This window comes from Paraburkholderia sp. GAS33, assembly GCF_050436645.1.
Lineage (GTDB): Bacteria > Pseudomonadota > Gammaproteobacteria > Burkholderiales > Burkholderiaceae > Paraburkholderia > Paraburkholderia phenazinium_B.
Genome location: NZ_JBNDMP010000025.1, coordinates 1 through 42,879 on the forward strand (window position 1 = coordinate 1; position 42,879 = coordinate 42,879).

General features: G+C 62.7%; 33 protein-coding genes, 1 tRNA gene and 3 pseudogenes. 22 read left to right on the plus strand and 15 right to left on the minus strand.

Annotated features, from left to right (window positions below; translation table 11 throughout):
- Positions 1-92: 92 nt before the first annotated feature.
- The 3 genes and pseudogenes from P3T24_RS37595 to P3T24_RS37605 form a co-directional block, all read right to left on the minus strand.
- Positions 93-416, minus strand: a pseudogene (locus P3T24_RS37595) (cysteine peptidase family C39 domain-containing protein); the annotation flags it as partial.
- A gap of 1 nt (position 417) precedes the next feature.
- Positions 418-1,611 (minus strand): HlyD family secretion protein, encoded by a 1,194-nt coding sequence (locus P3T24_RS37600; RefSeq protein WP_429441731.1) that lies wholly within the window; start codon positions 1,609-1,611, stop codon positions 418-420.
- Positions 1,612-1,704: 93 nt separating this feature from the next.
- Positions 1,705-2,661, minus strand: coding sequence for a hypothetical protein (locus tag P3T24_RS37605; RefSeq protein ID WP_429286964.1), 957 nt, complete (start codon positions 2,659-2,661; stop codon positions 1,705-1,707).
- A 615-nt stretch (positions 2,662-3,276) separates the two neighbouring features.
- Here P3T24_RS37605 and P3T24_RS37610 point away from each other — a divergent pair.
- Positions 3,277-3,890: pseudogene (locus P3T24_RS37610) on the plus strand (substrate-binding domain-containing protein); the annotation flags it as partial.
- Between the two features lie 26 nt (positions 3,891-3,916).
- Here P3T24_RS37610 and P3T24_RS37615 read toward each other — a convergent pair.
- Together P3T24_RS37615 and P3T24_RS37620 are read right to left on the minus strand one after the other, a co-directional pair.
- Entirely contained in the window at positions 3,917-4,180 is a 264-nt protein-coding gene (locus P3T24_RS37615; RefSeq protein ID WP_074263708.1) for a hypothetical protein, read from the minus strand.
- A gap of 110 nt (positions 4,181-4,290) precedes the next feature.
- Complete coding sequence (locus P3T24_RS37620) at positions 4,291-5,370, minus strand: substrate-binding domain-containing protein (RefSeq protein ID WP_429441733.1); 1,080 nt, start codon at positions 5,368-5,370, stop codon at positions 4,291-4,293.
- A gap of 136 nt (positions 5,371-5,506) precedes the next feature.
- Between P3T24_RS37620 and P3T24_RS37625 the strand changes: the two genes are divergently transcribed.
- From P3T24_RS37625 to P3T24_RS37640, 4 genes are read left to right on the plus strand one after another with little or no spacing between them, the layout of a single operon-like run.
- A complete protein-coding gene (locus tag P3T24_RS37625; protein WP_429441735.1) occupies positions 5,507-5,998 on the plus strand; it encodes an NAD(P)H-dependent oxidoreductase subunit E in 492 nt (163 codons plus the stop codon).
- The gene (locus tag P3T24_RS37630) at positions 5,995-7,566 is read left to right on the plus strand and encodes a formate dehydrogenase beta subunit (protein ID WP_429441737.1); all 1,572 of its coding nucleotides are present in this window, start codon (positions 5,995-5,997) and stop codon (positions 7,564-7,566) included. The genes P3T24_RS37625 and P3T24_RS37630 overlap by 4 nt, the downstream gene beginning before the upstream one ends.
- 14 nt (positions 7,567-7,580) lie before the next feature.
- On the plus strand, positions 7,581-10,535 hold the full coding sequence (gene fdhF, locus P3T24_RS37635) for a formate dehydrogenase subunit alpha (RefSeq protein WP_429441739.1): 2,955 nt from the start codon (positions 7,581-7,583) through the stop codon (positions 10,533-10,535).
- Between the two features lie 9 nt (positions 10,536-10,544).
- Entirely contained in the window at positions 10,545-10,796 is a 252-nt protein-coding gene (locus P3T24_RS37640) for a formate dehydrogenase subunit delta (RefSeq protein WP_429286959.1), read from the plus strand.
- A gap of 60 nt (positions 10,797-10,856) precedes the next feature.
- On the opposite strand, the gene P3T24_RS37645 is transcribed toward P3T24_RS37640, so the two are convergent.
- The 3 genes from P3T24_RS37645 to P3T24_RS37655 form a co-directional block, all read right to left on the minus strand.
- Complete coding sequence (locus P3T24_RS37645; RefSeq protein WP_429441741.1) at positions 10,857-12,692, minus strand: FAD-dependent monooxygenase; 1,836 nt, start codon at positions 12,690-12,692, stop codon at positions 10,857-10,859.
- Between the two features lie 79 nt (positions 12,693-12,771).
- Positions 12,772-13,869, minus strand: coding sequence for a cation diffusion facilitator family transporter (locus tag P3T24_RS37650; RefSeq protein WP_429441768.1), 1,098 nt, complete (start codon positions 13,867-13,869; stop codon positions 12,772-12,774).
- 56 nt (positions 13,870-13,925) lie between these two features.
- On the minus strand, positions 13,926-14,267 hold the full coding sequence (locus P3T24_RS37655; protein WP_429409171.1) for an ArsR/SmtB family transcription factor: 342 nt from the start codon (positions 14,265-14,267) through the stop codon (positions 13,926-13,928).
- A gap of 118 nt (positions 14,268-14,385) precedes the next feature.
- On the opposite strand from P3T24_RS37655, the gene P3T24_RS37660 reads away from it, so the two are divergent.
- Positions 14,386-16,233 carry a tetratricopeptide repeat protein gene (locus P3T24_RS37660; RefSeq protein WP_429441743.1) on the plus strand — a complete coding sequence of 616 codons (1,848 nt, stop codon included), beginning with the start codon at positions 14,386-14,388 and terminating at the stop codon, positions 16,231-16,233.
- Between the two features lie 87 nt (positions 16,234-16,320).
- Here P3T24_RS37660 and P3T24_RS37665 read toward each other — a convergent pair whose 3' ends face one another.
- A complete protein-coding gene (locus tag P3T24_RS37665; RefSeq protein ID WP_074265956.1) occupies positions 16,321-17,616 on the minus strand; it encodes an MFS transporter in 1,296 nt (431 codons plus the stop codon).
- Positions 17,617-17,935: 319 nt separating this feature from the next.
- On the opposite strand from P3T24_RS37665, the gene P3T24_RS37670 reads away from it, so the two are divergent.
- Positions 17,936-18,457: an N-acetyltransferase family protein gene (locus P3T24_RS37670; protein ID WP_429441770.1), complete on the plus strand. Its 522-nt coding sequence runs from the start codon at positions 17,936-17,938 to the stop codon at positions 18,455-18,457.
- A 20-nt stretch (positions 18,458-18,477) separates the two neighbouring features.
- Here the strand turns inward: P3T24_RS37670 and P3T24_RS37675 are convergent, their stop codons facing one another.
- From P3T24_RS37675 to P3T24_RS37685, 3 genes are all read right to left on the minus strand, one after another.
- Complete coding sequence (locus tag P3T24_RS37675; RefSeq protein ID WP_429441745.1) at positions 18,478-19,215, minus strand: DUF2968 domain-containing protein; 738 nt, start codon at positions 19,213-19,215, stop codon at positions 18,478-18,480.
- Positions 19,216-19,476: 261 nt separating this feature from the next.
- Complete coding sequence (locus P3T24_RS37680) at positions 19,477-21,015, minus strand: gamma-glutamyl-gamma-aminobutyrate hydrolase family protein (RefSeq protein WP_429441747.1); 1,539 nt, start codon at positions 21,013-21,015, stop codon at positions 19,477-19,479.
- A gap of 139 nt (positions 21,016-21,154) precedes the next feature.
- On the minus strand, positions 21,155-22,912 hold the full coding sequence (locus tag P3T24_RS37685) for a cation:proton antiporter (RefSeq protein ID WP_429409175.1): 1,758 nt from the start codon (positions 22,910-22,912) through the stop codon (positions 21,155-21,157).
- Between the two features lie 170 nt (positions 22,913-23,082).
- Here P3T24_RS37685 and P3T24_RS37690 point away from each other — a divergent pair, with 170 nt between their 5' ends.
- From P3T24_RS37690 to guaD, 10 genes are all read left to right on the plus strand, one after another.
- Positions 23,083-23,778, plus strand: coding sequence for a DUF2848 domain-containing protein (locus tag P3T24_RS37690; protein WP_429441749.1), 696 nt, complete (start codon positions 23,083-23,085; stop codon positions 23,776-23,778).
- A gap of 7 nt (positions 23,779-23,785) precedes the next feature.
- Positions 23,786-25,147, plus strand: coding sequence for an MFS transporter (locus tag P3T24_RS37695; protein ID WP_429441751.1), 1,362 nt, complete (start codon positions 23,786-23,788; stop codon positions 25,145-25,147).
- A 67-nt stretch (positions 25,148-25,214) separates the two neighbouring features.
- A complete protein-coding gene (locus P3T24_RS37700; protein WP_429409178.1) occupies positions 25,215-25,892 on the plus strand; it encodes a GntR family transcriptional regulator in 678 nt (225 codons plus the stop codon).
- A gap of 43 nt (positions 25,893-25,935) precedes the next feature.
- The gene (locus P3T24_RS37705) at positions 25,936-27,315 is read left to right on the plus strand and encodes an amidase (RefSeq protein ID WP_429286951.1); all 1,380 of its coding nucleotides are present in this window, start codon (positions 25,936-25,938) and stop codon (positions 27,313-27,315) included.
- Between the two features lie 83 nt (positions 27,316-27,398).
- The gene (locus P3T24_RS37710; RefSeq protein ID WP_074263690.1) at positions 27,399-27,908 is read left to right on the plus strand and encodes a disulfide bond formation protein B; all 510 of its coding nucleotides are present in this window, start codon (positions 27,399-27,401) and stop codon (positions 27,906-27,908) included.
- A gap of 415 nt (positions 27,909-28,323) precedes the next feature.
- Complete coding sequence (gene xdhA / locus P3T24_RS37715; RefSeq protein ID WP_429441752.1) at positions 28,324-29,868, plus strand: xanthine dehydrogenase small subunit; 1,545 nt, start codon at positions 28,324-28,326, stop codon at positions 29,866-29,868.
- A complete protein-coding gene (xdhB, locus tag P3T24_RS37720; protein ID WP_429441754.1) occupies positions 29,868-32,354 on the plus strand; it encodes a xanthine dehydrogenase molybdopterin binding subunit in 2,487 nt (828 codons plus the stop codon). Before xdhA ends, xdhB begins: the two co-directional genes overlap by 1 nt.
- 90 nt (positions 32,355-32,444) lie before the next feature.
- Positions 32,445-33,452: a xanthine dehydrogenase accessory protein XdhC gene (xdhC, locus tag P3T24_RS37725; protein WP_429441755.1), complete on the plus strand. Its 1,008-nt coding sequence runs from the start codon at positions 32,445-32,447 to the stop codon at positions 33,450-33,452.
- 85 nt (positions 33,453-33,537) lie between these two features.
- Positions 33,538-34,584, plus strand: coding sequence for an adenosine deaminase (locus P3T24_RS37730; protein ID WP_429441757.1), 1,047 nt, complete (start codon positions 33,538-33,540; stop codon positions 34,582-34,584).
- Between the two features lie 141 nt (positions 34,585-34,725).
- On the plus strand, positions 34,726-36,081 hold the full coding sequence (gene guaD, locus P3T24_RS37735) for a guanine deaminase (protein ID WP_429441759.1): 1,356 nt from the start codon (positions 34,726-34,728) through the stop codon (positions 36,079-36,081).
- A gap of 31 nt (positions 36,082-36,112) precedes the next feature.
- Here guaD and P3T24_RS37740 read toward each other — a convergent pair.
- Together P3T24_RS37740 and P3T24_RS37745 are read right to left on the minus strand one after the other, a co-directional pair.
- Positions 36,113-36,187, minus strand: a pseudogene (locus P3T24_RS37740) (hypothetical protein); the annotation flags it as partial.
- 166 nt (positions 36,188-36,353) lie between these two features.
- Positions 36,354-37,043, minus strand: a complete 690-nt coding sequence (locus tag P3T24_RS37745) for a DUF4136 domain-containing protein (protein WP_429286946.1) — start codon at positions 37,041-37,043, stop codon at positions 36,354-36,356.
- Positions 37,044-37,226: 183 nt separating this feature from the next.
- Here P3T24_RS37745 and pepN point away from each other — a divergent pair, with 183 nt between their 5' ends.
- From pepN to P3T24_RS37770, 5 genes are all read left to right on the plus strand, one after another.
- Positions 37,227-39,926 carry an aminopeptidase N gene (gene pepN / locus P3T24_RS37750; protein ID WP_429441761.1) on the plus strand — a complete coding sequence of 900 codons (2,700 nt, stop codon included), beginning with the start codon at positions 37,227-37,229 and terminating at the stop codon, positions 39,924-39,926.
- Positions 39,927-40,117: 191 nt separating this feature from the next.
- Positions 40,118-40,399, plus strand: a complete 282-nt coding sequence (locus P3T24_RS37755; RefSeq protein ID WP_429441763.1) for a type II toxin-antitoxin system RelE/ParE family toxin — start codon at positions 40,118-40,120, stop codon at positions 40,397-40,399.
- 17 nt (positions 40,400-40,416) lie between these two features.
- Positions 40,417-40,872, plus strand: coding sequence for a HigA family addiction module antitoxin (locus P3T24_RS37760; protein ID WP_429409186.1), 456 nt, complete (start codon positions 40,417-40,419; stop codon positions 40,870-40,872).
- 175 nt (positions 40,873-41,047) lie between these two features.
- Positions 41,048-42,064, plus strand: a complete 1,017-nt coding sequence (locus tag P3T24_RS37765) for a class 1 fructose-bisphosphatase (protein ID WP_429441765.1) — start codon at positions 41,048-41,050, stop codon at positions 42,062-42,064.
- A gap of 55 nt (positions 42,065-42,119) precedes the next feature.
- A tRNA-Thr gene (locus tag P3T24_RS37770) sits at positions 42,120-42,195 on the plus strand.
- 186 nt (positions 42,196-42,381) lie between these two features.
- Here the strand turns inward: P3T24_RS37770 and P3T24_RS37775 are convergent.
- Positions 42,382-42,879, minus strand: a 498-nt coding sequence (locus tag P3T24_RS37775; protein WP_429441766.1) for an acyltransferase family protein, incomplete at its 5' end; no start/stop codon positions are given.

Consider the following 42,879-nt stretch of genomic DNA (forward strand, 5'->3'; position numbering starts at 1 on the left):
GAAAGCAGCTCTGAACCGCTTCACCATCCAGTTCGAAGAACGGCTGGTGCAGCGTTAAACACCAACCCGTTTACACAAAATTCGGGACACCCCCGACGCCGGCCGCTCGCCGGATCGATCACCTGCACATAACCACGTCCCAGCTTTTCGAAGACGACAAAGTGGGCCCCGCCAAAGTGAAGGATTGACCCCCGCTTGATCTCTTTCAGGTGGGATGCGTCGAACTGGTACGGCTGCACCGCCAGACCGAACTCGGTCGCCACATCGTATAGGTCCATCAACGTCAGCCCGTTGGCGGAGATGGGCCTATGCGCTTGCAACTCACGAACTTCGGTTGCGCGACCAAAATGCGATAACACCATCGCGAGACAGGCGTAGCCGCATTCGGCCACTTCGTTTTGATAGATTGCGCGCACCTTAGCCTCGCAGAATGCGGAAAAGCGGCTCGAGTACCCACTCGGCGATCGTCCGGCGTTCGACGACGATGCTTGCTGTGCCAGTCATGCCCGGAAGGATGTCGAAACGTTGTCGGCCGAATTCGAACTGGTTGCCGGCGAGGGTGGCCCACGCCATGTAGTCGCCGTCCGGCGCACTCGCTTCGGATGCACCGGTCGGCGACATGGTTGAATGCACCGTCGTGCGGGAGATTGAATCGATGCGGGCCTCGTAACTGCCGAAGCGGGCATACGGAAATGCATCGAGCTTGAGCCGGACTATCTGGCCCTCGCGTACAAAGCCGCGCCGCCGTGATGGAATACGTAGCGCGGCACGCAGGCCGCCGCCTTTGCGTGTCGTGATCACGAGCGCGACGTCCGACGGAGTCAGCGTACGACCGGGCACGAGATCGGAATACGTGACGACACCCGCTTCCGGCGCAGAAATCGTAGTGTTCTGGCGGTTCTCCTCGAAGCGAATGCGGATGTCCTGAATGTCGCGAGCCTGCCGCGCGTCCAGTTCGTTCAACTGCGCCTCGAGTTCTGTTTGCGTGGTCTTCGCGGTGGCCCGCTCCGCAAGCAACTGCTGACGCCGGGCGGCGCCCTGTGCAACCACCACGCGTGCCTGATGCGTGTCTGCCCGCGCCTGCTCGATCCGGTCTGCGGTGACGTAGTCCGATACCGATTCGAGTCGCGTCAGCTTGCGGCCGGACTCTTCCACCAGTTCCCGGTTCTGCGCGATCTGCTCGTCGATTGCACCCAGTTCGGCGCTACGGCTTTGCTCCGTTAGCCGTGCATTGTCGAGTTGCACCGTGAGTGCAGCCCTGCGTTGGCTATATTGCGCTTCAACTGCATGAGTCTGCTCGTCGCGCATGGCGGCATCGAATAGCGGGCGCCGCTGACCGTCGCTTGCCAGTGTGAGATCGCGCTCGAGCCGGAACAACGGCGTACCCGGAACCACACGATCGTTGTTATGCACATAAACGTCCGCAACGAGCCCACTCATTCCCTGAACCTTGACGTCAGAAGGCGAGACGATTTCTGCGCGCGCGTCCTGCTTCAGTTCCACTTCGTACACAAAGGAGAAAGCAATCGCCGCAATGAGAATCGCCGACGTTATATAGCCAATCCAGCGGGACGAAATGTCCCTGAATTGCGGTAGATTGATAGGTTCCATAAACTGTTCTTGTCGACCCGAGCCAACTCTACGTGTCTCGATGTCATCCGCATGCCGTGCGCCGAAGAATGTGCGCACAGCCGAAGATGCGTGTTACTTGCTCGCCGCGAACCCATACATTGACGGGTGCCCCACCACGAGCGAATGCTCGCAGTTATCTGTCAACGCTTTTTCGATGTATCCGGCCAACTGTTGCGGCGCGTCCGGATGAGTCAACGATACCGGCGGCAGTAGTTCGCCCCTGAAGCGTCCACGTTCAAACCGAAGATAGAACGGGAGCAATAACGCTTCGAATTGCGTGCCGAGACGAAACACACCGTTGTGAATCCGGGCAGCGCGTCCGAACATCGATACGCCGACGGTCTCCATCGGAAAGCGATGAAGCGCATATGGCGGCACATCGGCAAACAACACTGCCACACCGCTGCGTTTGAGTGCCCGCGCGAGGCGTAAGCCGAGCCCGTTCCGATTGTCTTCGCCGTACGTGTAGAGCACCTGGACGCCGGGTATCTGCGCGTGGTCTTCGCCGTAGATGTTGCGCGGAACACCCGACACCACGGCGATCGACGCTAACCCGAGAAGCTCCCGCATTTCGTCGATCACGTAAATGTTGGCGTACTGCGATACGTAATGAAACGGGGACACGAAGATCGGCTTCCCTGGGCTGGCGGCCTGCAATCGCCGGATCTGGTTCGCCAGTTCGTTTGCGACAGCCTGGAGGTCTGGCCAGGCTTCGGTGCCTCGCAGAAGCCTGCCGAAGTAAATCCGTTGGTCGATCAGCCGCTCGCGCACACCTGTCGTGGCGACGCTACCCGTATCGAGCGGCGCGCTGCCGGCAACGCCGCGGGCAAACTCACAACGCTCTGCACCGCGCCAGCGAGCACCCGAATCAAAGAGTGCCTGGACACGCCAGGCCGTTGCAGTCACAGGCGCAATAGCAACCAGGGGGAGTTGGGCAATCAACGCACCCTTCACCCGAAAGAACTGGCGCGAGGCGAAATTTCCCAGCAACGCCGACCATCTTGAAAGTCTTGCGAAATCGATGTTCATGCGAAAGGCGGGAGATCGCCCCATCAGGACGACCTCCCGCCACACCATCAATTACACGCCGCGGCCATTGCTAACCGGGGCTGCCGGCTTCGACGACGAGGACTGGCAGCAGCACTTGCAGCAACCACCAGCAACAGCGGACTTGGCGAGCGCGGAACGATCGATTTTTTGCATGGAAAACCTCTATAAATAAAGTTATTAAAATTGCCCAAGACGATTATTACTCATTTTTTGAGCGAGGCGAATCCTAGCATAAAAGTTCGGAGGTATTGATCGATACAAATACATTTTAACAAACTCGCATCAATATTAACCAGTCGTGACTTTTCTTAGAAAAGGCTTTCTATGAAATTAGATACACCTATAAAAATCAATTACTTAAAAATTAATCGATTGAAATGCACGCAGAAAGCCCGGGCAACCCCATCAAAGTATTTGACGTTGGTTTCAGAATTTTCCATCTCCAAAAATGGAAAATTCAACGACCTCCAAATAAATAATCCTATAAAGTGGACTGCATTTCTGACAATTGCCGGGAAAAAGCCCGCTATTAGAAATGCATTCCTGGCGAAGTCAAACACAGACACCAGATCCGTTTCCCCGCGGGTTGCTACGTTGGCTTATGGCCCATCCATGGCAAATGCGCCCGAAGCGATCCCCAACCGCCTCGCTCGCAAGGAGCCAGCGGATGTCGTCATCATGGTCGGTTACGCGCTCGACAAGCTGATCGCCGAGGGCAAAGTGATGCCCGGTTCGCGGGTCGAACTGGCCGATTCGCGCATCGGCATGGTAGTTCGCGCCGGAGAACCCAAGCCGGATATCGGCAGCGTGGAAGCGTTCAAAGAGACCTTGCTGGATGCAAAGTCAGTGGCGTATTCGGATAGCGCGAGCGGCGTCTATATCGGGAATGAGCTCTTCGAGAAGATGGGCATCGAGGCCCAGATGAAACCGAAGGCCACGATGATCCCCAAGATCCCGGTAGGCTCGGTCGTCGCCAGGGGCGACTATCAACTCGGCTTTCAGCAGGTGAGCGAGTTACTGCCGGGCCCGGTACCGAGTTCGTCGGCAAGATTCCGGAGTCGCTGCAGTCGGTCACGCGTTACGCAGCCGGTATCCCGGTGGGTGCAACCCATCCACGCGAAGCCAGACAGTTTCTCGATTTTCTTGCCTCGCCCGAGGCTGCGCCCGACGTCGCCAGCACCGGCCTCGATCCGCTCGCCGCACACTAGCGTCGAGGCCACGACAGCCTAAGCTATCAGTCGTCCGGGCACTGCAGATTGCAGCCGTCCGGATCACCCAGGTCGCCCTTTTTACGCATCTCCGATTTCTTGTCAGACTGAAATTTCTTGGTCGGCGCCGAAGCGGCAAACGGCATCTGCGGGTGCTCCTGCAGATGGAATTCATCGCTCAGAATGCCACCCGGCACGCCCGGTGAATTCTGTGCAAAAGAGATCGAGACAGTGGCAAACAGCGCGCCGACCGTAGCCGCCACAGCACAAACTTTGAGTAGAACGTTCATATCGATCCAGCGCGGCGGGCCGCGCAGTTGAGGCTAAACCGTAAGGCTCAAGAGTATCGCATACGCCACGGCTGCGCAGCGGTGCCCCGGTTTCACCTTGTTACTGCCGCTTACGCTGGAACCGGACCGAGTCCGTCATCGAGATTCAGCAGCGCACCACAGTCCTGCGGATCGTATCCTTCCAGCCGGGCCACACCGCTTTTGAAGGCAACGCTGCGCAGCATTTCAATCACGGTCGCAAGCGGCGCACGTTCCAGTTGCGCCCGGTTGCACGCGAAGTAATAGTCCTCGTCGACGATCGGCACGAACTCCAGCCCGAAGTGATGGGCAGCCGGCTCGACGCCGAAGCCCACATCGGCCATACCGCTGGCCACGAAGGCGGCGATCGCGGAATGCGTCAGCTCGGTCGATGCATAGCCGTTGACCCGATCGGGGTCCACGCCCACGCGACGCAACGCCAGATCGAGCAGCATGCGTGTGCCGGAGCCCGGCTGCCGGTTCACGAAGCGGATGTCGTCACGCGCAAGATCGCGCAATCCGCTGATCCGTTTCGGGTTGCCCTTCGACAGAAACAGCCCCTGTTTCCGCTGTGTCAGATGAACCAGCACATGGCGCTCGGGATCAAGCCAGCGCCGGTAGGTATTCGCGCACACCGCACGGAATTCGCCGCGAGGAAGGTGAAAGCCAGCCAGATCGCACTCGCCTCGCGCCAGCGCTGTGACTGCGTCGGCACTGTCGCGATACTTGATTTCGACGGGCACTTCGTCCGCGACAAGCGCAGTGACAAGCGCCGCCACCGCGTAGCCGTGCGAAGCATGAATCCGCACATCGTCGGCGGGGGGGGCGAGCCAACGGTTCAGATCGCTCGCCACCTCGCTTGCCAGCGCGCGCATATTGCCGTCGAGCCGTTCGCTACAGAGACGCTGCGCCCGCAACACGGCCTGGCCGAGTTCCGATAGCACCGAGCCGCGCCCGCGCTCCTTGGCGATCAGCGGACCGCCCAGGCGTTCTTCTATACTGCGCAGCAAACCCCAGGCGTGACGGTAGGACAAACCCTTAAGCGTCGCAGCCTGGGCAATGCTGCCGGCTTCGTCGACGAGCGCCAATAACTGCACGACATCCGTCAGGCTGGCTTCGCGGCCGTCCGGGTCGCGGACGACCAGCTGTGCATGACATTCAATCCTGATCATATATGTCGTTCTGCTTCCTATTGCGAAAGGCCCTTCACCCGCCTATCGTTCGACGTATACACACGAAACGAATGAAGCATACGTGCACACTTTATGAAATACAAGTGCATATTAGACTTCGGAGGAGCCCCCCACTTTGGACGATTCCAACGCAATCGCACCTGAGCAACTGGTGCAGCGTCACGCACTCCCCGGCCGCTCTCTGCTGGCCGTGCTGCACGCCATCCAGGACGAGCTTGGCTTTGTGCCTCCCGCTACCGTCGCGCCGCTTGCGCGGGCGATGAACCTGTCGCGGGCGGAAGTGCATGGCGTGCTCACCTACTACCACCACTTCCGTACTCGCGCGGCCGCGCCGGTCACCGTACAACTGTGCCGCGCCGAGGCTTGCCGCAGCATGGGCACCGAGGCGCTGGCGCAGCACATCGAAGCGCACACCGGGTGCCGCTTCGACGCCGAACCGCGGCATGGCGAGCCTGCGGTCGTCGAACTCGAATCGGTGTATTGCCTCGGGCAATGCGCGCTGTCGCCGGCGTTGACGATCAACGGCACGTTGCACGCAAAGCTCACATCGTCGAAGTTCGACGCACTGCTGGCCGCTGAGGTGAAACGCGTGGAGGAAACGGCATGACGCGCATCTACGTTCCTCGCGATTCAGCCGCGCTTGCACTCGGCGCGGATGCGCTCGCCGATGCGATTGCACGTGAAGCAGCGCAGCGCGGTATCGCCATCGAACTGATCCGCAACGGCTCGCGCGGCTTGCTGTGGCTCGAGCCACTTGTCGAAGTCGCCACACCGCGCGGACGGGTCGGCTATGCCAACGTCGACGCAGCTGAGGTCGCATCGTTGTTCGACGCAGGATTCGTTGATGCGAGCTTCGACGGCAGCGCTCATCCGCGCCATGTGGGCATCGTCGAGGAGATTCCGTATCTGCAGAAGCAGCAGCGTTTGACCTTCGCGCGCATCGGCATCACCGATCCATTGTCGACCGACGACTACCTCGCGCATGGCGGCCTCGAAGGTTTGAAGCAGGCCCTCGCCGCCGATGGCGACGCCGCCTGCGAAGCGCTGATCGAATCAGGTCTGCGCGGCCGCGGTGGCGCGGCGTTTCCCGCCGGCATCAAATGGCGCACGGTGCGCGGTGCAAAAGCAGCCCAGAAGTACATCGTCTGCAACGCAGACGAAGGCGATTCCGGCACGTTCTCCGACCGCCTCATCATGGAAAGCGATCCGTATGTATTGATCGAAGGCATGATCATCGCGGGGATCGTGACGGGTGCGACGCTAGGCTACATCTACGTACGCAGCGAGTATCCGCATGCGATCGCGACGCTCGAAGCCGCTATCGAACGCGCGCGCGACGCCGGCTGGCTCGGCGACAGTGTGCTCGGCTCCGCTCACCGCTTCGAACTCCAGGTCGCCAAAGGCGCCGGCGCTTACGTCTGCGGCGAAGAAACCGCGCTGCTCGAATCGCTCGAAGGCAAGCGCGGCATCGTAAGGGCCAAGCCGCCCGTGCCGGCCCTGGTGGGTCTGTTCGGACAGCCAACGGTCATCAACAACGTCATCACGCTCGCCACCGTACCGATTATCTTCGCGCGCGGCGCGGCGTTCTATAAAAACTTCGGCATGGGCCGCTCGCGCGGCACGCTGCCGTTTCAGCTCGCTGGCAACATCAGACAGGGCGGCCTCGTGGAACTCGCGTTCGGCGTGACGCTGCGCGAATTGATCTACGACTACGGCGGCGGTACCGCAAGCGGTCGGCCCGCCCGCGCCGTGCAAGTAGGCGGCCCGCTCGGCACTTATCTGCCTGAAAGCCAGTGGGGCATTCCGCTCGATTACGAAGCGTACGCCGCGGTCGGCGCGGTCGTCGGTCACGGCGGCATCGTGGTGCACGACGATACCTCGAATCTCGCGGAACTGGCGCAATATGCCATGCACTTCTGCGCGCTCGAATCGTGCGGCAAATGCACACCGTGCCGGATCGGCTCGACGCGCGGCGTCGAAGTAATCGCGCGGATTCGCAACGGCGATACGTCGACGCGCCAGGTGCAATTGCTGCGTGACCTCTGCGACACGATGGTGTCGGGCTCGCTCTGCGCGATGGGCGGTATGACGCCCTACCCGGTGCTGTCCGCACTCGACCATTTCCCCGAAGACTTCGGTCTCGACGCCGTCCAGCCCAACGCGGCGGCGGCCTGATCATGGAGCCCATTATGTCCGACGCGCTCAAATCCACTGCCGGCGGTTGCGGCTCCGGCAACTGCGCATGCAAGACTCAAGCGCAGGCACAACGAAGCACGCAACCCCGCTCGCCCTTCGACGACACCGATTACGGCACGCCGCTGCGCCACGCCGATATAGACGTGACGCTGGAAATCGACGGCCAGGCAGTCACCGTGCCGGCCGGCACCTCCGTCATGCGGGCCGCGATCGAAGCTGGCGTTAACGTGCCAAAGCTATGCGCCACCGATTCACTCGAACCGTTCGGCTCGTGCCGCCTGTGTCTCGTCGAGATCGAAGGCAAACGCGGCTATCCGGCCTCGTGCACGACGCCTGTCGAAGCAGGCATGAAAGTTCGCACGCAGACGGACCGCCTGCAGTCGCTGCGCCGCAATGTGATGGAGCTGTACATCTCCGATCACCCGCTCGACTGTCTGACCTGTCCCGCCAACGGCGATTGCGAACTGCAGGACATGGCGGGCGTGACGGGCTTGCGCGAAGTGCGTTACGGCTTTGACGGCGCGAACCATCTGAAAGACAAGAAGGACGAATCGAATCCGTACTTCACCTACGATCCGTCGAAGTGCATCGTCTGCAATCGCTGCGTGCGTGCCTGCGAAGAAACGCAAGGCACATTCGCGCTGACGATCGCCGGCCGCGGTTTCGAATCGCGCGTCGCCGCGAGCGAAAACACGCCGTTCATGGAATCGGAATGCGTCTCGTGCGGCGCCTGCGTGGCCGCCTGCCCGACCGCGACACTGCAGGAAAAGAGCGTCGTGATGCTGGGCCAGGCCGAACACTCGGTCGTGACTACGTGTGCGTATTGCGGTGTCGGCTGCTCGTTCAAGGCGGAAATGAAGGGCAGCCAGGTCGTGCGCATGGTGCCGAACAAAAACGGCCAGGCCAACGAAGGTCACGCCTGCGTGAAGGGCCGTTTTGCGTGGGGCTATGCCACCCACAAGGACCGCATTACGAAACCGATGATCCGCGCAAAGATCACCGATCCGTGGCGCGAAGTGAGTTGGGAAGAAGCGCTCAGCTATGCGGCCTCGGAGTTCCGCCGCATCCAGGCGAAACACGGACGTGATTCGATCGGCGGCATCACCTCGTCGCGCTGCACGAATGAAGAAACGTACCTGGTACAAAAACTCGTACGCGCTGCGTTCGGCAATAACAATGTCGATACCTGCGCACGCGTGTGCCATTCGCCAACAGGTTACGGCCTGAAGACCACGCTCGGCGAATCCGCCGGCACGCAGACATTCGCGTCCGTGGACAAGGCCGACGTCATCATGGTGATCGGCGCGAATCCGACCGACGGTCATCCGGTGTTCGGCTCGCGTCTGAAGCGCCGCGTGCGTGAAGGCGCGAAGCTGATCGTGGTCGATCCGCGCCGCATCGATATCGTCGATACGCCGCACGTCAAGGCGTCGCACCATCTGCAATTGCGGCCGGGCACGAACGTCGCCGTCGTGAACGCGCTCGCCCATGTGATCGTCACGGAAGGTTTTCTTAACGAAGCGTTTATCGCCGAGCGTTGCGACACGCGCGCGTTCGATCAATGGCGTGCGTTTGTCGCACTGCCCGAAAACGCGCCGGAGGCCACCGCTGAGATTACCGGCGTGCCTGCCGAGAACGTGCGCGAAGCCGCCCGCATCTACGCAAACGGCGGCAACGCCGCAATCTACTACGGCCTGGGCGTCACCGAGCACGCGCAGGGCTCGACCATGGTGATGGGAATCGCCAACCTCGCGATGGCCACCGGCAACATCGGCCGCGAAGGCGTTGGTGTGAATCCGCTGCGTGGCCAGAACAACGTGCAGGGTTCGTGCGACATGGGCTCGTTCCCCCACGAACTGCCCGGCTACCGCCACATTAGCGACACCACCACGCGCAGCCTCTTCGAAGAGGCCTGGAACGTCACCCTGCAACCGGAACCGGGCCTGCGCATTCCCAACATGTTCGACGCCGCGCTCGACGGCAGCTTCAAGGGACTCTATTGCCAGGGCGAAGACATCGTGCAGTCCGATCCGAACACGCATCATGTGTCGGCAGCGCTGTCGTCGATGGAATGCATCGTCGTGCAGGACATCTTCCTGAACGAAACCGCGAAATACGCCCATGTGTTGCTGCCTGGCTCGTCATTCCTCGAAAAGGACGGCACCTTCACGAACGCCGAGCGCCGTATTTCGCGCGTGCGCAAGGTGATGCCGCCGATTCCCGGCTACGCGGATTGGGAAGTCACCGTGATGCTGGCCCGCGCGCTCGGCTATGAAATGGATTACGCGCATCCGTCCGAGATCATGGACGAAATTGCGCGTCTCACGCCGACCTTCCATGGCGTCTCGTATGCGAAGCTCGACCAGCTCGGCAGCATCCAGTGGCCATGCAACGACAACGCCCCGGACGGCACACCGACGATGCACATCGACACTTTCGTGCGCGGCAAGGGCAAATTCGTCATCACGAAGTTCATTGCCTCGCCGGAAAAGGTCACGCGCAAATTCCCGTTGATTCTCACTACCGGTCGCATCTTGTCGCAATACAACGTGGGTGCGCAGACACGTCGTACCGAGAACTCGCGCTGGCACGACGAGGACCGCCTGGAAATCCATCCGCACGATGCCGAAGAGCGCGGCATCAAGATGGACGACTGGGTCGGCATCGAATCACGCGCGGGACAGACGGTGTTGCGTGCGAAAGTCACCGAGCGGATGCAGCCGGGCGTCGTCTATACGACGTTCCACTTCCCCGAATCGGGCGCCAACGTGATCACCACCGAGAGTTCCGACTGGGCCACCAATTGCCCCGAATACAAGGTGACCGCCGTGCAGGTCATGCCAGTGGAACAGCCGTCGCAGTGGCAGCAGGACTATTCGCGTTTCAACACGGAGCAGCTCGATTTGCTGCGCCAGCGCGAACTGGCCAATGTCACCTCGGGCAAATGAGGGCGCGCCATGGATGAACAGAACCTGATCGAGATGGCCAACCGGATCGGCGATTTTTTCGATTCGATGCCGGACCGTGAAGAGGCACTCGCCGGCATCGCCGATCACATTCGCCGTTTCTGGGAACCGCGGATGCGGCGCGCGCTGCTGGCGGCGGTTGACCGGCCGGATGCGGGTGGATTGGCGATATCGCCGATCGTCAAAGAGGCTTTGCTCGCGAATCGCGTTCAGTTGACGCCAGCGGCGGCCTCGGCCGCTTAGGTGCTGGAAGAAGACGCTTTCCGGCTTTTACCTCCACGCCACGCGCTGTCGCCGCCTCAGCTAGTCGCCTGCTGCTGCGTCATGTTGCGTCGTGCTCTTTGCAAACCACGCTTCACAGTGGCGCAGCAGGCCGTTCAGATCTGACGCTGGCCGCCCGCGTGCGCAGATGTAGCCATCCGGGCGCACCAGATAGAACGCCGGCCGTGTGCGTCCGTAGGACTCTGAGAGTGACGGCGCACCCTCGCCTTCCATATCGCTGACCCGCCAGATACGCACGGCGCCAGGCAACAACCGCTCGATGTCCGCGCTCAGCCGGTCAAGATCCGCATCGCGCGTCGCGTGTCGGCTCGCGGGTGGATCGAGCGGCGCTTCATCGGGACTCTCCGGCTCCAGCAGCAGAAACAGCGAGAAAAACGCCGGATCGTGCAGATCGAAAATGCAGCCGATACCAGGCGCCCGCCCAAGCGGTCCGTCAACCACATGCACGAGCGCGTCCGGCGCACGCTCGCCCGCGCGCGGACCGCCGTCGAGCACCCGCTCGAGCGTGAGGGGGCTGCGCCGGTACTGGATCGCCAGTTCGCTGATCGTGAGGCGCGCGGCATCGCGCAGCGGACCCAGCGCGGCAAGTGCGGGCATCACACGTTCGCGCAACAGTTTGAGCGGCCCGTGATCAGCCTCTGCCAGTTGCGTGACGAAGCTGGTCTGCCGCAACACATCGCGTTCGATCGGATGCCGCTCCAGATGATAAGAGTCGAGCAGGCGGTCCGGCGCACCGCCGCGAATCACGCGGGCCAGTTTCCAGCCCAGGTTGAATGCTTCCTGGATCCCCGTGTTCATCCCCTGCGCGCCCGCCGGACTATGGACATGCGCCGAGTCGCCCGCGAGGAACACGCGGTCGACCCGCAATTGTTCGACCATGCGCCGGTTCAGATGGAAACGTGCCGACCACTTCAGGTCTTCGAATCTCACCGGGTGATGAATACGCCGGGCCGCAAGCAGGCGGCATTCTTCGAGCGAGGGCGAGGACGCGAATCCGGGTGCGGCGAAGGCTCCCTGCGCCTGATCCGGGGAAGCAACCGATGCTGCCGCAGAGCCGGTAGAAGACGCGGATGCGTCGCCATTGGCCGCGCCCGCCGAGTCTCGACCGCCTGACGAATCCGGCTGCACCGGCGCCGCGCCAGACTCCGGCGAGACAGGCATCGCGGGATGATCGGCAATCAGCCGGTAACGCTGCCCGCCCATCGGGAACAATCCCGCGAGCCCTTCGCCCGACGCGAAGATATGAAACTCGTCATCGGACCAGTCCGTGTCGGCATGCAGATCGGCCAGCAAAAAGGTCTGCTCGAAAGTCTTGCCGGCGAAGCTCATCCCGAGCCGGCGACGAATCGCGCTATGCGCGCCATCCGCTGCGATCAGATACGAAGGATGCATCGTTTCGCTGCTGCCATCCGCGCGTTGCAAGGTCGCGCTGAGCCCGTCCGGACCTTGCGCCAACTCCGTCAGCTCGACGCCGCGTTCGACGAGCACGCCGAGCGTCACGAGATGCGCGGTCAGCAAGCGTTCAGTAATGGACTGATCGAGGAACAGCACATACGGATAACGCGTCTGCAACGGATCGAAATCGAGGCGTGCAAGGCGCTGTCCATTGGAATAAAGATTCGCCGCGCGCGCCCGATGACCCAACGCGAGAAACGGCTCGACGAGACGATGCTGTTCAAGCAGTTCGAGCGTGCGCGCCTGGATGCCAATCGCGCGCGAGTGCGGATTGGGCTGCGACGCCTTGTCGATCAGACGCACGGGAACGTGTGCGCGCGCGAGGCTCATCGCTGCAGCGAGCCCGGTTGGGCCCGCCCCAACGACCAGCACTGGCGACGCATCGTATGAAGCGGCGGCCATGCGGATCTCCGGAGACCAACATGCCGCCTAGTGTACGCCGCTGCCCCGCGGCCTGACGGTGCAGCGCGTCAATCGCGTGTCAGTGCGCGTGCGGGTGTTCGAGGGCGCAATGGTGATGGCTGGTGCCGAGATCGACTTGCAGCGTGGCGTGCTGCATGGCGAATTTTTCGCGTAGCGTGATCACGATGGCATCGACGGCCGCATCGCCCGGGTGGCCAGCTGGAATAACCAGATGCGCACTGAGCGCGTTGCCGGTGGTGGACAGGGCCCATACGTGCAGATCGTGCACATCCGTGACGCCCGGTTGACCGGCCAGGTACTCGCGGATGCCCGGCAGGTCGACGCCGGGCGGAACGGCATCGAGCGCAAGCCGCACGGAATCGCGCAGCAGTCCCCACGTGCCGTACACGACTACGGCGACGACGACGAGGCTCATCAACGGATCGAGCCAGCTCCAGCGGGTAGCGATAATGACGAGGCCGCTCACCGCGACGGCAGCCGAGATCAATGCGTCGCTCGCCATGTGCAGGAAAGCACCGCGGATATTGAGGTCTTCCTTCTGGCGGCGCATGAAAAGCCACGCCGAGAAACCGTTGACGAGCATGCCGACGGTGGCGACGACAAACACCGTCAGCCCCGCGACCGGCGCCGGGTTCAGCAGGCGGTTGACCGCTTCCGCGACGATCACGCCGCACGCGAACAGCAGCAAGCCCGCATTCACCAGCGAGGCGAGAATCGACGTGCTGCCATAGCCGAAGGTGTAGCGCGCCGAGGGCCGTCGCGTGGTGAGCCACATAGCCCCCCAGGCCAGCAGCAGGCCGAGCACGTCCGACAGGTTGTGGCCGGCGTCGGCGAGCAGCGCAGTCGAGTGAGCGATCACGCCGTAAATGGCCTGCACAAGGACGATCAGGACGTTCAGGGCGACCGCGATGGCGAAGGCACGCCCGTTGCCCGCGGCCGGCGCGTGATGATGGTGGTGGCCGCCGTGGCTGTGATTGTGGGCGTGAGAGTGGCCCTTGGCGTTGGAACGATCGTCGTCTGTGCCGTGGTCATGCGCGTGATCGTGAACAACGTCGCCATGCCCTGCGTGATCGTGTCCGTCGTGTTCTCCACGCGCGGCTTTACGCGCCGGCTCCCCGGCGTCCGCATCGTCTGCATCTAACCCATAAAGCCACATAGGCGCGTGATCGTCCTCGCGCTCCTCTGGGGGCCTGTCAGGGACGGGGGGTTTCGTCATGACTGATCCAGGGAAAATTCGCTCAGCGGTTCGGCCACGTGCTCGAGCATGCCCGCGAGCATGCCGCTAATGTGACGGTCCGCCGCGAGGTAGAACACCTGCTTGCCCTGGCGCTCCGCGCGCACAATACGCGCCGCGCGCAACAGGCGCAGGTGATGGCTTACCAGCGATTGCGACAGCCCCAGCGATTCCGCAATCGCCCCCACCGCGCGCTGCTCGTCCACACACGCCAGCACGATACGCAAGCGCGTTGGATCTCCGAGCAAACGGAACAGGTCGGCAAGCGGCACTACAGGGTCGTCGCGGTCGTCAGTGGATAGGGGCAACATGGTCCGCATACATATGAACAAGTATTCATATGTTATAGATTTATCTCTTAAAGGTCAAACCGTGGGTGCGGGGTCACGAGTGTGGGAAAATGCGACATTTGCCTTACAAGATCCGCCCTTCCCCGTCATGGAACCCCTGTTTGAAAGCGCCTACGCGGCGCATCGTGACGGCCGCCTCGATGACGCCGAGCGCGGCTATCGCGCCGCGCTGGATAGCGATCCCGCAAACGTCGATGCACTTCACTTGCTCGGCGTGCTACGGCATCAGCTTGGTCAGCACGCCGAAGCGGCCGACCTGGTCGGCCGCGCGGCACATCTGCGTCCGCAAGATGCCGCCTTGCAGCTGAATCTCGGCAACGCGCTGAAGGCACTGGGGCAAATCGATGGGGCAATCGAGCGCTTTCGCAACGCGCTCACGCTCGCACCCGCTTTTCCACTGGCGCACTACAACCTCGGCAACGCCTATGCCGCGGTGGGGCGTCACGCGGACGCGGCCGATGCGTTCCAGAAGTCGCTGCGCCTGCAGCCGGACAACGCGTCGACGCACAACAATCTGGGCAACGCGCTGCACGCGCTCGGACACCACGAAGAAGCGATCGCTTCGTTCCAGCGGGCGCTCGAACTACACCCAGGTCACGCGGGAGCGCACAACAATCTGGGCATGGCGCTCAATGCACTCGGAAAGTCCAACGAGGCCGTGCTTCAATTTCGTGAGGCAATCTCGGCGCAGCCACGCTTCGTCGCGGCGCACTTCAATCTCGCCAACACGCTCGACGCCACGGGCCAGCACGAACAGGCGCTCGTTGCGTTCGAGGCCGTGCTCGCACTGGAGCCACAACTGCCGCCGGCGCTGTTTGGCCTGGGCAATACGCTCGCAGCCTTGGGACGTCACAAGGAGGCACTGTTGCGCTTCGAGCGGGTCGTGGGCCTCGATCCGAAGTTTGCCCTCGCCTGGCTGAGCCTCGGCACCACGCATCACGCGCTTGGGGGTCATGCGGCGGCCGTACGCGCCTTCGACCAGGCGTTGCGGCTACGACCCGATCTGGCGTCGGCTCATATGAACCGCGCAGTCGCGTGGCTCGCGCTCGGCGATTTCGAACGCGGGCTGCCCGAATACGAATGGCGCCTCAAGGCCATGGCGCAACGTGAGCCGCAGACCTTACCCCGCTGGCAAGGCGAGCCGATCGAAGAGCGCACGCTGTTCGTGCACGCCGAACAAGGTTTCGGCGACACGCTGCAATTCGCGCGCTTCGTGCCGATTGCTGCGCAGCGCGCGGCGCGCGTCGTGCTCGAAGTTCAGCCCCAACTCGTGCCGATCCTCGCGCCGGCCGCGCTCGAATGGCGTGTGAAACTGATCGCCCAAGGGACACCACGCCCGCCTGCCGATCTGCAATGTCCGCTGTTAAGTCTGCCCCTCGCGCTCGGCATCAGCCGTGAGACGATTCCAGCGCGCACGCCCTACCTCAGCGTGCCCCCCTCGTACCGGCGCAAATGGCGCGGTTCGCTCGGCGGTCACGCCAAGCGCAAAATCGGCCTCGCGTGGTCAGGCCGCATCCAGCAACATGAAAACCGCACTATGCCGCTCGCTGCGCTCGAACCGCTGTTCGCGCTCGAAGGAATCGACTGGATCATCCTGCAGCCCGATCTCAGCGCGGCGGAATGCGCTACGCTGGAGAGCCATGCGCGTGCCGGCAACATTCATCGCTTCGACCAGCGCATCGGCGATTTCGCCGACACGGCTGCGATCATCGAACGGCTCGACGCCGTCGTCTCGATCGACACGTCGATCGCCCACCTGAGCGGCGCCTTGCGCAAACCGCTGTGGCTGATGCTGCCGTTTGCCGCCGACTGGCGCTGGTTCGTCGACGAACCGCGCAGCCCCTGGTACCCGGGCGTCCATCTGGTCCGTCAGCCGCAACCGGGTGCGTGGGCGGAAGTGGTTGAGAAGGTCGCACGCGAGCTTCGCGACGCGTAACGATTCGACAAGGTCGACAAAGGGTCTACAAAGAAAAACTCCACGCTTTTGCAAACGTGGGGTTTCCCTTTTCAGAACCCGGCCGCTCTAGGCCGCGCGGTACTGATTGCGCGACTCAGGCGTGCGATACAGAACCAGCGTCGCGATCAAACCGCAGATTGCCGCGAGACCGAGCCACAGGCCAGGCGCAGCCTTGTTGCCCGTCGAATGAATCAGCAACGTCGAGATCGCCGGCGTGAAACCGCCGATGGTCGTGGCAAGGCTGTACGCCAGCGAGAACCCTGCGGTACGGACTTCGACCGGCATCACTTCGGTCAACGCCACCACCATCGCGCCGTTGTAGCTGCCGTACAGGAACGAGAGCCACAGTTCGACAGCCAGCAGGCGCGCGAACGAAGGATCCGCCACCAGCCATTGCACCGCCGGATACGCTGTGAGGATGGTCAGAATCGTAAACACCAGCAGCACCGGACGACGCCCGATGCGGTCCGATATCGCGCCCGCCAGCGGCAGCCAGACGAGATTCGACAGGCCGATACAGACCGTGACAACCAGTGCGTCGATCGCCGACAGCTTGAGCACTTCCTTGCCGAACGTCGGCGTATAAGCGGTGATCATGTAGAACGACACCGTCGTCATGATCACCATGCCCATGCCGGCGAGCACGACGCCCCAGTTTTCGAGCATCGACTTCATGATCTCGCCCATGCCCGGACGGTGCTTGCGCGCGGCAAATTCCTCGGTTTCCTGCAGCGAACGGCGGATCAGGAACAGGAACGGCACGATCAGACAGCCGATCAGGAACGGCACACGCCAGCCCCATGCGCTCATCTGCTCGACCGGCAGGATCTGGTGCAGGACCACGCCGATCAGCGCCGCAAACACGACAGCGACCTGCTGGCTACCCGACTGCCACGAACAGTAGAAGCCCTTGTTGCCCTTGGTAGCGATTTCCGAGAGGTAGACCGACACGCCGCCCAGTTCCACGCCGGCGGAGAAGCCTTGCAACAGGCGCCCTAACAGGACGAGCACTGGCGCGAGGATGCCGATCGTTGCATAGCCCGGAATGGCCGCGACCGTCAGCGTGCCGAGCGCCATCAGGCCAAGCGTCAACATCAGACCTTTGCGGCGTCCGTGGTGGTCGATGTACGCGCCGAGCACGATGGCGCCGAGCGGCCGCATCAGGAAGCCCGCGCCGAATACCGACAGAGACAGCATCAGCGACGCGAAGTCGCTGCCACCCGGGAAATAGGTCTTGGCAATCGCCGAAGCGTAATAGCCGTAGACCATGAAATCGTACATCTCCAGGAAGTTGCCGCTGACGACGCGGAAAACTGTCCGGACTTTCGATTCACTGGAAGTTGCATGAGACGCAGTTGACATGACACTCTCAAAATAGCCCGGCGCCGGAGCCGATCCGGCATGATTGGGCAGTTGCAAACACTTCACCGCGTCGGCGAGCAGATGCCACTGGCGAGGGAGACTTTTCTGGAATAAACGAACGCGCCAGGGGCGCTGCATTTTGATGCCGCATACATTGCGACGGTATAAGGGTAAACCTTAGGTTGCCGACGCATTGCAAGCTGATTCGAATGTTACCGTTCCTCGCTCGAACTTGCAGTCAAGATGGGCACTGATCGCGCCCTTAGCCTTGCTCGCAGTACACTTTGAGCTTTCCAGCCCTTACATGACCATCCCATTGATGTCCAACGCCAGCGCTCTTTCTTTGCGCCCCGCGACCGCACTCGACGCCGATCTGATCGCGTCGATTCATGCCGCCAGCTGGCAAGCCACCTACCGGGGTCTGCTGCCCGATGCGTTTCTCGACGGCGAGGTGACGCGCGAACGCGCCGCGTACTGGCAGGCACGCCTGAACGCGCCGGGCGCCGAACGGCGCAACGTGGTGATTGCAGAACGCGCGGGCGAGCCGATCGGTTTCGCGTGCGTCGAGCGCCAACCCGACTCGGCGTGGGGCGTGCTGCTCGATAACCTGCATGCGCTGCCTGGCCATCAGGGAATCGGTGTCGGCAAACTGCTGATGCAAGCCGCCGTCGACTGGACACGCGCTCAAGGCGAAAGCCGGCTGTATCTCTATGTGCTCGAGGGCAATACGCCGGCCATCGGCTTTTACGAGCGGCAAGGCTGGAAGTTCGCGGGTGCGGAGCCCGATCACATGGGCGGCGTGGACATCACCGCGTTGCGTTACGTGTACCAGCTGGATTGAACACTGCTGCCGGCGCCCGCTTATCTGGACTCTGGCAGTCCCGACTCGCTCTGGCGCTGCAACTGCAGCACCTGGTTCTGCACCTGGCGCAACTCGGCCTGCGCCTGTTCCTTCTGGGCGCGCAATGCGGCTGCTTCCGTCTGCGTCTGGCGTTGATAGTCGTTGACCCTGGCCTGCTGGGTACGGGCCACATCCAGATCGGCCTGCAAGCGCTTCGCGCGATCTTCCGACTGCGCAATCACATCTTCAATGAATGCCTTCTGCGCCTGCAATTGCGTGCGGTGAATTTCCACGTCGGCCAGTTGCGCGGTCTGCTGCACAAAGCCGGCGTAGACGGCCTCGGCGCGCGTGTCGTCTTGCGATTTGATGACCCGCCAGAAATGCTTGTCTTGAAATAACGCTACGTAGTACGTCATTTCTTGCGGATAGAAAAACAGACTCGCACCGTAGCTGCCGTTGTAGGTGGTGCGCAACTCGGTCAGTTGGGAGTCGTGGATCAGTTGCATCAGTTCCGCAACATTGCCTTGTGCATCGCCGCCCGCTGCAGCGCGTGCGTCCGCGCTCGTGGCGACGGCCGCCTGCAACGCGACGGAGACTGGTTGAGGCGTCAACGAATTCATCGCCGGACGCGTTCCGACAACCGGCACCGAATCCATTGAACCGGCGCCCTCTTCTGCCAGCGCGAAACCACCATGCTGCAGCAACGCACACGTGGTCGCGAGCAGCATTGCGCGCCGTACAGTCAAGAGGTACTTCATACGTGCATGCTCCATGCGAATTCAAAATAGCTTTGGATTATCGCGCGTATTTGTGCCCAAGCGAAGCGTTCGTATGTGCCGCGATGGCACTTTAAATCGAGATAGATAGTAATCTTAAGATTCCATCGAATCGTCTCGCGCATCGCGAAAAAGCATCCTGTTTAACGGACGAAAAAAAGCGGCTCCGTTGGAAAACGGAACCGCTTTTCACGTCTTCGGCCCACGCACGGAGCCCAACAATTCTTTACAGAAAACGCACGCCTAGAAGCGCGTTTCGCGGGCCACGCGCAGAAAGGTATCCAGCAGCGGCGTGCAATCCAGTAACTCCGGTCCACCCGCGCGATGAAACTCCGGATGCCACTGCACGCCCATCACGAACGGCGCGCGTCGATAGCGAATCGCTTCGATGATGCCGTCCGAGGCCGATACCGCCTCGATATTGAGATCGCGCCCAATCGTCTTCACGGCCTGGTGGTGAATCGAATTGACGATCGCGTCGCGCCGGCCCGGAAACATGTTGGCGAGCGTCGAGCCATCCGGAAAATGGATGCCATGGCGATGCTGGTCGTAGTGTTCGTTGACGTGCACGCCCGCGGTCGGCACATCTGTGGCGATATCTTGATAAAGAGTCCCGCCGAACGCCACGTTGATCAGTTGACAGCCGCGGCATACGCCCAGCACCGGCTTGCCGGACTCGATGAATTCATGCAACAGCTCCAGCTCGTACATATCGCGCACGCGGTCGCCGGGCCACTCGGGGCTCGTCGCCTGTTCGGCATAGGACTGCGGCGAAACATCCGCGCCACCTTGCAACAACAGGCCATCGAGGTGCTTGGCGTAGTCGCGCAGACGGATATTGCTCGGATGCAGCATGCCCTGATGGCCGACGGTTGGAATCATGAACACCAGCACGTCGCGCGACATCACCCAGTGCGCAATAGACTCTTCGAGATATTGCAGCGTCTTCCCGCGCAGGCCTTTGGCGCCCGGCTCCGGATGGAAGATGCGGGCCGACACGCCAATGCGCAACGTCCGTTGCGTGATCCGTTGACCCGCCCTGTCGAAGATCTGGCGAGCCCGCGCCGCGATGATGCGGCCAAAAACCGACCACGCCGAATCAGTCTGCTTCAGATAGCGCGGTGGTGCCGGTGGCAATGCATTCGGCGGAGGAGGATTCGTTGCGGTGAAGTCCGGGGCGGCGCCAAAACCGGGCGGCACGGAACTGGTGGCGCCGCGAGTAGCGGATGCCGTTGACGACCCGCTATCCGCAGCATCCGCTGAGGCAATCTCCGAGGACGCTGCAGGCTGCGGGGCACGCGAACTGGACGGCGTGCCGTGTTTGGCCTGGGCAGCATCGCGCTTCTGCTTCACCTGGGCCTCCTGCTGCGCAGTCGACTCGGCAGCGGATGCGCGGGCTTCGGCGGCATCTCGTTGCTGGGCAGTGACAGGGTCGGCAGGGGTCACGGATGACGCGCTGATCGGATCGTCAGTCGAAGAACGCTCCGCGGCCTCTTCGGCCGCAAGGGAGGGTTCGGCTGACGCAGAAGAGATATTCGGTGGTGACCCCGACGGAGGTAATCCCGGTGGCACACCAGCCGTCGAATCAGCAGGCAAATCTTTGAGCGGCGACTGGATCGCATCCTCGTGTGAGGGGGGCAAGCTGACCTTCGGGGATGCGGGCGCAGTCTCGGCCGTTGACACGTCGGGCTTTGCAACGCCGGGCTTCGAAACCTCAGCCGGCGTGCCGGACGGGGACGGGGTGCCGGGCGTACCGGCATTCTCTGGCTTGTTTTCGCTCATGACTGTCGGACGGGCGCCTTCCACGCGAACGAATGTGTATGACCTGATTATCCGCTACCGGGCGATGTGCGGCAAACCTGCACACAATTGCTCACATTGTTACGCAACACAGATCGTCGCGCCCGATAACGTCACTTATTTATGGATCAGGTTGTTCGTCGAAAGTTTCGCGCAATGCGATCTGCAGGGCCGCGTGGATCTTCACGCACCAGCGCCAGAGCAGCGTAACCAGAAGCGCTGCACATACCAGCACCACCACCAGCAACCCGGTGGGCGGCAGGATGCCGCCTGAAAGTGCCGCCAGCAGCAGAAACACGCCGACCATCGAGACGATCGGCACAAGATCGGAAATCGCCGAGCGGATCGCACGCGTGAAACGCCCGGCTTTCGCCGGCTGGACGCTGAGTTCGGCAAGCAGCAACGCGAGCGATTTGGTCTTGCGATACACGGCGACCAGAAACGGCAGCGACAGAAGCAACGCCGCGCTCCAAAGCACCACGCGTTGCAGTGGCTCAGAGGGTAGCCAACGGTCGAGTAACGGGTTCGCGTAGGACGCGCCGTACGTCACCGCGAGAAAGATCGCCACCACCAGCGCGAGGTTCACTGCAATCTGCAGAACGATCCGACGTGTGATGCTGAACGGTGTCGGGCCGCCGCCGGCCGGCCGCAGGCTCTCGAGCCATTGTGAGTACATGCCGAACACGTTGGCGACGGGACGTGGCATCGCACGTCCGAGGCGCTGCGTCAGCGGATCGGCGGCGCGGATCAGGTACGGTGTGAATAAGGTGGTCAGCGCCGACACGGCAACCGCAATCGGATAAAGAAACGCGCTCGTCACCTTCAGCGTGAGACCGAGCGAGGCAATGATGAAGGAAAACTCGCCAATCTGCGACACCGTCATGCCGACCCGCATCGCGGTGCGTCCGTCCTTGCCGGCGAGGAACGTGCCGAGGCCGCACGAGACGATCTTGCCGACGATCACCGCGACCGTAATGACCGCAATCGGCCACGCGTAGTCAACCAGCACATGTGGGTTGAGCATCAGCCCGATGGTGACGAAGAAGATGGCCGAAAACGCATCGCGCAGCGGTGCAATCAGATGCTCGATACGACGCAGATGGCGCGACTCGGCCATGATTGCACCGATCAGAAACGCGCCGAGCGCGATGCTGTAATCGAGCTTGACGACCAAAAGGCAAAAGCCAAAGCAGAAGCCGAGCACGGACACAAGCAGCATCTCGTCGCTCCCCGAGCGCGCCACGTAATTGAGCGCACGCGGCACGACGAGTACCCCCACCACCAGCGATACCGTCATGAACAGCAGCAGTTTGCCTAGCGTGACGAGTGCGATACCCGCGCTCAACTGGCCCGTCTGCGCTATGCCCGACAGCAACACGAGCATCGCGATGGCGAGGATGTCCTCGACGATCAGAATCCCGAACACGAGTTGTGCAAAGCGCTCACGCTTGAGGCCGAGTTCCGATAGCGCCTTGACGATGATCGTCGTCGACGAGATAGCGAGGATCGCGCCGAGAAACAGCGAATCCATCGAACTCCAGCCGAACGCGCTGCCGATCTCGTAACCGAGCCACAGCATCAGCACGATCTCGGAGAGCGCCGCGACAATCGCCGTGGCGCCGACCTGAAACAGCTTGCGCAGGCTGAATTCCAGTCCCAGCGAAAACATCAGGAATACGACGCCGAGCTCGCCGAGCGTCTGGATGGTCTGCTCGTCGTGGATCAACTGGAACGGCGGGGTGTACGGTCCGATGATCACCCCGGCGGCGATATACCCAAGCACCACCGGCTGTTTCAGGCGATGGAACAGCACGGTGACGACGCCCGCGAGCGCCATGATCACCGCCAGGTCCTGAATGAAGCCAATTCCGTGGTGCATGGACAGATTTCCTTACAAATAGCTGTCGAAAAATCTGATAGTAACGCAGCTTAGCGACAGCGCACGTGTCGTGCGCTGCCCGAAAACCCTGTGGGTTGTTTTTGACACGCTGGACGTCTGTGAAATATCACAATAATATTTGTCGAATATTCAGACGACGGAGTGCAGTAATGACGCAGTTATCGTTCAACGTATCCAACATAGGTGGCCGCGTGGAGGCCAGCGCGCCGCTGATGATCGAGGTGAACCGTTTGACCATTGCCGGGTGGGCGGGACGCGACCGCGCGGCCATCGAACATCACATCGCCGAACTCGCCGAACTGGGCGTGAAGCGGCCCTCGACCACGCCCTGCTTCTACCGCCTCGGCGCAGAATTGCTGACGCAGGCCGAACAGATCGACGTGGTTGGCAGCCGTTCAAGCGGCGAGGCCGAGTGCGTGCTGGTGCAGTCGACGGCCGGCCTCCTTGTCACCATCGGCTCGGATCACACCGACCGTGAGGTCGAGGCCTACGGCGTGACGGTGTCGAAGCAGGTGTGTCCGAAGCCGCTCGCCCGCGACGCGTGGCGCTTCGACGACGTCGCCGGCCATTGGGACCAGTTGCAGTTGCGCGCCTTTGCGGTTGCCAACGGTGTGCGCAGGGTCTATCAGCAAGGCAGCGTCGCCTCGTTGCTGGCGGCGTCGGACCTGCTCGAGCGTGCCCCGCTCGCAGCGGGTGCCGCCATGTTCTGCGGCACGCTTGCGGTCGAAGGCGGCATCGTCGGCATGGTCGACGGCGACGCGCTCGAACTCGAATTGCACGACCCGGTGCTGAACCGCACGCTGCGTCACGCTTACCGCGTGCATGCGTTACCTATCGTCGAATGAGGCGCCCATGAACCCTGCCCCGCCGTCAGCCGAGTTGCGTGTGACCGCCCACACCGGGTCCTCCCAGGACGCTGCCATCGAAGCCAGCGCGCTGCGAAAAATCACCTGGCGCATCATGCCGTTCCTGTTTCTGGTCTACGTGCTGTCGTATCTCGATCGTGTCAACATCGGCTACGCGAAACTGCAGTTCACGGGCGACCTCGGCTTGTCGAACACCGCTTACGGACTCGGCGCAGGGATCTTCTTCTTCGGCTATTTCGTCTTCGAAGTGCCGAGCAACCTCCTGCTGAAGAAATTCGGCGCCCGCGCGACGATCGCCCGCATCACGATGCTGTGGGGCGCGCTGTCGTGCGTGATGATGTTCGTGCGCTCGGAGACAATGTTCTACGTGTTGCGCTTCCTGCTCGGCGTGGCGGAAGCCGGGCTCGTCCCGGGCGTCGTGCTGTACCTGACGTTCTGGTTTCCATCGGACCGGCGCGCCCGGATGGTGGCCGTGTTCATGGCGGCGATTCCGGTGGCGGGGATCATCGGTGCGCCGCTTTCGGGCTTCCTGATGTCGGCGCTGCACGAAGCCCACGGGCTACGCGGCTGGCAGTGGATGTTCCTGATCGAAGGTATTCCCTCGATCCTCGCCGGCTTCTGGGCGCTGGGCGTGCTGCGCAATACGCCCGCTGAAGCAGCCTGGCTCGATGACGAGGAAAAACGCGTCGTCCTCGCCCGGCTGGCACGCGAAAACAGCGCAGCGGCATCCGCCGGCGCCGAACACAACCTGCGCGCCGCGCTGTGCTCCGGGCGCTTCTGGCTGCTGACACTGATCTACTTCTGTCTGGTCACGGGCAACGCCGGCTTCTCGTTCTGGTTGCCGCAGATCGTCAAGGATCTCGGCGTCACCAACCTGGTGAGCAACGGGTTCGTCACCGCCATCCCTTATCTGGCGGCAGGGATCGGCATGATCCTGATCGGACGTTCGTCGGACGTCACCGGCGAGCGGCGCTGGCACTATGCGGTGTGCTGCTTCATCGGCGCGGCCGGACTGCTCGGCAGCGCGTCGGTGACGAACTCGATTCCGCTGGCGGTGACTGGCCTGTCGATCGCCTATATCGGCATCCTCGCAGGCTTCGGCATTTTCTGGTCGATGTCGACCACGTTCCTGCAAGGCAGCGCCGCTGTGGCCGGCATCGCCGTGATCAACTCGATCGCCAATCTGGCCGGCTACGTCAGCCCGTATGTGCTCGGCGTCGTCAAGGATGCGACGCATAGCGTGACCTTCGGACTCGTGCTGATCGCGGGAGCGCTGATCGTCGGCGGACTCGTCACGCTGCTGATGCCGCGGGTCAAGGTGCCGCACGGCGTGGCGGAGCTCGCGTGAAGGCTCGACTACAATGCGGGCGAATGAGCTTCACCCTTGCACCTGACCTCGCCTGCACCCTTTATTCATGACGCTTTTGCAGACTTCCCGCACTCCCGTGACCGCCCGCCAAAACGGTGCGAGCCTCGCCGAACAGGCCTATGAATTCGTCAAGCGCGAAATCATCACCATGCGGTTGCGCCCAAGCGAAGTGCTCAACGAGGCCGAGCTGATGACGCTGACCGGCATTGGCCGCACACCCGTTCATCAGGCGCTGCACCGGCTCGTGCACGAGGGCATGCTGACGATCATGCCGCGCAAGGGCATCATGGTGCGTCCGGTCTCACTCGACGACGTGCTCGCGATCATCGACGTGCGCCTGATCAACGAAGGCCATTGTGTCGAACTGGCGGCGCGCCACGCTCAGGCGCACGATTACGAAGTGATGGAAGCGTTACTCGAGCGCTCCAAGGTGTGCGTTGCTGCGCACGACGTGGAAGGCATGATGGATATCGACCGCGAATTCCATCTGGCGATTTCGGCGGCGTCGCGTAATCCGGTGCTCGCCGATATCCTGCGTGGGCTGCATGAGCGATCGCTGCGTTTCTGGTTTATCTCGCTGTCCGAACCGCACCATCTCGAGGATGTCCACGAGGAACATCTCGAACTGTTTCGCTTGCTGCGCGAGCGCGATGCCGACGGCGCACGCCAGTCGGTGCAGCGCCACATCGAAGCATTTCGCGCGACCCTCTTCAACCGGATTTAACCGTCAACCGCATCTGATTGCATCTCACTGGACCGGAACGACCATGCCCACTGAATTCACGCCCTTCCCGCCGCTCGCCCAGCTCGCCGCCGATCTCGCCGCGGGCCGCACCACCAGCCGCAAGCTCGTCGAAACCGCGCTCGAACGCATCGCCGACCCAGCCGGCCAGGGTTCGGCCGTTTTCATGCATGTCGATGCCGACCGCGCCCGCGCCGCCGCCGACGGACACGACCGTCTGCGCGCCGCAGGCTCGGTGATGTCGCCGCTCGCGGGGATTCCGGTGTCGATCAAGGACCTGTTCGACATCGAAGGCCAGGTGACCCGCGCCGGTTCGAGCGCACTCGCCGATGCGCCGCCCGCGACCGCCGATGCAGTGGCAGTTGCTCGCTTGAAGCGGGCGGGCGCAGTGATTGTCGGACGCACCAACATGAGCGAGTTCGCGTTCTCCGGGCTCGGGCTGAATCCGCACTACGGGCATCCGCTGTCCCCGTACCAGCGTGATGTGAAAGGCGACGAGCGGGTTTCGGGAGGCTCGTCCTCTGGGGCCGCAGCGTCGGTGGCGGACGGCATGGCCGCTATCGCGCTCGGCACCGACACCGGCGGGTCGATCCGCATCCCCGCCGCGCTGTGCGGGCTGACCGGCTTCAAGCCCACCGCCGACCGCATTCCCAAGCAGGGCGGCGTACCGCTTTCGCCGACGCTCGATTCATTCGGGCCGATCGGCGTCTCGGTTGCCTGCTGCGCACTGGTGGATCGCATGCTGGCGGGGCTCGAGCCGCGCATTCCGGCGGCTCGCCCGCTCGAAGGCGTGCGACTCGGCGTGCTCACCAACTATGTGACGGACGGCGTAGAGCCGGCCGTGGCCGCTGCCATCGACACGGCGCTCAAACATCTGGAAGCCGCCGGCGCGATTGTCAGCGAAGTGCGTTTTGCGCCGCTCGACCGTTTGCCGGAGATCAACCGCTTCGGCTTTCCGTCGATCGAAGCGTACGCGTGGCACCGGCCGCTGCTGGAAAAGCACCGCCAGCAATACGACCCGCGCGTGCTGACCCGCATCATGAAAGGCCAGCCGGCCAGCGCAGCCGACTATCTCGATCTGGTGGCTGAGCGCAGCGCGCTGCTGGAAGCCGCCCGCAGCACGCTGTGGCAACGCTTCGACGCGATCGTCGCGCCAACGGTGCCAGTCGTGCCGCCGCGCGTGGCCGACCTCGTGCATGACGACGATGCCTTTGCCCGCACCAACGCCTTGATCCTGCGCAATCCGAGCGCATTTAATTTCCTCGACACCTGCGCTCTCTCGCTGCCCTGCCATCCGCGCGGCGACGCGCCGGTCGGCCTCATGCTGGCGGGCGCCCCGCACGGCGACGACGCGCTGCTTGCCATTGGCCGCGCCGCCGAAGCCGTGCTCAATACGATCCGGTAGCCGGAAACCGAAGGGCGGTGTTCGCGCTAGAATCGCGGGCACCCGCTCTTTTGAGTTTTCGACTTTCGACAGCCACACGATCCATGAATAACGACAATGCAATGCTGCGCCGCGAGCGCTCCCTGCTGGTTCTGCTTGGCCTGATCTGCGTTGCCCTGGTCGGCGGCGCGCTGTACATGCAGTACGGCCTGCACGAAGACCCTTGCCCACTGTGCATTCTGCAGCGCTACTTCTTTCTCCTGATCGCGATCTTTGCGTTCCTCGGCGCGCGCTTCGACAGCTGGCGCGGCGTACGGTTACTCGAAGCGCTGGCTGCGCTGTCGGCGCTGGCCGGCATCGCGACTGCGGCACGCCATGTGTATGTGCTGGCGAATCCGGGTTTTAGCTGCGGCTTCGACGCGCTGCAACCGCTGGTCGACAGCCTGCCGCCGGCTCACTGGCTGCCGGGCGTGTTCAAGGTAGCCGGATTGTGCGAGACGGCGTATCCGCCGATCCTCGGCCTTTCGCTGCCGGAGTGGTCGCTGCTCGCCTTTTTTGTCGCGTATGTGCCGCTGGTGTTGAGCCTCATCCGAAATCGCCGCCGGATCGCCTGAGAAAACGGGGCGTGACGGACGTTAGCCGCTGCGGTGGCCCGGCTCCCTGCTGGGCCCGAACGCTCCGCTCCCGCGAAGAACTGCATACCTCGTCGTAAACACCTGGAAGCCGGAAAAGCGCCTTTTTGCTTGCGTCCGGTCCCATTCCCCCTTTTTGGTGCTCACCGCACCGCCCGCTGCGCCCAGCTCCGCGTGGCTTTGCGGCTATTCCGCCGCGGCGGCCGCTGTATTACGGGCCACGCCGCCTCCCACGCTCATGACCGTCCGCGAATAACCCGCATCACCGTGGGGAAATATTTTCGAGACGAGGTAGTGCTATCTTCGGATATGGATGGCGATCTACGTGCGCGAGGCCGGCTACGGCGCGACCCCCTGCGTAACGCGCGCCCGGTCCGCAATGTCTTTCGGATTCGCCATGACAACGCAAACCATCCGCTTCTTTTACCGTGGCGCCGTCCGTGAGGTTCAGGGCGTGCCGGCGACGCGCACCGTGCTTCAGCACCTGCGCGAAGACCTGCATTGCACGGGCACCAAGGAAGGTTGCGCGGAAGGCGACTGCGGCGCCTGCACGGTCGTGGTCGGCGAACTCGACGCCAACCGGCACCTCACGCTCAAGGCGGTCAACGCCTGCATCCAGTTTCTGCCCACGCTCGATGGCCGGGCACTCTTCAGCGTCGAAGACCTGCGCACAGCGGACGGCACTCTGCATCCGGTTCAGCAGGCAATGGTCGATTGTCACGGCTCGCAGTGCGGTTTTTGCACGCCCGGCTTCGTGATGTCGATGTGGGCGCTATACGAAAACCAGCCGGCAGCCGCCGGCCTGCCGACGCGCGACGAGATCAATACCGCCCTGTCGGGCAATCTGTGCCGCTGTACCGGCTACCGGCCGATCGTCGACGCTACGCAGAAGATGTTCGATTATGCGCAATATCCGCGCGTCCCGTTCGATCGCGCGGCGGTTGCCGAGGCGCTAAAGCCGCTGCAACGCCGCGATACTTTCGAATATCGTGCCGCCGATGTACGCGGCGACGCTTTCGGTACGCCACTCTTCTACGCCCCGGTCACGCTCGATGCCTTCGCTGCCTTGCGCGCCGGGCATCCGGACGCACGTCTCCTCGCCGGCAGCACGGATGTCGGGCTATGGGTCACCAAGCAGTTCCGCGACCTCGGCGACATCCTGTATCTCGGCAATGTGGTGGAACTGAAGGCCATCGAGCGCGACGCGCAGACGCTGACAATCGGTGCGGCCGTAACACTGGAAGACGCGTACGCCGCGCTGGCCGTCGATTACCCTGAACTCGCCGAACTCTGGACTCGCTTCGCGTCGCTGCCGATCCGTAATGCAGGCACGCTCGGCGGCAATGTCGCGAACGGCTCGCCGATCGGCGACTCGATGCCGGCACTGCTCGCACTCGGCGCCGAAGTCGTGCTGCGTAACGGTGCCAAAACCCGCACGCTCCCGCTCGACGCTTTCTACCTCGGCTATCAGAAGACGGCGCTGGCCACCGGCGAATTCGTCGCCGCGATCCGCGTGCCGCGACCGGCACGCAATCTGCGCTTTCGCACCTACAAGGTCTCGAAGCGTTACGACCAGGACATCTCGGCGGTCTGCGCCGCGTTTGCACTGCGCATCGAGGACGACGTCATTGTCGAGGCGCGCCTCGCCTTCGGCGGTATGGCGGCGACACCGAAGCGCGCCGCCCACGCCGAAGCCGCGCTGACCGGCGCGGCCTGGGACGACACGGCAACCCAACGCGCCATAGATGCGCTCGCCGCCGACTATCAGCCGCTCTCCGACATGCGTGCGTCGGGCGCCTATCGGTTGAAGGTGGCGCGCAACCTGCTGCTGCGCTTCCAGCTGGAAACGCGCGATCACGCACCGCTAGCCCTGTTCGACGTCAACGCCTTCGCATTCGAAACGGGCGCTGCGGAAGTGGCGCCCGCGCAGGAGCCGCTGTGATGAGCAAGCAGACCGACGCATTCATCCACCATGCCGCGGACCGGGCCGAAACCGAGACGGCTTCGATCGGCACATCCTTGCCGCACGAGTCCGCCGCGTTGCATGTCAGCGGCGAAGCCACCTATACGGACGACATCCCCGAACTCCAAGGCACGTTGCACGCAGCGCTCGGACTGTCACGCCATGCGCACGCGCGGATCGCCTCGCTCGATCTGAGCGCCGTGCGCAGCGCCCCGGGCGTAATCGCGGTGTTGAGCGCCGCCGACATTCCCGGTGAGAACAACTGCGGCCCGGTGCTGCACGACGATCCGATCCTGGCCGACGGCGAGGTGCTGTATCTCGGTCAACCGGTATTCGCGGTCATTGCCGAAAGCCACGAACTCGCCCGACGCGCCGCGACGCTGGCGAAAAGCGATGACGTGGTCCGCTATGAAGCGTTGGACGTCGTGCTCATCCCTGCCGAAGCCAAAGCGAAAAAGCAGTTCGTCCTGCCGCCCTTGCATCTGACGCGCGGCGAGCCCGCGGCGAAAATCGCCGCCGCACCGCACCAGATCCTGGGCAGTTTCGAAGTTGGTGGGCAGGAGCAGTTTTATCTCGAAGGCCAGGTCGCGTATGCCGTCCCCAAAGAGATGGACAGCATGCTGGTCTACAGTTCGACACAGCATCCGAGCGAAATGCAACAGGTGGTCGCGCATATGCTCGACTGGCCGACGCATAGCGTCGTCTGCGAATGCCGGCGTATGGGCGGCGGTTTCGGCGGGAAGGAATCGCAATCGGCATTATTCGCCTGCGTCGCGGCGCTCGCCGCAAAGTTGCTGCGACGTCCGGTCAAACTGCGCGCCGATCGTGACGACGACTTCATGATCACCGGCAAGCGTCACGATGCTGTCTACGAATACGAAGCCGGCTTCGACGACACCGGTCGCATTCTCGGTGCGCGGGTCGAAATTGCGTTACGTGCGGGGTATTCTGCGGACCTTTCCGGCGCCGTCGCAACGCGCGCAGTGTGCCACTTCGACAACGCGTATTACCTCTCCGACGTGGACATCGTGGCGCTGTGCTGCAAGACCAACACGCAGTCGAACACCGCGTTTCGCGGCTTCGGCGGCCCGCAGGGCGCGTTGGTAATGGAAGTGATGCTCGACAGCATCGCCCGGCAGCTGAAACTCGATCCGCTCGATGTGCGGCTTGCCAATTACTACGGGGTCGGCGAGCGCGATGTCACGCCATACGGACAACGTGTCGAAGATAACGTGATTGCGCCGCTCACCGAGGAACTGCTCGCGAGCAGCGACTACCGGGCACGCCGCGCCGCGCTCGCTGCCTACAACGCAACGAGTCCCGTGCTCAAACGCGGCATCGCCTTCTCACCGGTGAAATTCGGCATCTCGTTCAACGTGCCTTTTCTCAATCAGGCCGGCGCATTGGTGCACGTCTACAAGGACGGTTCGATCCTCGTCAATCACGGTGGCACAGAAATGGGCCAGGGGCTCAACACGAAGGTGGCCCAGGTGGTCGCCAACGAACTCGGCGTGCCGCTCTCGCGGGTGCGCGCGACGGCGACCGATACGTCCAAGGTGGCCAACACCTCGGCGACAGCCGCCTCCACAGGCAGCGATCTGAACGGCAAGGCAGCCGAAGCTGCGGCGCGCACGATTCGCGAGCGGCTGGCCGCGCTGGCTGCCAGAGAACTCGGCGGCGAACCCGACGCCGTGCAGTTCAAGGACAACATGCTGCACGCCAACGGCGTGACAATGCCATTCGCGCAACTCGTCAACATGGCGTATCTGGCGCGTGTGCAGTTGTGGTCCGATGGCTTCTATGCGACACCCAAGGTGCACTGGGACGCGAAAACGCTGACCGGTCATCCGTTCTACTATTTCGCGTATGGTGCGGCGGTATCGGAAGTCGTGGTGGATACGCTGACGGGCGAATGGAAGCTCGTGCGCGCCGACGTGCTGCACGACGCCGGGCAGTCGATCAATCCGGCCATCGATATCGGCCAGGTCGAAGGCGGCTTCATCCAGGGCATGGGCTGGCTGACCACCGAGGAACTCTGGTGGAACCGCGACGGTCGACTCATGACGCACGCGCCGTCGACGTACAAGATTCCGGCGGTCAGCGATACGCCCGCCGCTTTCCACGTGCAGCTCTATCGCAACGAGAATGCGGAGCCGACCGTGTTCCGCTCGAAGGCGGTCGGCGAGCCACCGCTCTTGCTGCCGTTCTCGGTGTTTCTTGCGATCCGCGATGCGATTGCAGCGACGGCGCCGCAAGCGAATCAGGCCCCGCCGCTGCGCGCGCCGGCGACGCCCGAGGCGATTCTCGATGCGCTGGAGGCGATGCAGCAGGCAGCGTCCGTTGTGAGCATGCCGGCGGCAGGTTCAAGCGATCCAAAGGAGCCCGAAACAGCAGCAACTTCGGTGGGCAATACAACAGCCTGCGCAGCGCCAAAGACACCGGCCAGCGTCGACACCGCCACATGAATTTTCACGCGCTGCGCGACACGAACGCACAGCGTTACGCTTAACCGGCTGCACGGACACCCCTTGCAGCCATGGATGGAGAACCGCCGGATGCAACCCTGGCTAACCGATCTGCAACAACTGCTCGCACACGGCGACGCCGCCGTGCTGGTGACGGTCGCGCGCGTCGAAGGATCGGCGCCGCGCGAAGCGGGCACCAAGATGATTGTCACGCGCGATTCGGCACGCCATACGATCGGCGGCGGCCACCTCGAATGGAAAGCCATCGAGTCCGCCCGCCAGGTCCTCAAGGAAGGCATGCGCATGTCGCATATGCGCCGGCTCGAACGCTTCGCGCTCGGTCCGAGTCTCGGCCAATGCTGCGGCGGCGCGGTGGTGCTCGCATTCGAGCGTCTGGACGTGGCCGATCTCGGCTGGATCAGCTCGCTCGCCAAGCGCGTGGCGGCCGGTCAGTCGACGGTGCGTAGCGTATCATTCGGCCCCGCGCCGGATGCGGTGATGCTGTCCGAACCTGAGCCCGGCGTCGAAAGCGCCGACTGTCTGCTGTGGGACGGCGCCGGCTTCGAGGAAAGCAGTTCGCTGCTCACCGAGACCATCGCACCGCGCGACTTCGCAGTGGTGCTGTTCGGCGCCGGACACGTCGGCGCCGCGCTCGTGCGCGTGCTTGGAACGCTGCAGTGCCACGTGCGCTGGGTGGACGAGCGCGACGCCCAGTTTCCGCCGCCCGAGGCGCTGCAGGCGTCGAATGTAACGATCGACCCGAACGATGCGCCCGACGAAGCGATCGACCAGGCCGCACCGCAGACGTACTTTATTGTGATGACGCACAACCATACGCTCGACCTCGAGCTCGCCGAGCGCATCTTGCGGCGCGGTGACTTCGCGTTCTTCGGCATGATCGGCTCGCACTCCAAGCGCAAGCAGTTCGAACACCGGCTCGCCGCCCGCGGCATCGATCCTGCGCAGATTGCGCGGATGAAATGCCCGCTCGGCGTGGATGGCATCGACGACAAGTCGCCGGAGATCATCGCGATTTCCGCGGCCGCGCAAGTATTGCAGGCAGTCGAAGCGAACGCGCACGCTACCCAGGCGGCGTGACCGCTCAGCGCCTTGCGGTACACATCCGGTAAAGCCCAACTTCTCGCACACCAGACCATTAAATCGAACCACTAAAGAAACCAGTATGAATACGCCCACCGCTCTCACTCTCGCCGACAAAGTGGCAGCCGCGCCGAAGGCCGAACTGCATATCCATATCGAAGGCTCACTGGAACCCGAGCTGATTTTCAAGCTCGCCGAACGCAACGGCGTGACGCTCGCCTACGATTCGATCGAAGCATTGCGCAAGGCGTATGCGTTTACCGATCTGCAATCGTTCCTCGACATCTACTACGCCGGTGCGAGCGTGCTGCTGCACGAGCAGGATTTCTACGACATGACGATGGCCTACGTCGAGCGCTCGCTCGCCGACAACGTCATCCACACCGAGATCTTCTTCGACCCGCAGACGCACACCGAACGCGGTGTATCGATCGCCACCGTCGTGGCAGGCATCGAGCGTGCGCTCGCCGACGCGGAAAAGCGCGGCCTCACGAGCAAGCTGATCCTGTGTTTCCTGCGCCACCTCTCCGAGGAAGACGCGCTTGCCACCTTCGACGAAGCGATGCCGTTGTTTGACCAGTACAAGCATCGGCTGATCGGCGTCGGTCTCGATTCGTCCGAGCGCGGCCATCCGCCGTCGAAGTTCGAGCGTGTGTTTGCGAAGGCGCGGGCCAAGGGTCTGAAGCTCGTTGCACATGCAGGTGAGGAAGGACCGCCGTCGTATATCTATGAAGCGCTGGATCTGCTTAAGGTGGACCGCGTCGACCATGGCGTGCGCAGCATCGAAGACCCGGCGCTCGTCACGCGGCTGGCCGACACGCGCGTCGCACTGACGGTGTGCCCGCTGTCGAACCTCAAGCTGTGCGTGTTCGACGATCTGACCAAACACACGCTGAAGGCGCTGCTCGACAAGGACGTCGCCGTCACCGTGAATTCCGACGATCCGGCTTACTTCGGCGGCTACGTCAATGCGAACTACCTCGCCACGATCGATGCGCTCAAGCTCACTGATTCCGAGGTCTACACGATCATCCGCAACAGCTTCGAGGCGGCGTTCGTCACGCCCGCAGAACGCGATGCGTTGATCGCGAAACTCGACGCGCACTGGCACGCCGCTAACGCGGACTGACCAGCGCGGTCTGGAGCGCGGGCAGCAGGAGAAGCGGCGCGAGCGCGCCGCACCTGCGCCTCGCCTCTTCCGCTTTGTTTGCGGCGTTATTTACCGCCAATTTATCGCTTCATATTCCATACAACGGAGACGGCTTTCCCCATGAATCACTCGGCTCAAGCGGCCCAAACCGCATTCCGCGCGCAACTGCTGACCTTCAACGGCGACCCTGCGCAATCGTCCAACGCAGCGGTCTTCAACGAAGACGGCCTGCTGATCGTGGAAGACGGCCACGTCGTCGCAGCGGGCGCGTATGCAGCGCTGTCGTCCCAGCTCGCCCCCGGCACGCAGGTGCAGGACATGCGCGACAAGCTTATCGTGCCTGGCTTTATCGACACGCACATTCACTATCCGCAGACGGACATGATCGCCTCGCCCGCGCCCGGCCTTCTGCCGTGGCTCGATACGTACACCTTCCCGACAGAGCGCCGCTTCGCGGATCCGGCCTACGCTCAGGACACAGCCAGTTTCTTCGTCGAAGAACTGCTCGCCTGCGGCACGACCACGGCGCTCGTGTATTGCACGGTGCACAAGGAGTCCGCAGATGCGCTTTTCACCGAAAGCGAGGCCCGCAACCTGCGCATGGTGGCGGGCAAGGTGCTGATGGATCGCCACTGCCCCGAGTTCCTGCGTGACACCGCGCAGTCGGGCTACGACGACAGCGCCGAGTTGATTGGCCGCTGGCATAACCGTGGCCGCCAGATGTATGCGCTGACGCCGCGCTTCGCACCGACCTCGACTGAGGCCCAACTCGAAGCGTGCGGTGTGCTCGCGCGCGAGCATGCGGATATTTTCATCCAGAGCCATGTCGCCGAAAACACCGACGAGGTGAAATGGGTCGCCGATCTGTTCCCCGGCCATCGCAGCTATCTGGACATTTACGATCACTACGGCCTGCTGCGCCGCCGTGCCGTGTATGGCCACTGCATCCACCTCGACGCGGAAGACCGTAAGCGGATGGCGCAGACCGGCACGGTCGCCTCGCATTGCCCGACCTCGAACCTGTTCCTCGGCAGCGGTCTGTTCGACTTCGACAAGGCCGCCGAAGCCGGCATGCCGGTCGCACTCGCGACCGACGTCGGCGGCGGCACGTCGTTCTCGATGCTGCAGACGATGAACGAAGCGCACAAGGTGGCGCGTCTCACCGGCCATCATCTAACCGCCACGCGGATGTTCTGGCTCGCCACGGCAGGTGCCGCCGAAGCGCTTGACCTGGCGGACAAGGTCGGCACGCTGGCACCGAAGTCGGAAGCGGATTTCATCGTGCTCGATCCGCAGGCGACGCCGCTGCTGACGCGCCGCACCGGGCGCACCGAGTCGCTCGAAGAACTGCTGTTCGCCTTCGCGCTGCTCGGCGACGACCGCGCGATCTTTGAAACCTACGCTGCCGGCAAGCGCGTGCATCAACGCGAAGCGCCGCGGCAACATACGGCGCGCAAGACGAAGATCGCTGCGTAAACCTGGCTCGACGCGCTCGGCGTTCGGCTCCCGACATCACGAGCACCGCGGCGGCGCCGTCGCTCAGGCCCGACGCGTTAGCTGCCGTCACCGTGCATTCCTTCGAGCGTTCTGAGCCACCACGGTCTGCAAGCCAGGTAGTTAGCGCCGCGAGTTTCGAACGTTACGACGCAAAACGGCCCGGCAGGTTCACCCCGCCGGGCCGTTTTGCTTGCGCGTCTGTCGCATCTTGCTAGCCGAAGGCCAGCAAGCTCCCCGCTCGCTGCGTGCTCTTACTGCACGACTGTCGGAGCCGCAACCGGCGAACCCGGCGCCGGCGCACCGGCCGCCTCGTTCGACATCCCAGCATTCTTGTCGACCGGCAACTTGACCGTGCGCACCGCGCCATTGCTCAACGGGAAATCCGCCAGCGCACTACGCGCCAGATACGGCATGGCACGCACCAGCGACGCCTCGTCGCCCGCGTTGCGCGCCAGTACGTTGTAGACCTCCTTGCCGGTCGCGCGGTCCGTGATGCGGACGCCGAGCGTATGTGTAAACACGGGGTAAGTGGAAGTCACATAGGCGGGAGGAAACGCTCCGAACGGACCCCACGGGTCGATCGGACGGCCCCAGTAAGGTCCCGGCCACGGGCTGCTGTAAAACACCGGCTCGGTCACGCTGACGGCCTGGCTCTTGGTGCCGTACGAGAGGCCAACCAGATAATGAGCCTGCTGTGCGTCGACCTGCCTGAACGCGCGCACGGCCAGCTCATTGGCCACCAGCACCTCGTAGGTCTGCTGTTCCAGGCTGTTCTGCTGCGCGGGGCCACGCGTGAACGCATAAGTACGGCTCGCGTCGCTGCCGCTCCAGTCGGAGAACGCTGTCACCTGGGTGGTCACATAGCTGGTGCAGCCGGAGAGCAGTGCCGTCAGCGCCACCAGCATCAGCATGACGCGCCCGGTCCAACGGTCTGATTTCATGGTCATCCTCATCCTTACGAGTAATCGCCGCACGCAAGCGCGGCGGCCCGATCATACGCTGACCTGGCCCCGAGACAAAAAGTTCGACCCGCAGAGCGGCCCGAGCTTTCTTTGTACAATGGCTGACATACCGGTGCGTACTGGATGCGCCGCCGGCTCAATATCTTATTCTTACAAACCGCCATGGCTGATACCGCAACGCCCCCTGTGATCCGTCGCGCCGACTACGCGCCGCCCGCCTTCCTGATCGATACCGTGGCACTTGAGTTCGATCTCGTGCCCGAACGCACAGTCGTCAAAAATACGATGCGCCTGCGCCGCAATCCGGACGCCGCGCACGCGACACATCTCGAACTGATCGGCGAACGACTCGAGTTCGTCAGCGCGGCCATCGACGGCGCGCCATATACCGCGGTGCGTCCGGCGGAACACGGGCTGACCGTCGAGAACGTACCGGACAGCTTCGAACTGACGATCACGAGCATCTGCAAACCCGTTGAAAACACTACGCTCTCGGGCCTGTACGTGTCCAGCGGCAACTTCTTTACCCAGTGCGAGGCAGAGGGCTTTCACGGCATTACCTATTTCCTCGACCGGCCGGACGTGATGGCGACCTACACGGTCACGCTGCGCGCGGACAAGTCTGCGTATCCGGTGCTGCTGTCGAACGGCAATCTGCTCGAGGAAGGCGATCTGCCCGACGGCCGCCATTTCGCCCGCTGGGAAGATCCGTTCCGCAAGCCCTGCTACCTGTTCGCACTGGTAGCAGGCAAGCTGGTGTGCATCGAAGAACGCGTGAAGAGCGGCTCCGGCGCAGAGAAATTGCTGCAGGTGTGGGTCGAACCGCACGACCTGGACAAGACCCGTCACGCCATGGATTCGCTGATCCATTCGATCCGCTGGGACGAAGAGCGCTTCGGGCTGGAACTCGACCTGGACCGCTTCATGATCGTCGCCGTGAGCGACTTCAACATGGGCGCGATGGAGAACAAAGGGCTCAACATCTTCAACACGAAGTACGTGCTGGCGAACCCGGAAACCGCGACCGACACCGACTTCGCCAACATCGAAGCGGTGGTGGGCCACGAGTACTTCCACAACTGGACCGGCAACCGTGTGACCTGCCGCGACTGGTTCCAGTTGAGCCTGAAGGAAGGCCTGACGGTGTTCCGCGACCAGGAGTTCTCGGCCGACATGGCGGGCGGTCACAACGGTCACGACGAAGCCGCGCGCGCCACCAAGCGCATCGAAGACGTGCGCGTGCTGCGCCAGATGCAGTTCGCCGAAGACGCGGGTCCGATGGCGCATCCGGTACGCCCGGAAAGCTACGTCGAGATCAACAACTTCTACACGATGACGGTGTACGAGAAGGGCTCGGAAGTCGTGCGGATGTATCAGACGCTGTTCGGCCGCGATGGCTTCCGCAAGGGCATGGACCTGTACTTCAAGCGCCACGACGGCCAGGCCGTGACCTGCGACGACTTCCGTCATGCGATGGCGGACGCGAACGGGCGCGACCTTGCCCAATTCGAACGCTGGTATAGCCAGGCCGGCACGCCGCGTGTGGCTGTCAAGACTGCGTACGACGCTGCGGCTCGCAGCTACCGCGTGACCCTCACGCAAGGCTACGGCGACGCTGCACCGGCCGCCCGCGAGACGCAAAAGGGTGCGCTGCTGATCCCGTTTGCGATCGGCCTGATCGGCAAGGACGGTGCGGATCTGCCGCTGCGGCTCGAGGGCGAAGCGAGCGCGGCGCCGGGCACTACGCGTGTCCTCGAATTTACCGAGAGCGAGCAAACCTTCACGTTCGTCGATGTTGCCGAAAAGCCGCTGCCTTCGCTGCTGCGCAATTTCTCGGCACCGGTGATTGTCGAATACGACTATAAGGCCGACGAACTCGCCTTCCTGCTCGCCCACGACAGCGACCCTTTCAACCGCTGGGAAGCCGGTCAGCGACTGGCGACGCGCGAGTTGCTCGCGCTAGCCGGGCGTGCCGCGACCGGCGCGCCGTTGCAACTAGACGATTCGATCGTCGCCGCGTTCGCACGCGTGCTGACCGACGAATCGCTCTCGCCGGCGTTCCGTGAGCTGGCGCTGATTCTGCCATCCGAAGCGTATCTGGCCGAGCAGATGTCCGAGTCGAATCCGGCTGCAGTGCATGCTGCCCGCCAGTTCGTACGCAAGCGCCTCGCCACGGCGCTCAGGAACGAATGGCTCGCGGTGTACGAACAGCACCATACGCCGGGCGAGTACGAAGCCACGCCGAAGGCAAGCGGACATCGTGCGTTGAAGAATCTTGCGCTGTCCTATCTTGCCGAACTGGACGATCCGGCCGAAGCCGTGCGCCTCGCCTCGGCGCAGTATGCCGCTGCAAATAACATGACCGATCGCTCGGCCGCGCTGTCCGCGTTGCTCAACGCTGCAGCGGCCGGCGGCGGCACGCAGGCGCAGGAAGCGCTCGACGACTTCTACCGCCGCTTCGAGAAGGAACCGCTTGTCATCGACAAGTGGTTCGCCCTGCAGGCCACCCAGCGCGGCAACGCACAACGTCCGGTGATCGAGATCGTGCGCAAGCTGATGACTCATCCGGCGTTCACTTTGAAGAATCCGAACCGCGCCCGCTCGCTGATTTTCAGTTTCTGCGCGGCCAACCCGGCACAGTTCCACGCCGAAGACGGCTCGGGTTACGCGTTCTGGGCCGAGCAGGTCATCGCGCTCGACGCGCTGAATCCGCAGGTCGCCGCGCGCCTCGCCCGCTCGCTCGAACTGTGGCGCCGCTTCACGCCGAAGTTGCGCGACGGCATGCGCGCAGCCCTGGAGAAAGTAGCGGCAGAGGTGAAATCGCGCGACGTGCGCGAGATCGTTGAGAAGGCGCTCGCCTGATCTGCCTGGGTACTTTCAGGTAGGAGAAAGCCGGCGCATGTGGCCGGCTTTTTTTCGTCCGCAAAGTCCGTAGGAGTCGGTCCTACACACGCGTTGGCCATTCGGACGACTGTTTTTGTTGGGCCGCCGAGGTGAAAGTAAACCCGTTCATTTAACGGTTTACGTTTAACGCGAGGCGTTATATCATCCCTATGATTACGACATTCGGCAACAAGGCTACAGCACTGTTATTTAGAGGCGGCTTCGTCCGTTCGTTACCCACGCAGATTCAGTCCGCCGCGCATCGCAAGCTGCTCATGATCGACGCCGCGGTTTCGGTTGAAGACCTGTACACGCCGCCCGGCAATCGCCCGGAGGCGCTGCAAGGGCTACGTAGCGGGCAATGGAGCATCCGCATCAACGCGCAGTGGCGCATCTGCTTCCACTTCGTGGATGGCGAGGCGCTGAATGTCGAGGTCGTCGATTATCACTGATTGATTGGGAGACCAGCATGGTCATCAAACGCTCCGAGCTGGAAAGCACCGACTTTTCGGACATCGAAACTGGCGAGCAAATTGCGCCCGTCCATCCGGGCGAGATCCTGCGCATCGAGTTTCTCGATCCGCTCGGCATGTCGGTCAACGCTCTGGCAAAAGCGCTGCGTGTGCCTACGCCGCGCATCAACGACGTAGTGCTCGGCAAGCGCGCAATCTCGGCAGATACCGCGCTGCGGCTTGGCCGTTATTTCGGCGCAAGCGCGCAGTTCTGGCTCAATCTGCAAATCGCCTACGACCTGCGCATCGCCACTGAGGCAGCCGGCGAGCAGATCGCCAACGAGATCGAACCGCTCGCCCGCGCACGGAGGCCGAAACTGCCGGGTATGCCGCGTGGCCACGCACGCGCGGTCAGCCACGCCGCTAGCATGGTCAGCAACGTTGCCGCTGTGAAGGCAGCGCGCAAAGCCTGAGATTCGAGGTCGACGCCAGCACTCCCTCGCCTTTCCGGACCGGCTGGGCGCCTGCTACGGCGGTGGTGTGTGCTGGTGCAGCACGCGCATTCCGCCTCAAATTTTTCTGTGGCACAGGAAAGACACAGCGAGCGGGTAAAATCACGGGATTCCTTCGCCTTACCGGAGTACTGCAATGGCTTTGCAACGTCGTACCACTCTCACGAAGTATCTGATCGAGCAGCAGCGCGAAACCAACAACCTGCCGGCAGATCTACGCCTGCTGATCGAAGTCGTCGCACGGGCTTGCAAGGCGATCAGCTACCACGTCAGCAAGGGCGCGCTGGGCGACGCGCTCGGCACCGCCGGCAGCGAGAACGTCCAGGGCGAGGTGCAGAAAAATCTCGACATCCTGTCGAACGAAATCCTGCTTGAAGCGAACGAATGGGGCGGCAATCTGGCCGGCATGGCGTCCGAAGAAATGGAGAAGTTCTCGCCGATTCCGGCCAACTATCCGAAGGGCGAATATCTGCTGGTGTTCGATCCGCTGGATGGCTCGTCGAACATCGACGTGAACGTGTCGATCGGCACTATCTTCTCGGTGTTGCGTTGCCCGGACGGCCAGCAGCCGACTGAGCAGTCGTTCCTGCAACCAGGCACGCAGCAGGTTGCCGCCGGCTACGCCGTCTACGGTCCGCAAACCGTGCTGGTGCTGACCACCGGCAACGGCGTGAACTGCTTCACGCTCGACCGCGAGCTGGGTTCGTGGGTACTCACGCAAAGCGACATGACCATTCCGGTCGAAACGCGCGAATACGCGATCAACGCGTCGAACGAGCGCCACTGGTACCCGCCCGTTCATCAGTACATCGATGAACTGAAGGCCGGCAAGGACGGCCCGCGCCAGGAAGACTTCAACATGCGCTGGATCGCATCGATGGTCGCCGATGTGCATCGTATCCTGAACCGAGGCGGCATCTTCATGTACCCGGCGGACAAGCGCTCCCCGGACAAGCCGGGCAAGCTGCGCCTGATGTACGAGGCCAATCCGATGGCGTTTATCGTCGAACAGGCAGGCGGCGCCGCAACCAACGGCGAGAAGCGCATTCTGGATATTGTTCCGAAAAGCCTGCACGAACGGGTGGCCGTGTTCCTCGGCTCGAAGAACGAGGTAGACCGCGTAACCCGCTACCATCTCGAAACAAAAAGTTGAACCCGGGGGCTTGCCAAGGCGTCAATAAAGTCCCTATAATCTCGTTTCTCCTGATGCCGGAATAGCTCAGACGGTAGAGCAGCGCATTCGTAATGCGAAGGTCGGGGGTTCGATTCCTCTTTCCGGCACCAACAGATTCAAGCACTTAGCCCAGTCATTGCGACTGGGCTTTTTGCTTTCTGGGGCGCACGTAACCGCCATGCAGCCAGATTCAGTCAACCAGCACAAGCCACGCAGGCCCAACCTTACGCCATAGACAATTGAACTGACCGGTCGAAATTCGCGTGGTCGTTGATTCGCGCTGGGACAATATCTGTTCAATGCACGCGCCGCCATCGGCGGAGGCGATTTTCCTTCCCTATGCCACCTATCCAGGGATATTCGACGAAACGATATGTGAGGGCGGATAAGGTGACGGTCGCCAGCACGACGGGGACGGCAAGCGCCCAATAACGTACGGGCGACAAGCCCGCGACCGCCGTGTAGTGGTGGACCATACGGGAAACGAGATACAACACCCAGTTATGGAGCAGGTAGACGCTGTAACTGAGGAGGCCCAGAAGCCGCGCGGGACGACAGGTTAGCAACCCGAATAGTGAATTGCCTGCCGCGAAAATAAGAAAAGGAACAAAGAGCAATGCGGCGGCGAGCGGCGAATACGTGAGCGGTTGATACAGCGCGGTAGTGGCGATGCAGGCAAGCGCAACGAACGAGCCCGTTGGGAGGGTGTAAATAGTTTTGTGTAAACGGTCATTTGGCAGGAGACTGCCAGTAACAGGAGCGACGATGACCGTAGCGAAACGCAATAAACGGGT

Bases quoted from the DNA above. Each gene is read 5' to 3' on its own strand.
- P3T24_RS37600 (WP_429441731.1), bottom strand. From the start codon at position 1,611: ATGGAACCTATCAATCTACCGCAATTCAGGGACATTTCGTCCCGCTGG.
- P3T24_RS37605 (WP_429286964.1), bottom strand. From the start codon at position 2,661: ATGAACATCGATTTCGCAAGACTTTCAAGATGGTCGGCGTTGCTGGGA.
- P3T24_RS37615 (WP_074263708.1), bottom strand. From the start codon at position 4,180: ATGAACGTTCTACTCAAAGTTTGTGCTGTGGCGGCTACGGTCGGCGCG.
- P3T24_RS37620 (WP_429441733.1), bottom strand. From the start codon at position 5,370: ATGATCAGGATTGAATGTCATGCACAGCTGGTCGTCCGCGACCCGGAC.
- P3T24_RS37630 (WP_429441737.1), top strand. From the start codon at position 5,995: ATGACGCGCATCTACGTTCCTCGCGATTCAGCCGCGCTTGCACTCGGC.
- fdhF (WP_429441739.1), top strand. From the start codon at position 7,581: ATGTCCGACGCGCTCAAATCCACTGCCGGCGGTTGCGGCTCCGGCAAC.
- P3T24_RS37640 (WP_429286959.1), top strand. From the start codon at position 10,545: ATGGATGAACAGAACCTGATCGAGATGGCCAACCGGATCGGCGATTTT.
- P3T24_RS37645 (WP_429441741.1), bottom strand. From the start codon at position 12,692: ATGGCCGCCGCTTCATACGATGCGTCGCCAGTGCTGGTCGTTGGGGCG.
- P3T24_RS37650 (WP_429441768.1), bottom strand. From the start codon at position 13,869: ATGTGGCTTTATGGGTTAGATGCAGACGATGCGGACGCCGGGGAGCCG.
- P3T24_RS37655 (WP_429409171.1), bottom strand. From the start codon at position 14,267: ATGCGGACCATGTTGCCCCTATCCACTGACGACCGCGACGACCCTGTA.
- P3T24_RS37660 (WP_429441743.1), top strand. From the start codon at position 14,386: ATGGAACCCCTGTTTGAAAGCGCCTACGCGGCGCATCGTGACGGCCGC.
- P3T24_RS37665 (WP_074265956.1), bottom strand. From the start codon at position 17,616: ATGTCAACTGCGTCTCATGCAACTTCCAGTGAATCGAAAGTCCGGACA.
- P3T24_RS37670 (WP_429441770.1), top strand. From the start codon at position 17,936: ATGTCCAACGCCAGCGCTCTTTCTTTGCGCCCCGCGACCGCACTCGAC.
- P3T24_RS37675 (WP_429441745.1), bottom strand. From the start codon at position 19,215: ATGAAGTACCTCTTGACTGTACGGCGCGCAATGCTGCTCGCGACCACG.
- P3T24_RS37680 (WP_429441747.1), bottom strand. From the start codon at position 21,015: ATGAGCGAAAACAAGCCAGAGAATGCCGGTACGCCCGGCACCCCGTCC.
- P3T24_RS37685 (WP_429409175.1), bottom strand. From the start codon at position 22,912: ATGCACCACGGAATTGGCTTCATTCAGGACCTGGCGGTGATCATGGCG.
- P3T24_RS37690 (WP_429441749.1), top strand. From the start codon at position 23,083: ATGACGCAGTTATCGTTCAACGTATCCAACATAGGTGGCCGCGTGGAG.
- P3T24_RS37695 (WP_429441751.1), top strand. From the start codon at position 23,786: ATGAACCCTGCCCCGCCGTCAGCCGAGTTGCGTGTGACCGCCCACACC.
- P3T24_RS37700 (WP_429409178.1), top strand. From the start codon at position 25,215: ATGACGCTTTTGCAGACTTCCCGCACTCCCGTGACCGCCCGCCAAAAC.
- P3T24_RS37705 (WP_429286951.1), top strand. From the start codon at position 25,936: ATGCCCACTGAATTCACGCCCTTCCCGCCGCTCGCCCAGCTCGCCGCC.
- P3T24_RS37710 (WP_074263690.1), top strand. From the start codon at position 27,399: ATGAATAACGACAATGCAATGCTGCGCCGCGAGCGCTCCCTGCTGGTT.
- xdhA (WP_429441752.1), top strand. From the start codon at position 28,324: ATGACAACGCAAACCATCCGCTTCTTTTACCGTGGCGCCGTCCGTGAG.
- xdhB (WP_429441754.1), top strand. From the start codon at position 29,868: ATGAGCAAGCAGACCGACGCATTCATCCACCATGCCGCGGACCGGGCC.
- xdhC (WP_429441755.1), top strand. From the start codon at position 32,445: ATGCAACCCTGGCTAACCGATCTGCAACAACTGCTCGCACACGGCGAC.
- P3T24_RS37730 (WP_429441757.1), top strand. From the start codon at position 33,538: ATGAATACGCCCACCGCTCTCACTCTCGCCGACAAAGTGGCAGCCGCG.
- guaD (WP_429441759.1), top strand. From the start codon at position 34,726: ATGAATCACTCGGCTCAAGCGGCCCAAACCGCATTCCGCGCGCAACTG.
- P3T24_RS37745 (WP_429286946.1), bottom strand. From the start codon at position 37,043: ATGAAATCAGACCGTTGGACCGGGCGCGTCATGCTGATGCTGGTGGCG.
- pepN (WP_429441761.1), top strand. From the start codon at position 37,227: ATGGCTGATACCGCAACGCCCCCTGTGATCCGTCGCGCCGACTACGCG.
- P3T24_RS37755 (WP_429441763.1), top strand. From the start codon at position 40,118: ATGATTACGACATTCGGCAACAAGGCTACAGCACTGTTATTTAGAGGC.
- P3T24_RS37760 (WP_429409186.1), top strand. From the start codon at position 40,417: ATGGTCATCAAACGCTCCGAGCTGGAAAGCACCGACTTTTCGGACATC.
- P3T24_RS37765 (WP_429441765.1), top strand. From the start codon at position 41,048: ATGGCTTTGCAACGTCGTACCACTCTCACGAAGTATCTGATCGAGCAG.